This window comes from Streptomyces sp. AMJ-169, from assembly GCF_055597585.1.
The window spans coordinates 1-55,997 of record NZ_JBVLTJ010000007.1 but is presented as its reverse complement, the minus strand read 5'-3'; the positions used below and the strand labels follow the sequence as shown (position 1 = coordinate 55,997).

Here is a 55,997-nt window from a genome sequence, read left to right as displayed (position 1 = left end):
CGATGGTCACCCCGGGGACGACGGTGACCCCCGCCCCCAGCCAGACGCCGTCCTCCAGCGTGACGGGCAGCGCCTCCTCCTGCCCCGCGCGCCGCGGCCCGGGGTCGAGCGGATGGCTCCCGGCGAGGATCAGGCACCGGGGGGCGATCAGGACGTCCGAGCCGATGGTGATCGGGGCGCAGTCCAGCATGACGGTGTCGAAGTTGATCCTCGTGCGGTCGCCGACGCGGATGAAGAACCCGAACTCGCACAGGAACCGGGGCATCACCCAGCCGCCCTCGCCGACCTCCGCGACCAGGTCGGCGAAGACGGCCCGGCGGGCCCTGGACTCGCTCAGGGGGGTGGAGTTGAGGACGTCGAGCAGGTCGGCGCAGCGCTCGCGGTAGGGGCGCAGGACAGGGTCGTTGGCGTCGTAGCGCAGGCCTGCGGCCATCCGCGCCTTGAGGGCGTCGATGCGGTCGGTCATGGGAGGTCTCTCGTCGGGGGTCAGCGTCGGTGCAGCCGGATGGTGACGGGCCGGTGATCGGAGGCCTCCGGCCCGTCACTTACGGGCAGGGGCAGCGGCCGGTAGGACTCCAGGGCGTCCGCCAGCCGCGGGGACAGCAGGAACAGGTCGCTGCGGCGGGCGGCGCCGTCCAGGCCGTGGGTGGGGGAGCGGTCGCCCAGGTGGGCGCCCGCGTCGATGAAGAGCGGGTCGCCGGGGTCGCCGAGGAGCCGCTGGAGGGGGGTGCGGTCGGCGCGGTCCTGGCCCGGCAGCACGTGGTCGCCCCTGCGGTGGGCCGGCACCGCCGACCAGTCGGGTTCCGGGTCGCCCGGCGGCACGCAGTTGGCGTCCATGGCGAGGACGGTCGCGGCGGCGTCGGGGCGGGCGAACTGGCGCAGCCGGTCGGACTCGATCAGCCGGTTGACGGGGCTGAACGGGTCGAGGTGGGCGACCGCGCAGCGCAGCGGCTGCGACCAGCCGGGCAGCCGCAGCGTGACGCTGCCGTGCCCGTGCCAGGTCGCGAGCGCGGGGTCACCGGGCTCGACGGCGACGACCTCGGTGCCGGGCTGCCACAGGACGGCCATGTTGCAGCCGGTGCGGGCCGGGATCAGCGCCCCCTCCATGCCGTAGGCGTCCTTGGTGTCCTTGAAGCCCAGCTCCTCGCCGAAGTGCCAGCCCCAGCCCTCGGTGATCATCAGGACCTGGGGGCGCAGTTCGCGCACGAGCGCGGCCTGGCGGTCCCAGCGCCGGCTGTCGCCGCGCAGCCGGTCGATGCCCGCGACGTACAGATTCCAGAACATCACCAGATCGGTCATCGCCGCGTGCTCACTTCACGCCCACGATCATGGCCTCGGGGCCGTGCAGCGCCTCGACGCGGACGTCGCGGAAACCGGCCTTGACGAACCACTCGCGGGCCTCGGCGCCGGTGTAGTCGTAGCCGCCGGGCACCTCGGCGTGCATCAGCAGGCTGAGGATGAGGCCGACGGCGTTGCTGCTGCGGTCGTCGTCGATGAGGGTCTCGTAGACCAGCACCGACCCGCCCTCGGGCAGCGCGTCGTACGCCTTGCTCAGCAGCAGCTGCTTCTGGTCGTGGTCCCAGTTGTGCAGGATGTGGCCGAGGACGAGGACGTCGGCGCCGGGCAGGGGGTCGGCGAAGAAGTCGCCGGCCTGGAAGCGCGCGCGGTCGGCGACGCCGAGGCCGGCCATGTAGCTGTCGAAGCCCTCACGGGCCTGCGGCAGGTCGAAGCCGGTCGCGCTCAGGTGCGGGTGGCTGCGCAGGACGTGCCCGCCCAGGGCGCCCTCGGCGCAGCCGATGTCGGCGAGCGTGCGGTACTTCTCCCACGGGAACTTCTCGGCGATCACCAGGGCCGAGCCGAGGCTCAGGGCGGTCATGTCGCGCTGGAAGGCCCGGGTGGAGCCCGCCGAGTCGTACGTCGCCGCGTAGAACTCCCGGCCGTCGCGCACCCCGCCCTGGGCGGTGCCGGTGCGCAGCACCGCGATCAGGTCGTCGGCGAGGGTGCCGAACTGGCCGAGGTAGCTGTCGCCGATGTAGGTGGCGGGCTTGTCCGCGTCCAGGTACTGCGCGGCCTCCGGGGAGGCGGAGTACAGACCGCCGGTGCGCCGCAGGAGGCCGAGGGCGACCAGCGCGTCCAGGAAGTCGGGAGTCGCGGCCGGGGCGATGTCCAGGCGGTGGGCGGTCTCGGCGGCGGAGAGGGGCTCGTGCGCGAGCTGGGTGAACACGCCCAGGGAGATCGCGCTGAGCATCGTCTTGGTCTTCCAGTGGGCCCAGAACAGGTCCGCCACGGGCTGGGGGGAGATCATGAGGTGAGTTCCTTCTGAGGGGTGCGGATGAGACGGGCGGCCGAGGCGACGGCCAGCGCGGTGCACAGGGTGAGGGCGGCGATCACCAGCGGGACCGAGGCGGGGGCCGCCCGCCCCACCAGGTAGGGCAGGACCCCGCTCGCCCCCAGGTTCGCCAACAGGAGCACGGTCGTCGTGCGGCGCGGCGCCCCCGCGACGGAGGCGGCCCAGGCCAGCAGGGTCGAGAACACGGGCCCGAACGCCACCCCGGCCGCCGCGTACCCCACGGCGGGCCGGCCCGTCGCGGCGGCCACCAGCGCGGCGGCCCCGGACAGCAGGCAGAGCAGGATCAGCGTCGGCGGCGCCGGCCGGACCGCCAGCAGCGGCAGCACCAGCCGGCCCGCCACCAGCCCCGCCCAGAACACCCCGCTGAGCCGCGCCGCGTCCGCCGCCGAATAGCCGACGGCGTCCAGATGCGTGGAGGCGAGGGAGCCGACGGAACTCTCGACGCCGGCGTAGCCGAGGGCGGCGAGCGCGAAGAGGGCGAGCGTCAGAGCCGGGACGGAGTTCGGCCGCCCGTCGGGAGGCCGGACACCCGAGAACTCCCTGCCCACGGCCCAGGGCGTCAGCACCGCCGCCGCCACGGCCACCCCCGTCAGCAGCACCGGAAGCCCGCCCGGGCCGCCCACCAGCAGCGGGCCCAGCAGGGCGCCGAGACCGAAGCTGGCGTGCAGCAGGTTGAGGGCGATGACGCCCGCGCGGCCGGGGCAGCCGCTGAGGAGGGTGTTCTGATGGAGGATCAGACCGCCGTAGCCGATGCCGCAGACGGCCGCCGCGAGGACGAACAGCGGCCAGAACGGGGCGTGGGCCATACCGGCGGCGCCGGCGGCGAAGGCCACCAGCAGGGCGCGCACCGCCGGCCGCGGCAGCGCCCGGCCCTGCCCCCTGCCGCAGCAGGCGATGACGGCCAGAGCGCCGAGGTTGTAGGCCACGACCAGCTCCGTCCCGCCGCCCCCGGGCAGCCCGTAGGCGTCCCGCAGCAGCGGCAGGGCGGCGGCGGGCGCGGCGGTGACCGCGCCGAGCAGCAGCGACAGCGCCAGCTGCGGGGCGAGCTCCGCCGCCGTCGGCGCGGCGCGGGTCATCGCTGGTCACGCCAGGGGGTCGGGCTGAGCCGCAGGGGTTCGAACCGGCCCTCGGCGGCGTCGGAGAACGGGGCCTGCACGAACACGCCCAGCCGGACGTCGGGCGCGGCCGGGCCGTACCAGGTCCGCACGAACTGCCACGGCTCGTCCCGCTGCCGCCGGTAGAGCACGGCGAACCTGCGGCCCTGCCGGGTGGCCATCAGCTCCGCCTCCGGCCGGTCCAGGGAAGGCCCCATGGCCTCGTCGGAGTCCGGCCGCGACAAGACGGTGATCACCGCCCAGCCCCCGGCCCGCGTCCGCTCCACGCACAGCTTCAGCCAGCCGTCCTCGCCGTGCAGCACGAGCCCGCCGGCGTCACCGAAGCTGTCGCCCAGGACGGTGACCCGGGTCCAGGCCGTGAAGTCGCCGCTCACCGTCCGCTGGAGCGCCGGCAGCCGGTCGACCTGGTAGGAGCCCGGCATGCTGTACAGGTCGGTCCGGCCGGGCGCGGTCACCTGCAACTCCCCGCCCGGGCCTGCGGACTGCGTCCAGCGGGCCGGCTCCCGCGACCAGGACCAGCCGTGCCCGTAGTCCTCCAGCACGGCGTCCGGGGCCTCGGTGATGCCGCCGCTCACGCCGACATCCCCCCGTCGACACCGAGCGCCTGACCGGTGACCTTGCTCGCACACGCCAGATAGACGACGCCCTGCGCGATGTCCTCCGGAGTCTGGAAGGCGCGCTGCGGGATCATCTGCCGCATCCGCTCCCAGCACTCCTCCCGCGTCTCACCGGGCCGGGTGAACTCCGCCAGCAGGTAGTCCCACAGATTCGTGCGGACGATGCCCGGACAGATCGCGTTGACCCGGATGTTGTCCTTGGCCGTCTCCAGCGCGAGCGAGGCGCTGAACCCGATCACACCGAACTTGGCCGCGCAGTAGTGGGCGACCTTCCCGAAGCCCGAACGCCCCGACACCGACGAGAAGTTGACGATGGCCCCGCCGCCGGCCGCCCGCAGCAGGGGCAGCGCGTACTTGGAGGACAGGAAGACCCCGTCGAGGTTGCCGGAGACGACGTGCCGGAACTCCTCCAGCTCCATCGTCTCGACCGGGCTGACATGGGTGACCCCGAAGGCGTTGACGACGACGTCCAGCCGCCCCTGCTCCCGGCCGAGCCCGGCGTACAGCTCGCGCACCGCGTCCTCGTCGGTCGCGTCGACCCGCGCGGCGCGCACCTTCAGCCCGCGCTCCGACAGCCGGGCGGCGAGCTTCTGGGCCTCCTCGTGACCGGTGGTCCGGGTGGAGCGGTAGTGGTTGAAGGCGGACGGGAGCCGGTCGGTGTCGGCGACGACGACATCGGCGCCCAGTTCCGCGAAGGCCTCCACGACGGCCGCGCCCAGCCCCCGGGCGCCGCCGATGACCAGGGCGTGCTTGCCCGTGAGGTCGTACAGGGCTGGTGTGCTCACTGGTGTGTCTCCTGAAGTCGGCGGGCCGGGGCGGCGGGGGCGAGGGTGTAGGTCAGCGGCGGCAGGACCAGGGAGTCCAGGAGCCGGGGGAAGGAGCGGTAGTCGGCGAGGTTGCGCTCCGGCCGGGTGACCACCTGGCGCAGCTGATCCGCGTCGGCCGCAGGGGACCGGTCGATCAGCTCCAGGACCTGTTCGTCGCGGCGCCCGAAGTAGTCGGTGAACAGGTTCTCCGCCTGCTCCCTGGCCAGGTCTAGGTCGCCGGCGCGGGCCGGGACCCGCAGCCGCGCGGTCACCGACCGGTCGTACACCTCGACGGGCGCGGGCCGCTTGCCGGCGAGGACGTCCCAGAACGTGCGGTGCTCGTAGGGCCGGCGGTCGCCCAGCCGGGCGGGCTCGAAATCCCGGGTGAGGAGCTTGCCGGTGAGGACGCCCTCGTCGACGCGGCCGAGCGGGCCGACCTTGCCCATCGTGTACGCGGTCCGCGTGTCCAGCTCGGTGGGGACCAGGTTGCGGGCGGGCAGCAGTTCCACGGCCGGGCCCATGCCGGCGGCCAGCACCGGCACGCCGTACGCGAGGGCCTCCAGGACGACCCGGCCGAGGGTCTCGCGGGACGCCGTGCTGGGGAAGAGCAGGACGTCGATGCCCGCGAAGAACTCTTCGAGCCGGTCGTGGCCGAGGACCCCGGGCATCCGCAGGGCGCTCTGCGGGACACCCGCGTCGTCCAGCTGCCGGCGGATCGCCTCGGTCTCCCAGCGCGGGTGGTTGGGCTTGCCCGCGCAGGTCAGGGTGGTGCGGCCGGAGCTCGCCCGGTGGCAGCGCAGGAAGACGGAGAGGACCTGGTCGAAGTTCTTGGCCAGGGACAGCGCGCCGAGGTAGCCGATCCGCAGCGGCTCGTCCGCGCCGGGCACGCGGGCCGGGGGCCGGGCGGGCAGCCGGTCGAGCATCGGATAGGCGACCGCCGAGTTCTCCTCGGTGAGCGAGGGGAACGCCCGCACGTACAGCTGCCGGGTGTACTCGGTGGGGAACAGCACCAGGTCGTCCTCGCGCAGCAGCCCCGCGCACAGCTCCTCCTGCGCCCAGTACCCCGACCACAGCGCGGTGTGCACCTCCCGCACGATCCGGAAGTCCCGCCCGGACCGCTCGCGCCACAGGTGGTGCAGGAAGGCGTACGGGCCGCTGCCGGCGTAGACGGTGTCACCGGCGCGCGCCCCGGCGAGGCCGGCCGCTCCCCGGGCCAGGTCGTGCCAGTGCACCTCGGCGCCCTCGGTGAGCAGCCGGGCCATCTCACGGTGCATCAGGATCGCGCCGTCGACGATGCCGTCGGTGTCCGGCGCCCGGTAGTCATGCGTGTGCAGGCGCATGCCCCGCCTCCTGACCGGCCAGCAGGGCGAGCCTCTCGCGCAGCGCCGCCGGGTCCATGCCGTGCAGGGCGAGCTGCTTGGCGTGCACCACGTTGGCGATGTCCCGGGTCACGCCGTGGGCGTCGACGGGCAGCAGGTACTTGGCGCGCAGCCGTTCCCCGAAGCCGCCCCGCACCCCGTTGTACTCGACGCTCAGCAGCTGCTCGCAGCCGGCGAGGACGGCGAGGGTCGCCGGGTCGAGTTCGGGGTCGAGGGCCGCGCAGTGCAGATGGGGCAGCCCGGTCTCCCGGTTGGCGCCGGCGACCAGCGCGGAGGCGTAGCCGAAGCTGACGACCGCCGCGCGCGGCTCCGGGCCCGGCGGGGTGAGCCAGACACCGCCGTCGATACGCGCCGAGCAGTCCGCGGCGGGCGCCTCGAAGCGGGCGTCGACGACGCTGGCGACGTGCGCGGTGTCCGGGTGCGCCTCCAGCCGGCCGAGGACCGCGTCGAACTCGCCGGAGGTGACGGGCTCGTAGACCCGCACGCCCAGCAGCAGGTTCAGCAGGTTCGCCGCGTTGTGCGCGCCGCCCCAGGCACCCCAGCTGCGCCCGGCGAGCACCAGGAGGTTGCGCACGCTGGTGCTGGCCTCGGTGAGCATGCTGAGGGAGTCCATGTAGTACATGGCGTCGGTCGCGACGACCTTCAGGTCCGCCTCCGCCAGGTGCAGGGTGAGCCCGACGCTGAGGGTCTCGGCGAGCCCGGTGTTGACGTAGGGCACCTGGCCCTTGAGGCCGAAGCGGGCGGCCATGTCGGCGGTGAACACCTTCATGGCGCGTCCGGTGCGGTCCCGGTAGGCCGCGAGCATCCGCCCGCTGGTACCCGCGAACGACGGGGTCTTCTTGGGGGCGCCCGCCGGGGCGAAGCTGTGGTTGTCCTTGCGGGTGCGGCACACCAGCGCCGCCGGCCCCGGCGCCTTGAGCAGGGCGCCGAGCGCGTCCCGCACCGCGTGCGCGTCCTGGCCGTCGGTCTCCTCGACCCGGGGCAGATAGCTGCGCAGATAGCCGAGGCTGAGTTCCTTCGGCAGGGGTTCGATGCCCTTGCCGTTGGCGTCGACGACCAGGACGAAGTTGTCGAGGCCGTGCTCGTGGACGAAGCGCAGGCACTCGAAGGCGGCGCCCTCCTGGAGTTCGCCGTCCCCGGCCAGGCACACCACCTTGCGGTCGTCCCCGCGCTCGGCGAGACCGAGGGCGAGGCTCACGGCCTGGGCGAGACCGACCCCGAGGCTGTAGCGCATGGTGTTGCGGAAGCCCAGGTCCCGGTGGACGACGCCGGTCAGCCCGCCCTGGTGCAGGGTCGTGAGCGGGGCCAGCGGGAAGCTGCCGCGGACGTAGTGCTCGGCGTAGAAACTGGGGGCGATGTGACCGCGCCCCACGACGAGTTCGGCGTCCGCCTCCTGCCCGTCGTCGGGCACCAGCCCGAGGTCGAAGCAGGCGCGCACCAGCGGCAGGGACGACAGGCAGCTCTGATGGTTGCCGGCGCCCGCGATCTCGTGCATGCGCAGCAGGACGTCCGCGCTGTCGGCGTAGGCCCGCTCGGGCACGGCGGCGGCGAGTTTGCGCAGCGACTCGACGAGGGGGCCCTCGTAGCCGCCGCCGTCGAGCTCGGCGAGTTCGCGTGCGACCAGGTCGCGTTCGGGCGGGGTCAGCCGGTCGAGGGCGGCGCGGGCCGGTTCGTCGACGAGGCTGCGCAGCGTGGGCCGCAAGGGCTGGGAGCCGGCCCGGCCGCTCATCCGGCGGTCCCGCAGACCTCGTCCAGGCCGGCGCCCAGGATGTCCAGCATCTCGTCGGCCTCGGCCTCGGTGGTGACGTACGGCGGGGCCATCACCAGCCAGTCGTCCTGGCCGCGGATGATCAGGCCGCGCCGCTGGCAGGCGCGGGCGACGGCGACGCCCTCGACGGGGCGGCCGTCGGCGCGGGGGGCGAGCTTCACGCCGTACAGCAGGCCGACGGCGCGCAGGGTGCCGCGTTCGCCGACCGTCTTCTCCAGGCGGGGGCGGACGTAGTCGGCGAGGGTGTTCACGCGGGTGGTGAAGTCGCCCTCCGTGAACAGGCGCAGCGCGGCGGCGCCGGCGGCGGAGGCGAGCGGGTTCGCCGAGTAGGTGTGGGAGGGGGCGAACGCGGGCGGGCCGCCGGCCTCGCTGAGGACGGCCGCGACGCGCTCGGACATCAGGACGGCGGCCAGCGGCGCGTAGCCGCCGGAGATGCCCTTGCCGGCGCAGATCAGGTCGGGGGTGACGCCGAAGGTCTGCGCGGCGAACGGCGATCCGGTGCGGCCGAAGCCGGTGACGATCTCGTCGAAGATCAGGACGATGTCGTGCCGGTCGCAGATCTCCCGCAGCCGGGTCAGATAGCCGGCCGAGGGGATGGCCATGCCCCGCAGGTGGATGACCGGTTCGATGACGATCGCCGCGATCGAGTCGGGGCCCTCCGCCTCGACGGTCCGCTCGATCATCGACGCGGCGAGGGTCTGGGCCTCGTCCGGGCCCACGTCCCAGAACTCCTCCAGGCAGTCCGGCGGCCACACGTGCACGGTGCCCGGCAGACCGGGTCCGAACCGGGTGACGTCGGGCCGCCCGGTCACCGAGAGGGAGCCGAAGGTGGAGCCGTGGTAGCCGTGGAATCGGCTGGCACGCCGTGGACGCACCGGGCCCCAGCACCAGCCCCAAGCTCTTCAGCAACATCACCACCAAGGTCGAGGACGTCGCGAAGATCAGCGCCGACTGGGTCATCAGCCAGTCCAACGGCCGGGCCGGGGTGGTGGTCTTCACCGACGCCTCCATCCCGTTCGCCAAGGGCAAGTCGGACCTGATCGTGAAGGAACTCGCCACCTGCTCCGACGTCGACGTCCTCACCACGTCCAACATCCCCCTCGCCGACGCCAGCAGCCGCACCCCCCAGGAGGTGTCCGCGCTGCTGTCCCGCTACGGGACCAGGTGGACGAACTCCGTCGCCATCAACGACCTCTACTTCGCCGACGCGGCGCCGGCGCTGCGGGCGGCGGGCAGACAGGGCGCCGGATCCCCGTTCAGCATCGGCGCGGGTGACGGCGACCCGTCCGCCTTCCAGCGCATCAGCAGCAAGGAGTTCCAGTCGGCGACGGTCCCCGAACCGCTCTCGGAACAGGGCTGGCAGATCGTCGACGAGTTCAACCGCGCCTTCGCCGGCGAGCCCGCCAGCGGCTACATCGCCCCGGTCCACATCACCACGGCCGACAACGCCGGCGGCGAGTCCTCCTGGGACCCGCAGGGGTATCGCGAGGCCTACCGGAAACTCTGGGGGAAGTGACCCCGGCCGGGCCCGCGCGGCTCGCGGTTCTTGGGCTGACTGCTCAGACCTGCCGCCCCGGTTTGTGACTCCAGCGCGATCGGCCGGCCCGGTTCGGGGATCTAATGACGACGGTAGGAGGACCCTTCGCATGCGAGGTCATCGATGACACGATCCGCCGCTCTGCCGTTTCCCCAGGACCGCACCTGCCCCTATCAACCGCCCCCCGCCTTCGGGTCGTTGCCACGGCCGCTGGCGCGGATCACCCTGTTCGACGGCCGCGAGGTGTGGGCGGTCACCGGCCATTCCGTGGCCCGCGAACTGATGGTCGACCCGCGCGTGTCCGTGGAGGCATGGCGCGACGGCTTCCCGATTCCCGACCCGCGCTTCGCCGCGGGCGTCCGGGACCGCCGTCCGACCGTGTGCGGCGTGGACGATCCCGAGCACAACACCCAACGGCGGACGCTGATCCCGAGTTTCACACTCAAGCGGACGGCCGAACTGCGGCCGCAGATCCAGCGGACCGTCGACGGGCTGCTCGACGCGATGGTGGCACAGGGCCCGCCGGCCGAATTCGTGAGCGCCTTCGCGCTGCCCGTGCCGTCGATGGTGATCTGTTCGCTGCTCGGCGTCCCGTACGAGGACCACGAGTTCTTCGAGGCGCAGTGCCGCAGGATGTCGCGCGGCCTGCCCGCCGACGCCTTCGACGCGGGCTCCCAACTCGACGCGTACCTCGGCGAGCTGATCGACCGCAAACAGCGGACGCCCGGTGCCGGACTGCTCGACGACCTGATCGACTCGCAGCTGCGCGAAGGGGCGATGGAGCGGGCCGACCTGGTCGCCCTGGCGTTCATTCTGCTGGTGGCCGGGCACGAGACGACGGCGAACATGCTCTCGCTCGGCACCTTCACCCTGCTCCAGCACCCGGAGCGACTGGCCGAGCTGCGCGCCGACCCGTCCCTGATGCCCGCCGCGGTGGACGAACTGATGCGGTTCTTGTCCATCGCGGACGGACTCCTGCGGCTGGCCACCGAGGACATCGAGATCGCCGGTACGACGATCAAGGCCGGCGAGGGGCTCGTCTTCACGCCGTCCCTCATCAACCGCGACGCCGACACCTTCACGGACCCCGATGTGCTGGACTGGCACCGGCCGGCCCGTCAGCACCTGGGGTTCGGCTTCGGTGTCCACCAGTGTCTCGGGCAGAACCTGGCGCGGGCCGAGATGGAGATCGCGCTGCGGACGCTCTTCGAGCGGCTGCCCGGTCTGCGGCTGGCCGCGCCCGCGGAGGAGATCCCCTTCAAGCCGGGCGACACCATTCAGGGAATGCTCGAACTTCCGGTGACCTGGTAGGGGTTGGCCGACATGCATATCGAGATCGACCAGGACGCCTGTGTCGGCGCGGCCCAGTGCGCCCTGACCGCACCCGGCGTCTTCACTCAGAACGACGACGGTCTCAGCGAGTTGCTGCCAGGCCGTGCGGACGGCGGCGGAGATCCGCTGGTACGGGAGGCCGCCCGCGCCTGCCCGGTCCGGGCCATCAGCATCTCCGAAGGGTGAGCGGCGGCGCGCCTCGCGAAGGCTGACGGGCCGCCGCGGTCAGGCGGACCTGCGGCTGCGGGTGGCGGCGGGCTGCGCGTCCTGGTCCCGGCGGATGAGCATGGTGGTGCCGAGTTTGTGGACCAGGTAGAGCGCGCTGTGCAGCCGGAGCCGGTCCTCGCCCAGTTCGCGCAGGGACTTGCCGAGCAGTTGCTCGGCCTTCCTGACGCGGTACAGGACGGTGTTCTTGGCGACGTAGAGGCGTTCGGCGGTCGCGGCCACGCTGCGTTCCTGTTCCAGGTAGCACAGGACCGTCTCCCGGAGCGCGGCGGTGGGCTTGTCGTCGGCGGCCAGCGGGCCGAGTTCACGGACGACGAAGTCCGTCGTCGCCGCCTTCTCGTTGCCGAGCAGCAGGAGGAGTTCCAGCGCGCCGTAGTCGTGGACGCCGGCGGGCAGGGTCTCCCCCACCGTCTCCAGAGGCTCGCAGGCGCGCGCCTGGAAGTGGGACTGGCGGAAGCCGGCGATGCCGTCGCCGGGAAGTCCGGAGAAGACCTGGATGTGGGCGGGTACCGCGAGCGGCTTCTCGATGCGCCGGAACGCGGTGGGACGGGCGGTGCTGCGGCCTCCCCAGGCCCACAGCCGGGTGGTGCCGACGGGCAGCAGGAGCGTGGAGGAGCAGCCGGCCGCCTCCAGCAGGTTCAGCGCCGTGTCCTTCAGTCCGCCGACGCGGTCGGGTACGGGCTCCTCACAGGTGAGGATCAGGGCGACGTGGTGCAGCGTCAGGTCGTAGCCGAGGCGCTGCACCGTGCTCGCCAGGTCGACCGGGTGGCCCTCCAGGATCGCGTTGACGAGAGAGATCCGTCCCCGGGCGAATCCGGCGAGCCAGCGCGCCTTGCACTCGGCGAACTCCTCGCCGACGAACACGGCCAGCTGCTCCATGCCGTCGAAGAGCTCCGCGGAGAGCCGCTGCATCGCCGCCGGGCGCTCCGCCATGGGCAGGGTGGCGGAGCAGGAGTCGAAGAACTCCTGCATGAGTTCCGCGTGGATGAAGCGTACGCAGCGCAGCAGCGCGTCGACGTTCATGCCGGATTCGACAACCTTGCGAACCGTGTCGCTGATTTCGCTTCTCAAATTTTCCGGCAGGGTACTCAGACCGCCCAGCCGCAGCAGCCCCCACAGGGAGACCGCCTCGAACAGACGAGGTTCGATGCGTGACCCGAGATCCCCGAAATCACGCTTCGCGGAAACCCGGTCGACCAGAACACGGCTCTTCTCCACGGCCCAGCCCACCGCTGTCGGGCCCGCCACGGAAATCGCCTGGTCAAGCAGTAGTGTGCTGACGGCCGACTGATTCAATACCTCTTGGTCAAGGGGGCGCAGCAGATGTATCACAACGCATCCTCCAGCACTTCCATTTCACCTGCGGAATAACATCACCGCAAGCCGGTGGCAATACTCAGAAAATGGTCCGCCCATGATCACGGCTCAGTGATCCAAACGCTATCACCCGGTTTCCGAGGCCACGGAATCACTGGGTAATTGCGGAGTCTCACTGGTCACCCGAGTAACTCATACCCCACGATGAGCCAGGGGTTGCCCGGTGTTACCTAGACTCCGCGGCAGGTGATGCGGACGGCCAGGTGCACGCCCCTGCGACGGAACGGAAAACCCCATGGGCCATGAGGCCGGCTGCAAGGACTCTGCCTCCGTACCGGTGGCTTGGGCACTGTCGGCGAGGACCAGCGCCGGTCTGGCCGCTCGGGCGGCCAGGCTGAGCAGGCAGGTACGGTCGGATCCGGCCACGGCGGAGACCGGCATCGCCGCGCGGATCGCCGTCGGCGCCACGTCCGGCGAGGAGCGCGCGGTCGTCGTCGACGACACCCGGGAAGGGCTGCTGGCGGGACTGGACGCGCTCGCCTCCGGTCAAGAGGCACCCAACCTCCTCACCGGTACGGGCGGGGCGGGCCGCCGGGCGGTGTTCGTCTTCCCCGGTCAGGGCACCGAGTGGCCCGGGATGGCCGCGGACCTGCTGCGCTCGGCGCCGGTGTTCGCCGACCGCGTCCGGGCCTGTGAGCAGGCGCTGGCACCCCACGTCGACTGGTCGCTGGAGGAGGTGCTGACCGGCTGCGACGGCGCGCCGCCGCTGGACCGCGTCGACGTCGTACAGCCCGTGCTGTTCGCGACCATGGTGTCGCTGGCCGCGCTGTGGCGTTCGTTCGGGGTCGAGCCGGCCGCCGTCGTCGGTCACTCCCAGGGCGAGATCGCGGCCGCGCACGTGGCGGGAGCGCTCTCGCTGGAGGACGCGGCGCGGCTGGTCGCCCTGCGCAGCCGGACACTGCACGCGATCCGCGGCAACGGGGCCATGGTCACCATCATGGCCTCCGACGAGCAGGTGCGGGACCTGCTGTCGGGTCAGGAGGGACGGCTGTGGGTGGCCGCCGCCAACGGTCCGGGCGCCCTGACCGTCTCCGGTGACCTGGAGGCGCTCACCGCGTTCGAGTCGGCTCTCTCAGCCGCCCGGATCCTGCGGTGGCGGCTGCCGGGAGTCGACTTCGCCGCCCACTCCGGCCATGTGGAGGCGATCCGGGACGAGGTCTTGCGCCTGTCGAAGGAGACCCGCCCATGCGACGCCGGCGTCGGCTTCTACTCCAGTGTCACCGCCGGGCGGATCGACCCGGCCGAACTCGGCGGCGACTACTGGTACCGCAATCTCCGGGAGACGGTGCGCTTCCACGAGACCGTCTCGGCGCTCCTCGCGGACGGCTACGAGACGTTCGTCGAGTGCGGTCCGCAGCCGGTGCTCAACCTCGGCCTCCAGGCGACCGCCGACCAGGCGGGGATCGCGGTGTCGCTCCTCGCCAGCCTGCGCCGCGGCGAGGGGGGCATGCGGCGCTTCGTCACCGCGCTCGCGGACGCCTATGTGCACGGGTTGTCCGTCGACTGGCGGCGGCTCTACGGGGAGGTGGGGCAGGGGGCGCCGTGCTGAAGCAGACACGCCGTCTCCAGCTCCAGGCCGTGGGAGAGCAGCGCCCTGAGTCCCTCGACCAGCGGGAGCAGCTGGTTCGGGTACCAGCGGGGCAGGTCGTCCAGGGTCTGGTGGCCGGGCGGGCCCGCGTCCGCCTTCCGCGGACCGGTGGCGGCGTCGCCGGGCTCGGGGAAGGACGGTCCCGCGCTCCAGGTGCGGTGCAGGAGGAACTCCGCCCGCTGTCCGGGGCTCTGCCCGCCGATCCACAGCGCGTAGTTGGCGCTCCTTTCCGCGCGTGCCTGGAGCGGGATGCGCGCGTAGGCCACATGGCGGTCGACGGCGTCACGGAAGGCGTAGTGCGGATGCCGGCACGGCGTGTCACCGTCCGAGACGGACAGGAACCCACGGCGCACCAGGTCGTCGAGATCGGCGCGGACCTCCTCCGGGTCCCGGCCGCCCGCCGCCGCCACCGCCTCGGCCCAGACCACGGTGTCGACGGTGGCGGCGTCCTGGAGCGTGCCGCGCAGTGCGCCCGGCAGCCGGTCCAGCGCCGCCTCGGACTGCCACCGCAGGGTGGGGGGTACGGCCTGGACGAGGTGTTCGGCGTGCGGGTCGTCCACCGTGACCCGGCCGCCGGGCCGCAAGGCGTCGCGGATCAGCCGCATGTAGTCGTGAGCGATCCGGGGGACGCCCTCGCACACCGGCACGAGCACGCGGCGCAGCCCGGTGAGCAGTTCGCCCAGGACGGCGGTGTCCTCCACCGGGTGGGGGACGAGGTCGGCGTGGCCGAGCAGATGGTCCCACAGCGTCTCCAGGTGCCGGTCCGCAAGAGGCGGCACCGTGACCGTCGTACCGTACCGGCGGGTCCCGAACCAGGAGGGCCGGGTCTCGCGTGCCTCGCAGTGGGCGTCGACGACCACGAACACCGAGGCGCCGCCGGACGGTTCCGCCAGGCGTTCGACGAAGTCCAGGACCAGGGGGTCGGCGAACTCCACGTCGTCGACGACCAGGACGAGCCGGCGCGACAGCGCCAGGGACTCCATCAGGGTCATCAGGGCCTGTGTCCGGTCGGCGGTGCCCCCGCCGGCGCGGTCGCGGCCCGGCATCCGTTCCAGGAGCGGGAGGAGCGCGGCGCGGGTGCGGTCCGCCTCGTCCGGTGTGCGGGCCGCGTCGACGGCCGTCCGGCCCAGTTTCGCCCGCGCCACGTCCTGGGGGTCCTGGGCTGCGATGCCGCAGCATTCGCGCAAGGCGTGTGCCAGGGCCCAGTCGTCCAGCACGGCGGGCAGCCGCACGATGGGCGGCGTCGGCTCGTGGGCGTGCCGTTGCCTGATGGTGCGCAGCAGCTCCGCGGCGAGGTGGGTCTTGCCCGTACCCGGGTGCCCGGCGATGGAGACGAGCCGGGATCCGGTCCCGCCGAGGAAGCGGTCCAGCTCCGCGTTCAGCTGCGCTCGTTCCCGGTCGCGGCCGACCGTCGGTTGCGAGACGGCCAGGTCGTGGCCGTAGGGCTGGACGCCGATCGCGTGCCACACCACGCTCTGGATCTGCGCGCGCTGGTAGACGACCTTGGTCTCGGTGGCCTGTCGGGTCCGGTCGCAGACCCATACCTCGTTGCGCTGGACGTACGGCAGCAGGAAGGCGCACATCTCGCCGGCCGTTCCGGTGACGGCCGGCGGCCCGCCGTCCCCCTTGGTGCGCACCAGGGAGAGCCCCGAGGCGACGACGACGAGCACTCCGCCGTCCGTCCCCGGGAAGGCGTCGAACATCCCGGCGTGGTGGTCGCCCTGGGTGAACCGGGCACGCAGGGCGAGCGCGCAGAGGACGGCGCGGTACGGGTCGTCGCCGCGGCAGGAGTCGGCGCCGAAGGCGACCAGCCAGTCGGCTCCCATCCGGGACAGGACGGTTCCGCCGAACCGGCCGGCCTCCTCCTGGACCGCGGTGTGCATCTGCGCCTGCTTCTCGTCCACGGACTCGGGGAAGGCGGCGAGGTCCGCCCACCGCCACAGGACCCTCAGCTGGAGCATGACCACCTGTCTGCGCTCGGTCGACACCCGCTCGGTGCGTTCGGGAACCGGTGCCGCGGCGCCGGGACCGGGGAGCGGTCGCGGCTGCCCGGCGTCCCGCGCGGTCTGCCGGGGCGCGGGGTTCGAAGGGGTGAGCAGGCCGCGGGCCAGGGGCCGTCCCGAACCGGCGCCGGGCAGCAGCAGAACGGGGTCGCGGGTACGGATCGCGTAGTGGAGCCGTTGCAGTTCGGGGCCGGGCTCGACGCCGAACGTCTGCTCCAGTACGACGCACCGGCGTTCGTACATGTCCAGCGCCTCCGCCTGCCGGCCGCAGCGGACCAGCGCCATCATGCACAGGCCCAGCAGCCGTTCGCGCCGCCCCTCGGCGGAGGTCAGCCGCTGGAGCTCCACCAGCACTTCCTCGTGCCGGCCGCACATCAGCTCCACCTCGGCGTAGTCCTCGAAGGCGTCCAGGCAGGCGTTCTCGACGGCGTCCCGTTCGGGCCACGAGACGCCGGCCTCGACCAGGTCCGCCAGTACCTCCCCGCGGCGCAGGTCCAGCGCCTGCCGGAAGGCGGCCGCGGCCCGCTCCGGCATGCTTTCGGCCATCAAGGTGCGGCCACGCCGTACGAGCGAGCCGAAACGCGTGACGTCGATCAGCTCTTCGCCCACTTTCAGCAGATACCCCGGAGTCCGCGTCAGCAGTTCCACCGCGGTCCCGTTCCGGTCGGCCGGATGACCGGAAAGCGTCTTACGTACCTGCATCACGGAATTATGGAGAATCTTGCGGGCGGAGGCGGGCTCTCTTCCGTTCCACAGCGCGGCGGTCAGCGCCCTGCTCGAAACGACCTGATTGGGGTGCAGCAGCAGATATCCGAGTACGGCACGCCCCTTCACTCCGGGAAGTGGAATCTCATCGCTGCCGCTGAGTACTCGAAGCGAACCCAGGACCTGGAATTCCATAATTCCGCCTTCCCGTTCTCGGCTTCACACACGCCATGAACTTGAAGATACAAGCACCTCTCGTCCGCACGCCAGACCCCCAGGTCACTACACAACTGGATAACCACCAACATCATGCGGCAATCGTGTCAAGCGTCACACCCGCACTCCGAGGAATTAATAATTCTTTCATCGCTTATAAGGACCGCGTAAATCTCGAAAGAGTACAAGAAGCCCGAGGAAGGATCCACCCGTGGCAGACCAGGCGGAGTTCTCCGCAGAACTGCTCACCTACGTCCGCGCTGTCTCCCTGCGCGACGACGACGTCCTCGCCGACCTGCGCTCGCACACCCGGGAACTCCCCATGGGACCCACCATGCAGGTCATGCCCGAGGAAGGCCAGCTCCTCGGCCTCCTCGCCGCACTCGTCCAAGCCCGCACCATCGTCGAGATCGGCACCTTCACCGGCTACTCCACCCTCTGTCTGGCCCGCGCCCTGCCCCCCGACGGCCGGCTCATCACCTGCGACACCAACCCCAAATGGCCCCGCTACGCCGCCCCTTACTGGAAACGCGCCGGGGTCGACCACCTCATCGACGTCCGCATCGGCGACGCCCGCGACACCCTCACCGCCCTCCTCCACGAACACGGCGAATCCAGCGTCGACCTCGTCTTCGTCGACGCCGACAAAGCCGGCTACCACCACTACTACGAGAAATCCCTCCGGCTCCTGCGACCGGGAGGGCTCATCGTCCTCGACAACACCGTCCTCTTCGGCCGCGTCGCCGACCCCGCCGACCGGCACGAGGACACCACGGCCATACGCGCGCTCAACGCCCTCCTCCATCAGGACCCGCGCGTCGACCTCTCGCTCCTGCCCATGGCCGACGGAATCACGCTCGCCCGTAAACGCACCCCCTGAAAGAACCGTCCCGCACGGCCGGGGCCGGAGGGGCGGCGCCCTCCGGCCCCTGACCGGATCAGCAGCAGCGGCCCTGCGATCGGCTCTCCTGCCGGGCGGCACGCAGCACTTGATACTCGCGGCGGGTCGGTACAGGTGCCAGGGGGTGGTGGCGCCGGTGCCGCCGGCAGTGGCGGTCGTACTCCGCCTCCCCGGTCAGCTCGCGCAGATACCAGTGGACGGCGCGCGCCCAGCGCCGGACGGTCACGGGCGGACTCCGGCGAGCGGTTCGGCGGGCGGGCCGGGTACGTCGATACGGGACTCGACGTACGGCGCCTCGGTGGTCGGCATCGGGACGCCGGACCGTACCGCGCGCACGCAGACCGCCGCCGCGTTGCCGAGCACCACGGCGACCAGCACCAGGAAGAGGCCGATGAGGACGCCGTCGACGGTGGAGTTGGTGACGACGGTGTGCATGTCGGCCATGCTCTTGGCCGGGGAGAGGATCTCTCCGGCGGACAGGGCGTCGGCGTACTGGGCCCGTTGGGCGAAGAAACCGACCTTCGGGTCGCCGGAGAAGATCTTCTGCCAGCCGGCGGTGAAGGTGACCGCGGTGATCCAGGCCAGCGGAACGCCCGTGACCCAGGCCCAGCGCAGCCGCCCGGACTTGATCAGGACCGTGGTGGAGACGGTGAGGGCGACCGCCGCGAGGAGCTGGTTGGCGATGCCGAAGAGCGGATAGAGCTGGTTGATCCCGCCGAGCGGGTCGGTGGCGCCGGTGTGGAGGAAGTAGCCCCAGGCGGCGACGACCAGAGCGCTGCACAGCCAGATGCCGGGCTTCCAGTCGACCCGGCCGAGGGGCTTCCAGACGTTGCCGAGCGTGTCCTGGAGCATGAAGCGGCCGACCCGGGTGCCGGCGTCGACCGTGGTCAGGATGAACAGCGCCTCGAACATGATCGCGAAGTGGTACCAGAAGGCCTTCGCCCCGGCGCCGCCGAGGACGCTGGAGAAGATCTCGGACATGCCGACGGCGAGGGTCGGGGCGCCGCCGCTGCGGGCGATCAGCGTCTTCTCCTGGACGGCGTTCGCGGCGTGGGTGAGCTGGTCGGGGGTGATGGTGAAGCCGAGGTCCGCGACGGCCCGGGACGCCGACTCGGCGGTGGTGCCGAGGAGTCCGGCGGGGGCGTTCATCGCGTAGTACAGGCCGGGTTCCAGGGTCGCGGCGGCGATCAGGGCCATGATCGCGACGAACGACTCCATCAGCATGGCGCCGTAGCCGATCAGGCGGACCTGCGACTCCTTCTGGATCAGCTTCGGTGTCGTACCGGAGGAGATCAGGGCGTGGAAGCCGGACAGGGCGCCGCAGGCGATGGTGATGAACAGGAAGGGGAAGAGGGAGCCGGCGAAGACGGGGCCGGTGCCCGAGGCCGCGAACTCGCTGACGGCGTCCGCCTTGAGGCGCGGCGCGGCGACGACCACACCGATCGCGAGGAGCCCGATGGTGCCGATCTTCATGAAGGTGGAGAGGTAGTCGCGGGGGGCCAGCAGCATCCACACGGGCAGCACGGAGGCGACGAAGCCGTAGCCGATCAGGCACAGGACGAGCGCGGTCGGGCTGAGCGTGAAGACGTGGGCCAGGGAGGAGTCCTGGATCCAGCGCCCGCCGACGATGGCCAGGAGCAGCAGCGCCACCCCGATGACGCTGGCCTCGACGACCCGGCCGGGCCGGATCCGGTGCATCCACAGGCCCATGAACAGGGCGATCGGGATGGTCATGCCGACCGAGAAGGTGCCCCATGGGGAGTGCGCGAGGGCGTTGACCACGACCAGGGCCAGCACCGCGAGGAGGATGATCATGATGGCGAACACCGCGATCAGGGCGGCGGCTCCGCCCACCGGGCCGATCTCCTCACGGGCCATCTGGCCGAGCGACTTGCCGTCCCGGCGCATGGACAGGAACAGCACCAGCATGTCCTGCACGGCGCCGGCGAAGATCACCCCGGCCACGATCCACAGCGTGCCGGGCAGATAGCCCATCTGTGCCGCGAGCACCGGCCCGACGAGGGGCCCGGCGCCGGCGATGGCGGCGAAGTGATGGCCGAGCAGCACGCGGCGGTCGGTCGGCTGGAAGTCGACGCCGTCCTCCAGGCGTTCGGCGGGGGTGGCCCGGCGGTCGTCCGGTTCGAGCACCCGGCGGGCGACGAACCGCGCGTAGAACCGGTAGGCGATGGCGTACGAGCCGAGCGCGGCGACCACCAGCCAGACGGCGGAGATCCGCTCGCCCCTGGTCAGGGCGAGCACCCCCCAGGCGACGGCGCCCAGCAGGGAGACGGTGATCCACAGCGCGATCGACCGTGGGGACGTCCGCCGCTTCCCGGGCGGCTCAGGGGTGGTTGCGGGCATGGCGGCTCCTCACCTCGACGGGTGTGACATCGGACCCGCGAACCTCTCCTGCTCGCTGTCGGTCCGTGCAAGAGTTGCCGCTCCCGCGGCACCGGATGACAGCGGATCCCAGAAAAAACTCCCGCCCGTTCCGTGTCCTCCGTTGCGGCCGGCCGCGCAACTCTTGCGCGAGGGAGCAGGCACACCAAGGACGGTGACCCATGGCCGACGCCACCATGACCGTGGCGTTCTTCGCCGTGCTCGGCGGCGCGTCGCTGCTGGCCGTCACCGCGCGCCGGCTGCGCCCCAGCGACCGGCTGCCGTCCCTGGAGGGCTGGGCGCTGGCCGACCGCCGGCTGGGCCCGGTGTGGACCTGGTTCCTGCTGGGCGGCACGATCTTCACCGCGTACACCTTCACCGCCGTACCGGGTCTGGTGTACGGCAACGGCGCGGCGGCGTTCTTCGCGGTGCCGTACACGGTGCTCGTCTGCCCGCTCGCCTTCGTGCTGCTGGGCCGGCTGTGGGCGGTGGCCCGCCGGCACGGCTACGTCACCGCCGCCGACTTCGTGCGCGGACGGTACGGGTCACCGCCGCTGGCCCTGGTGGTCGCGCTGACCGGGATCCTGGCGACCATGCCCTACCTCGCACTCCAACTGCTCGGTATCCAGGCGGTACTGACTGCCGGCGGGGTGTATCCGCGAGGCGCGGCGGGGGACTTGGTGATGGTGGCCCTGTTCGCCGGCCTGGCGACGGCCACCTACCGGCACGGGCTGCGCGCGCCCGCCGTGATCTCCGCGCTCAAGGCGGTGGCCGTCTTCGTGTCGCTCACCGCGGTCACCTGGCTGGTGCTGGAGCGGCTCGGCGGCCCGGGTGCCGTCTTCGACGCGGCGGCCCTGCGGATCGGCGGCTCCGCGCTGCTGCCGGCCCCGTCCCAGCAGCCCGCGTACGCCACCGTCGCGCTGGGATCGGCGCTCGCCCTGCTCATGTACCCGCACGTCCTGACGGCGGGGTTCGCCGCCGACGGACCGGACACCCTGCGCAAGGTCTCGGTGGCGCTGCCCGCCTGGACGGGGCTGCTGGCGCTGTGCGGGTTCCTCGGCGTCGCGGCGCTCGCGGCCGGGGTCCGGGCGCCGGCGGGCGAGGCCGAGGCGGCCGTCCCGATGCTGGTCGGCCAGCTGATGCCGGGGCCACTGGCCGGGCTGGTGTTCGGCGCGATCACCGTCGGAGCGCTGGTCCCGGCGGCCGTGCTGTCGATCGCGGCGGCCACCGGCTTCGTGCGCAACGTGTATGTCGAGTACCTGCATCCGACGGCCACGCCCAAACGGCAGGTCCGTGTCGCCAAGGCCGTGTCGCTCATCGCGAAGGCGGGCGCGGTCGCGTTCGTGTTCGGGCTCCGCGACCAGGACGCGATCAACCTCCAGCTGCTCGGCGGGGTCTGGATGCTCCAGATCTTCCCGGCCGTGGCCGTCGGGCTGTTCACCGGGCGGCTGCATCCCCGGGCGCTGCTCGCCGGCTGGGGCGTGGGCATGCTGACCGGGACCCTCCTGGTCGTGCGCGAGGGTTTCTCCTCCGTCGTGGCCCTCGGCTTCGGGCAGCTGGAGGTCTACGCCGGCCTCGCCGCGCTCCTGCTCAACCTGGCGGTCGCCGTGGCCGGCACCGCCCTCCTCGAACGTCTGGGCGTCCCGCGCGGCGCCGACCTGACCGACCTGCCGTCCCGCCTGACCCTCAGGCGGCGCCCGGAGACGGAAGCGAACCAGCCATGAGACACAGACACCCGGCTCCGGTGCCCGAGCCGCGCGTGGAGCCCCTGACCCCTGTGCCGGCCGACCCGGCGGAGCTGGAACGCGAGTCCGAACTCGCCCGGCTCTTCGAGCTGCACTACGCCTCGATGCTGCGGCTGGCCATGCTGCTCGGCGCGGACGATCCGGAGAACGTGGTGGCCGAGGCGTACTACGAGATCTACCGGAAGTGGCGCCGGCTCAGGGACGCCGGGGCGGCGGAGGCCTATCTGCGCTCCACGGTCTGCAATCTCACCCGGATGCGGATAAGGCACCTCCAGGTCGCCCGCAGGCATGTGGAGAGCCCGCCCGCGCAGACCGTCGTCTCCGCCGAGAGCGCGGCGCTGCTCCGGGACGACCAGCGCGTCCTGATCGGCGCGCTCCAGCAGTTGCCGGCCCGGCAGCGGGAGGCGCTCGTGCTGCGGCACTGGCTCGGGCTGAAGGAGAGCGAGATCGCCGCCGCGATGGGCATCTCCGGCGGTTCGGTGAAGACGCACACCGCGCGCGGCCTCGCCGCGCTGACCCAGGTGATGGAGGCCCGGCGATGAGCCACACCGGCCCGGACCGCACGGAGCGGGAGCTGGCCGAGGCGCTGGCCGCCTTCGCCGAGGGGATACAGGGCGCCCCGGACGCCTACCGCACGGCACGCGGCGAGTGGCGGCGCCGCGAACGCCGGCGCCGGTTCGTCCTCGCCGTGGTCGTCGCCGTCGTCTTCACGCTGGCCACGCTGATCGGGCTGTGGGTGCTGAACCATGCGCCGTCGCACTCGGGGGTGATCTTCAGCGGCGCCGGCCCATTTCACACGTCCCGGGAAATACTTTCGTGATCATTCCGCCGCAATGAGACTGACTGCTCAGTAAAGTAAATGAAAAACACTGGCGAAACCAGCTGGTAACCGGAGTGAGAACCTTCCGCAAGGGGATGAACGGGAAGTAGAATCGCCGCAAGAGGGAGAAATACTTACGGCACTCAAAACCATCAGGATGTTTACGGCCGAAAGAGCAAGAAATGCGTTTTTTTATACTCGGTCCGTTGAAAGTGGTAGCCAACAACACCCCCATCGTCCTTGCCGGAACCCACCAGCGCACAGCCCTCGGGGTGCTGCTTCTGCGCACCAATCGCGTCGTCAGCACCGACCGGCTCGTGACCGCCCTGTGGCGGAACAGCCCGCCCGCGACGGCGGGCAAGATGGTGCACAAGGCGATGGCCAAGCTCCGCGCCCTGCTGTCCGGCACCTCCGTCTCCGACGCCAGGCTGGAACTCGTCACCGGCAAGGGCGGCTACACGCTGCACGTCGACCCCGAGCGGCTCGACTGCACGCGGTTCTTCGCCCTGATCAGCCAGTCCCGGGAGGCCTACCTCGCCGGATCCCCGGTCACGGCGACCCGCGCCCTCACCACGGCCCTGGCCCTCTCCCGGGGGCCGGTACTGGAGGACCTGGCCGAGTCGGGCATGTCCTGGCCCGAGTTGCGCGCCCTGGAACACCGGCGCCAGACGGTGCTGGAGGACATCTTCGACATCGCGCTGTCCTGCGGAAGGCATCGTGACATCGTCGCCGACCTGGTCTCCCTGACCGAGGTCCGGGCCCCCCACGCACGCATGACCGGCCAGTGCATGGTGGCCCTGTACCGATGCGGACGGCAGCTCGACGCCCTGGCCCTCTACCGCCGCGTCCGGATCGCGCTCGTGCAACGGCTCGGCCACGAGCCGAGCCCGGATCTCCAGAGTCTCTATCTGCGCATCCTCAAGCAGGACACCTCCCTCGACTGGAATCCCGACAACTCCCCCCTGCCGGCCCACGACACCTGGTGAGCACACACAGAAGGCGGTCCCTCACCGCCGGGCGCGATGAGGGACCGGGCGTCCGCAGGACGTCAGCGGCCGGCGAGGTGGGACGGGGCGACGAGCCTGATGGTGTCCGGGACCGCCCTGCGCTCCGGGACGAGGTGAAGCCGGACGACGCCGTCGTCCTGCGGACCCGGTGCGAGGTGTCCCAGGCAGGAACAGTCCGCCTCGGTGAAACCCGCCAGCCGGTACGTGACGTCCATCATCCGGTTGCGGTCCGTCCGGCGGAAGTCGGCGACCAGGTGCACGCCTGCCTCATGAGCCTGGCCGATCAGCCAGTTGAGGAGGGCGCCGCCGATCCCGAAGGACACCACCCGGCAGGACGTGGCCAGCAGTTTGAGGTGCCACACCCGCGCCTGCGTCCGCACCAGCACCACGCCGATCGCACCGTGCGTCCCGAACCGGTCGGTCAGGCCGGCGACGAGGACGGCGTGGCGGGGGTCGTCGATGAGCCCGCGCAGCACGTGGTCCGGATAGTGCACACCGGTCGCGTTCATCTGGCTGGTGCGCAACGTGAGTTCCTCGACCCGGGCCAGGTCCTCGGCGCTGGCGTGGCCGACGCGCAGTTCCATGTCCAGGGTGCGCAGGAAGTCGCTGTCCGGGCCCTGGAAATCGTCCTGCGCGGCCTGCCTGCGAAAGCCGGCCTGGTACAGGGAACGGCGGTGGCGCGCGTCGGCGGTCGTGCGGGCCGGGGTGAACTCCGGCAGGTCCGGGAGCAAGCGGACCTGCTCGTTCGAGTAGCAGCGGACCTCGGGCAGATGGAAGGCCACCTCGGCGCGCTCGGCCGGCTGGTCGTCGACGAACGCCACGGCGCCGTGGGCGAACCGGAGCTCCTGCGCGACGAGCCGGACCGACTCGGACTTCGGCCGCCAGCCGATCTTCGGCAGAACGAAGTAGTCGGCGACGCCCAGTTCCTCGAGCCGCCGCCAGGCGAGGTCGTGGTCGTTCTTGCTGGCGATGGACTGGAGTATGCCGCGCTCGTCCAGCCGCTCCACGACGCCCCGTACCGCCTCGTCGAAGCGGACCTGGGCGTCCTCCAGCAGCGTGCCCTGCCACAAGGTGTTGTCGAGGTCCCACACCAGGCACTTCACCAACGGCGGCGTGTCGCCGGACATCACGTCTCCCCTCGTTCCTGGGTCCATGTCAACGGGACAGGGCGTGCTGCCCGAGAATCAGCTGGCAGATCTCGCTGCTGCCCTCGATGAGCTCCATCAGCTTCGCGTCGCGGTAGGCGCGGGCCACCACATGACCGTCCGTCGCCCCGGCCGAGGCGAGGACCTGTACGGCCGACGCCGCGCCCCGGACGGCGTGTCCCGCACTGACGTACTTGGCCAGCACGGTCGCCGTGACCTGGTCGGGGGCGCCGGCGTCCCAGCAGCGGCTGGCATGCTCGCTGGCCCGGGTCGCGGACTGTTCGGCCACCAGCAGTTCGGCCAGGTGCCGGAGGACGAGCTGGTGCTCGGCCAGCGGCCTACCGGACTGCCGCCGGGTACGGGCGTGCGCGGAGACCGCGTCCAGGCACGCGCGCAGAATGCCGACGCAGCCCCACGCCACGGACATCCGGCCGTAGGCGAGCGCCGTGGTGACCAGCAGGGGCAGCGGCTGCCCGCCCCCGCCGAGCAGCGCGGACGACGGCAGCCGGACGGAGTCCAGCCGCACCGCGGCGTGTCCGGCGGCCCGGCAGCCCAGCGGATCGGCGACCTTCTCGATCCGTACCCCCGGCGCGTCGGCGGGGACGACGACGACACCGGCCCCGTCGCCGCACCGGCCGACGACCAGCACCAGGTCGGCGTAGCACGCCCCGGTCACCCAGACCTTCGCCCCGTCGACCACCACCCCGTCCCCGTCCTCGGTGATCCGGGTACCGATGGCGGACAGGTCGCTGCCCGCCCCGCTCTCGCTGAAGGCGACCGCGGCGAGCCGGCCGGCGGCCAGCTGTGGCAGGTAGGCCTGGCGCTGTCCGGCGTCGGCGAGCCGTTGGACGGTCCACGCGGCCATGCCCTGGGAGGTCATGACGCTCCGCAGGGAACTGCACAGGCTGCCCACGTACGCGGTCAGCTCGCCGTTGCGCTCGCTGGTGTACCCGCGTCCGGTGTACCGCTCGGGGACCTGGGCGCACAGCAGGCCCTGCCGGCCCAGTTCCCGCAGCACCGTCACGGGAATCTCCCCGGCGAGGTCCCAGGCTCCGGGCCGGTCGCCGACGAGCCGGGCGATCAGCGCCCGTTCGCCGGTCTCCACGGTGACGGCGGCGCTCATGCCGTGCGGAGCCGGGTGACGAGTCCCGCCATGGACCGGGCGCTGCGGAAGTTGTCGAGTTTCAGTTCCTGGCCCTCGATCATCACGCCGAACGTCTGCTCGAGGTGGACGACGAGTTCCATGGCGAACATCGAGTTGGCGAGACCGGAGGCGAACAGGTCGTCGTCGGGCGCCACCGCGACCTTCAGCCTCTCGTGGAGATAGCGCGTCAGCGAGGCGGAGATCTCCGCCTCGTCCGCCAAGGCGGCTTCCGTGTCGCTCACTTCATGCCCTCTCCGTAGTCGTAGAATCCCCGGCCCGTCTTGCGTCCGAGGTCGCCGACGCGCACCTTCTCCAGAAGCAGCGCGCAGGGCTTGCCGCGTTCGTCACCGGTCCGCAGGTACAGGGCGGTGAGGGCGTCGGCGAGGTTGTCGAGGCCGATCAGGTCGCCGGTGCGCAGCGGTCCGGTCGGGAAGCCCAGGCAGCCCTGCATCAGCTGGTCGACCACCTCGGCCGAGGCCGTGCCCTCGGCAACCACCCTGATCGCGTCGTTGATCATCGGGTGCAGCAGTCTGCTGGTGACGAACCCGGGCGCGTCGCGTACCACCACGGGCTGCCGCGCGAGCCGGGTGAGCAGCCGCTCGGTGGTCGTAAGGGTGGCGTCGGCGGTGCGCGGCCCCCGGCTCACCTCGACCATCTTGATCAGGTACGGGGGGTTCATGAAGTGCGTACCGACGACGTCGCCGGGGCGGGGCAGGCCGGCGGCGAGTTCGTCGACGGGGATCCCGGAGGTGTTCGACATCAGCGGTGTGCCGGCGGAGACCGCCCCGGCGGCGGCGGCCAGCGCCTTCGTCTTGGCGGCGAAGTCCTCGGTGACGGCCTCGACGACGGCCGTGACACCGGCGAGGTCCTCGGGAGAGGTGCTGAGGACCAGGCCGCCCCGGGGCAGCCCGGCGGGCAGCGCCGCGAGCAGGCCGGCGTGCCGCACCTGGTGGGCGACCGCGGCCTCCGCGCGCGCCAGCGCCGCCGGATCGGTGTCCACGAGGACCACGGACACCCCGTGCCCGACCGCGAGGGCCGCGATGCCCGAACCCATGACGCCGGCACCCAGGATGCCCAGTTGGTACGTCTTTGACTCTGTGCCCACGTGACCACCGTTCCGTGCGTGACCTGGTCCACGAAACCCGCACGTCCAGCAGGATTCGGTGAGCAGTCAACACAATCGCGCGCCCGGACCCATCGCGCTGGAGTCACAAACCGGGGCGGCAAGTCTGAGCAGCCGTCCCAAGACCGCGAGCCGCGCGCTGAGGGTAGGAGACGGGGCATCGCACCGAGCGTCCGGTCCGATGGCCGGGGTCAGGCGGTGAAGACCTTGCCCGGGTTCAAGATGCCCGCCGGATCCCACACCCTCTTGATCCCCCGGTGCAGATCCAGCACCCCCGCCCCCAGCTCCCCCGTCAGCCCCCGCATCTTCAGCAGCCCCACCCCATGCTCACCGGTGACCGTGCCCCCCAGCTCCAGCGCCTGGTCCACGACCTCCTCGAACACCCCCCGGCACCGGGCGAGTTCCCGCTCGTCGCCGCGCGGCACGACCAGCATCGGATGCAGGTTCCCGTCCCCGGCGTGCGCCAGCGTCGCGAGGTGCACGCCGTGCCGCGCGGCGATCTCCTCCAGGCGGGTGAGCATCTCGGGCAGGAGGCTGCGCGGGACGCAGACGTCCTCGCTGAGCACCAGGCCCAGGCGTTCCAGCGCGGGGTAGACCAGGCGCCGGGCGGCGAACAGGGCGTCCGCCTCGGCCTGGTCGGCGGAGCGCGCGCTCCAGGTGGCGCCGGCCGACTCGAAGCAGGCCAGCACGGTGTCAGCCTCCTGGCCGCCGACCGCGCCGGGCGCGTCGCAGCGGGCCAGCAGCAGTACGTCACCGCCGTCGGCGAGGCCCATGTTCTTCCACTCGTCCACGGCGCGCAGGGAGAACCGGTCCACGAGTTCCAGCGCGCTCGGGACCACACCGGAGGCCACCACCCGGGCGACGGCCCGGCCCGCGCCCGGCAGGTCGGCGAAGTAGCCGACGACGGTGTGCTCCGGGGCGCGCTCGCCCCGCAGCCGCACGGTGACCTCGGTGACCAGGCCCAAGGTGCCCTCGGAACCGACCAGCAGACCGGCGAGTCCGTACCCGGCCGAGCTCTTGGCGGTGCGCCGCCCCAGCCGGACCACGTCACCGCGGCCGGTGACCGCCTCCAGGCCCAGCACGTAGTCCCGGGTGACGCCGTACTTCACGCAGCACAGTCCGCCCGCGTTGGTGGCGACGTTCCCGCCGATGGTGGACCACGGGGCGCTGGCCGGATCGGGCGGGTACCACAGGCCTTTGGCGGCGCACGCGGCACGCAGATCGTCGTTGACGACGCCGGGCTGCACGACGGCCAGCCGTTCGTCGGGGTCGATGCGCAGGACCCGGTCCATCGCCGCGAAGGACACCACCACCGCGCCCTCGACCGCGTTGGCGCCGCCGGACAGCCCGGTGCCGGCGCCGCGGGCCACCACCGGCACGCCGTGCCGCGCGCAGTAGGTCACGACGGCCGCCACCTCGGCGGTGTCGCGTGGCCGCACCACGGCCGCCGGGAGCGCGTAGGGCGCGCCCGCCGCCTCGTCGTGGGCGAAGGACGCCATGCGGGAGGGGTCGGTGATCACCCGTCCGGCGGGGAGGAGCCCTGCGAGATCAGTCGGTGTCGTGGTCACCCCGGCGAGGTTGGCACCCGGAACGGCAGCCCTTCAATTGGCCGTTGGTACAGGCTGCGGCGCCTGTACCAACGGCCAATTGAACGGCACTCGAGGCTTCGGGCAGCCTTGCTCGACGTCAGCTCAAGGCCATGTCCGCGGTCCTCAGGAGGGTGAGTCGATGACGGCAGTGCTGAGGGGAATCGGCGGCTTCCTCCCGCCCCTGACGGTCACGAACGACGACCTCTCCCGCACGCTGGACACCACCGACGAGTGGATCCGCACCAGGACGGGCATCCGGGAGCGGCGGTTCGTCTCCGGCGGCCTGTCGACGGGGAGCCTGGCCGTCGAGGCCGGTGCGCGTGCCCTGCGGTCGGCCGAGGTGTCCGGGGTGGACGCCGTGGTCGTGGCGACCACCTCGCCCGAGCGGCTCTGCCCGGCGGTCGCGCCGGAGGTGGCGGCGCGGCTGGGTCTGGGACCGCTGGCCGCGTTCGACCTGACCTCGGCGTGCAGCGGCTTCCTGTACGGGCTCGCCACCGCCTCCGGTCTGATCGCCGCCGGCACCGCCGACACCGTGCTGTTCATCGGCTCGGAGGCGTTCACGACCCTGGTGAACCCGCGGGACCGGGCCACGGCGCCGATCTTCGGCGACGGCGCGGGCGCGGTCGTCCTGGGCCGGGGGGAGCCGGACGAGCCCGGCGCGCTCGGGCCGTTCGACCTCGGCAGCGACGGCGCGCTGGCCGACCTGCTGGCCATCGCGGCGGGCGGCTCCCGGCAGCGTTCCGCCGACGGCGGCCCGGGGCACGACACGGTGCCGGCGGACGACTGGTACCTGCGGATGGAGGGGCGTCCCCTCTACACGCAGGCCGTCGAGCGGATGACGCAGTCGGCGCGGGCGGCCCTCAAGCGCGCCGACTGGTCCGCGGCGGACGTCGACTGGTTCGCCGGCCACCAGGCCAACGTGCGGATCGTGCGCGCGGTCGCGGAGGAGCTGGAGCTTCCCGGGGAGCGGGTCGCGGTCAACATCGACCGGGTCGGCAACACCCTGGCCGCGTCCGTGCCGCTGCTGCTGAACGACTACGCCGCCCGCGGGGATCTGAAGGCGGGCCAGCGGGTGCTGCTCTCCGCCTTCGGAGCCGGTCTGTCCTGGGGTTCGACCACGCTCGTGTGGCCGCAGCTCCAGGCGTGGCCCGTCGACTGACGGCAGCCACCGTTTTCTCTACAACCCTCCAGAAGGAGACATCATGAGTTCCGTCCACGACTCCGTCGTCGAGGTCTTCGTCGCCCGTTTCGATCTGGACGCCGAGGCGGTGGTGCCCGAGGCGACCTTCGACGACCTCGATCTGGACTCGCTGTCGCAGCTCGAGCTGGCCACCGCGCTGAAGAAGCGCCTGGGTGTCGTGATCAGCGACGAGGAGCTGTCGGAGATCGCCACGGTCGCCGACATCGTCGCCCTGGTCGAGAAGAAGGGCGTCGCGGTCCGATGACCGCCTTCGCTGCCGCCGTCACCGGCATCGGGCTGGTGACGCCCGCCGGTGTCGGCGTCAAGGAGAGCTGGGAGCGCGTGGTCGAGGGCCGGCCGACGGCCGCGCACCACGCCGACCTGGCGGGCCTGCCGGTGACCATGGCGTGCAGGGTGCCCGGCTTCGTCCCGGGCTCTCTGGGGCGCACCGCCTGGCAGTGGGACCGCTACTCCCAGTTCGCGATCGCCGCCGCGCGCGAGGCGCTGGAGCAGGCCGGGCTCGTGCCGGGCGAGTGGGCGGACAGCTCGCGGGTGGCGGTGATCCTGGGCTCCGGCGCCGGCGGCACCGCCACGCTGGAGGCACAGCACCGCATCCTGCTGGAGGAGGGGCCGGAGGAGATCTCCGCGATGACCCTCCCGATGGGGCTGCTCAACATGGCCGCCGGTCAGGTGGCGATCGACATCGGGGCCAACGGGCCGTGCTCGGCGCCCTGTACGGCGTGCGCGGCCGGGGCCAGCGCGATCGGTCTGGGCCGTGAACTGCTGCGGTCGGGGCTGGCCGACATCGTCGTGGCCGGCGGCGCCGAGGCGCCGATCACGCCGCTGTACCTGTCCTCGTTCGCGCGGATGCGGGCGCTGTCACGGCGGCTCGACGACCCGGGGACCGCGTCGCGTCCCTTCGACGCGGCCCGCGACGGGTTCGTGCTCGGCGAGGGCGCCGGAGTCTTCGTACTCGAGTCCGAGGAGCACGCGCGGGCCCGGGGTGTGCGGCCGGTGGCCCGGGTCATCGGGTACGGCGCCTCCGCCGACGCGCATCATGTGACGTCCCCGCACCCGGAGGGCAAGGGCGCCGAGCTGGCGGTGCGCGCGGCGCTCACGGACGCCGGGCTGAGCGGCCGGGACATCGGCTACGTCAACGCGCACGGCACCTCGACCCCGCTCAACGACGTCATCGAGGCGGGGGTGATCCACCGGGTGGCCGGCCCGGACGTGCCGGTGAGCTCCACCAAGGGCGTCACCGGGCATCCACTGGGCGCGGCCGGTTCCATCGAGGCGGCGTTCGCGGCGCTGACCGTGCGGCGCGGGGTGATCCCGCCGTCGGCGGGCACCTCCGAGGTCGATCCGCGGGTGGAGGTGGACGTCGTGCACGGCGCGGCGCGCCACGCCCGCGTCGACGTGGCCCTGAGCAACTCGTTCGGCTTCGGCGGCCAGAACGCGGCCCTGCTGATCGCCTCGGCCTGACGCCCGGCCGGTCCCCTCGTACCCCACCGAAGCACCCCACCGAAGCACCCCTCGAAGCACCCCCCGAAGGATCCCCACCGAAGGACCCACACATGACCTCGTCGGCCTCCGCCGAACTGTCCCGGCTGCTCTTCGACGGCAGGTACGAGCAGACGCACCAGGACCTGCACGAGCTGCTGCTGGACCCCGTCTTCGACGCCCGCGAAGGGCTGACCATGACCGAGGCCGGGAAGCTGGCCTACGCACGCTCGCGGGCCGTGCACGCCGCGCTGGAACGTCCGAGGGAGATCCTGGCCGATCCGTGGCGGCTGTTCGCGCTGGCCGAGTGGCCGTCGCTGGTGGACGTCTCCACGTTCTCGCTGCTGATGGTGCACTACAACCTGGCCTTCGGCACGGTCGTGGAGCACGGCGACCGGGCGGACCTGAAGGACCTGTCCGACGAACTGGACCGGCTGGACTCCTTCAGCCCGTACATGGCCACCGAGCTGGGCTACGGCAACAACGTGGCCGCCTTGCGCACCGAGGCCGTCTACGACCCCGCGACCGAGACGTTCGTCCTGAACACGCCCGACGCCCTCGCGCAGAAGCACATGTCCTACAGCGGGTTCCAGGACGTCCCCAAGCTGGCCGTGGTGATGGCCCGGCTGAAGGCGGACGGCAAGGACCACGGCGTGTACCCGTTCCTCGTCCGGATCAGCGACGGGGAGGGACTGTGCGAAGGCGTGCACGCCGCGCCGTGCCCGGAGAAGCCGGTGCAGGGCCTCGACAACGGCCTCACCTGGTTCGACCACGTGCGGGTCCCGCGCCGCCAGCTGCTCCACGGCGACATGGGCGGCTTCGACGCCGACGGCGTGTTCCGCCCGGCGTCCGGCAACCGGCGCACGCGGTTCCTGCGCGCGATGAGCCGCATCCTGCCCGGCCGGCTGTGCGTGTCCAGCGCGGCGACGGGCGCGGGCCGGGCCAGCGTGTACATCGCGCTGCGGTTCGCGGCCCAGCGGCTCAGCAACGCGCCCGGCCGGGGCGACCTGCCGGTCATCGAGTACCGCAGCCACCAGCTCGCGCTGTACACCGCGCTGGCCCGGACGTACGCGATGACGCTGCTGCTCAACCACGCCAAGCGGGAGTTCACGGCGGCGCATGCCGTCCCCGCCGAGCTGAACCATCTGGTGTCGATCACCAAGGCGCTGTCCACCTGGGAGATGACCGACGTCGTCGCCGTCTGCCGTGAACGCTGCGGTGCGCAGGGCATCTTCTCCGCGAACCGGATCGCGGACTACGGGTCGCTGCTCCAGGGCCTGGTCACCGCGGAGGGCGACAACCAGGTGCTGCTGGCCACCACGGCGGGGCAGATCATCGCGCGGTACGGCGACGGCGAAGACGCCGGTCCTGCCCCGGCCCCCGACCCGGCGGGACGGGACCTGGGGGACCTGTCGTTCCTGGTGGCGGCGGTACGGCACCGGGAGGCGGAGCTGCTGCGGGAGGCCGCCGCGGCCATGGCGGACGACTCCGGCGGCCGGACGTACTTCGAGGCGTGGAACGACACCGTCAACACCGGCCTGGAGATGGCCAGGACCCGGGGGGTGCGGACCGCGCTGGAGTGCTTCGCCGCCGCGGCCGACGCGCTGGAGGACGAGTCCGCGCGGACGGCGCTGGGCCTGCTGGCCGCGCTGTACGGGCTGAGCGAGATCCGCCGGGACGCCGGCTGGTACCTGGCGCGCGGGGTGCTGACCGCCGGGCAGGTGGAGCGGCTGCCCCGGGAGACGGACGCGCTGTGCGCGCGGCTGCGGCCGTACACCGACGCCCTGATCGGCGGTTTCAACCTCTCGCCGCAGCTGCTGCGGGCGCCGATCGCCGCCGACGACTACGTGAGCGCCTTCCAGCGGTTCACCGGCGCCTTCGGACCGGCCGCGGTCGCCGAGGGGAGCTGAGCGCCATGGCGAGGCACAGCTACTTCTGCCCGATCCGCTGGTCGGACATGGACGTCTACGGCGTCGTCAACAACGTCTCCTTCCTGCGTCATCTGGAGGAGGCGCGGGTCGACTTCATCTTCCGGATGGCTCCGACCGACGGCGACGCCTTCTTCCGGGACGGGTCGGTGGTGGTGGAGCACCGGATCCGCTACCGGCGTCAACTGGTGCACCGGCACGAGCCGGTGGAGATCGAGATGTGGGTGTCCGAACTCCAGTCGGCGACGGTGGCCATCGACTACGTGGTCCGCGACGGCGACACCGTGTACGCCACCGCCTCGACCGTGATGGCGCCGTTCGACTACCGGGCCGGGCGGCCCCGGCGGCTGACCGACGAGGAGATCCGCTTCTTCGAGAAGTACCTCGAGCCGACCCCGGCGGCCGGCTGATGCGGCTGCTGCGGATCGGGCCGCCGGGCGAGGAACGGCCCTGCGCGGTGGGCCCCGACGGTGTCGTGCGGGATGTGTCCGCGTGGGTGGCGGACTGGACGGGTGCGGCGCTGGACCCCGGCGCGCTGCGGGAGACGGCGGCGCGGCTGGCGCGGGAGGGCGCCGGGCTGCCGGCGGCCGACCCGGCCGGACGGGTCGGCCCGCCCGTCCGGCCGGGCGGGCATCTGCTGTCGATCGGGCTCAACTACCGGGCGCACGCCGCCGAGGCGGGCCTGGAGCTGCCGGCCGAGCCGATCGTGTCCAGCAAGGCGCCGACCACGCTGGTCGGCCCGTACGACGACCTGCTGCTGCCGCCGGGCGGGGAGAAGACGGACTGGGAGGTCGAGCTGGCCGTGGTGATCGGCCGGCGCGCGCAGTACCTGCCGGACCCGGCGTCCGCGCCGGGCCATGTCGCGGGGTACGCCACCGGCAACGACGTCTCGGAGCGCAGCTGGCTGCTGGAGCGCGGCGGGCAGTGGGTGAAGGGCAAGTCCTTCGAGTCGTTCAGTCCGCTGGGCCCGTACCTGGTCACCCCGGACGAGGCGGGCGACCCCGGCCGGCTGCGGCTGGCCTGCCGGGTCAACGGCCGGGTGATGCAGGACGGGTCCACCGCGGACATGGTCTTCGAGGTGTCCCACCTGCTCTGGTACCTGAGCCAGTGCATGGTGCTGCACCCCGGTGACGTGGTGCTGACCGGGACGCCCGGCGGCGTCGCGCTGGGCCGCCCCGACCAGCCGTACCTGCGGGCCGGTGACGTGGTGGAGGCGGAGGTGGCGGGGCTGGGCGCGCAGCGGCAGCGGTGCCGGGCGGTCGTCCTGGACGACTCCGTGGCCGCCGGACGGAGGGGGAACGGATGACGGTCGGGCAGGACTCCGCGGAGCAGCCGCCCGGCATCCTGGCGCGGGTGGCCGATCTGCACGCGACCAGGGAACGCGCGCGCGGCGGTCCGGGCGAGCGGGCGACCCGGGCCCAGCACGCCAAGGGCAAGCTGACGGCCCGTGAGCGGATCGACGTGCTGCTGGACGAGGGGTCGTTCAGCGAGGTCGAGCAGTTGCGCCGGCACCGGGCGGTCGGCTTCGGCATCGAGGACCGCAGGCCGCACACGGACGGTGTGATCACGGGCTGGGGGACGGTCGAGGGCCGCACCGTGTTCGTGTACGCGCACGACTTCCGGATCTTCGGCGGGGCGCTGGGCGAGGCGCACGCCGAGAAGATCCAGAAGATCATGGACATGGCCATCGCGGCGGGCGCTCCCCTGGTCTCGCTCAACGACGGTGCCGGGGCGCGCATCCAGGAGGGTGTCTCGGCCCTGGCCGGCTACGGCGGCATCTTCCGCCGCAATGTGCGGGCCTCGGGGGTGATCCCGCAGATCTCGGTGATCCTGGGCCCGTGCGCGGGCGGCTCGGCGTACTCCCCCGCCCTGACCGACTTCGTGTTCATGGTCCGCGGCACCTCGCAGATGTTCATCACCGGACCCGACGTGGTGAAGGCCGTCACCGGCGAGGACGTCACCCAGGAGAATCTCGGGGGCGCCGACGTCCACGGGGAGCTGTCGGGTGTCGCGCATTTCGTGTACGAGGACGAGCGGACCTGTCTGGGCGAGGTCCGGTATCTGCTGTCCCTGCTGCCGTCCAACAACCGGCACAACCCGCCGTCCGTCCCGTGTTCCGACCCGGACGGGCGGCGGGGCGACGCCCTCCTCGGCCTGGTCCCGGCCGAGGGCCGGCTGCCGTACGACATGCGCCGGGTGATCGAGGAGATCGTCGACCACGGCGACTTCCTGGAGGTCCACGAGGGGTGGGCGCGCAATGTCGTGTGCGGGCTGGCCCGGCTCGGCGGGCAGGTGGTGGGTGTCGTCGCCAACCAGCCGCTCGCGCTGGCCGGGGTGCTCGACATCAAGGCCAGTGAGAAGGCGGCCCGGTTCGTGCGGACCTGCGACGCCTTCAACGTCCCGCTGCTGTCCCTGGTGGACGTGCCGGGTTTCCTGCCCGGGGTGGACCAGGAGCACGACGGGGTGATCCGGCACGGGGCGAAGCTGCTGTACGCCTACTGCGAGGCGACGGTGGCGCGGGTCCAGCTGATCCTGCGCAAGGCGTACGGCGGCGCGTACATCGTCATGGACTCCCGCTCGATCGGCGCCGACCTCTCCTACGCCTGGCCCACCAACGAGATCGCGGTGATGGGCGCCGAGGGCGCCGCGAACGTCATCTTCCGCCGGCGGATCGCCGAGGCCGACGACCCGGAGGCGCTGCGGGCCCGGCTGGTCAAGGAGTACCGCTCCGAGCTGATGCACCCCTATTACGCGGCCGAGCGCGGCCTCGTCGACGACGTGATCGACCCCGTCGAGACCCGGGCGCTGCTCGTCCGCGCCTTCCGGATGCTGCGCGCCAAGCACACGGACCAGCCGTCCCGCAAGCACGCCAACATCCCCCTGTGACCTGCGAAACCCCGGATCTCCTGCCTCGGAGCGCACCCATGACGATCAGCTTCACCACCGAGACCGCCGACCGCCGGCCGGCCGCCGAGCGGGCGGCCCTGATGGAGTCGCCCGCCTTCGGCGAGGTGTTCACCGACCACATGATCAGCGTCGACTGGACACGGGAGCGGGGCTGGCACGACGCCCGGCTGCACCCGTACGGGCCGCTGGTGATCGACCCGTCGGCCCAGGTGTTCCACTACGGCCAGGAGGTCTTCGAGGGCATGAAGGCCTACCGGCGCCGGGACGGCACGGTGGTGACGTTCCGCCCGTACGCCAACGCGGCCCGGCTGAACCGCTCGTGTACGCGGATGGCGATGCCGCCGCTGCCGGAGGAGACCTTCGTCGAGGCGCTCGAACTGCTGGCGGGCGCCGACCGCGACTGGGTCCCCGACCGTCCCGGGCACAGCCTCTATCTGCGCCCCTTCATGATCGCCACCCAGCCGGCCATCGGTTTCTACGGCCCTTCCGCCGCCTTCCGGTTCATGGTGATCGCCTCGCCCGCGGCCTCCTACTTCACGGCCGGGGCGAAGCCGCTCACCGTGTGGCTCTCCCAGGACTACATCCGGGCGGCCCCCGGCGGCACCGGCGAGGCCAAGTGCGGCGGCAACTACGCGGGAACGCTGGTCGCGCAGGCGCAGGCCCGGGAGATGGGCTGCGACCAGGTGGTCTGGCTGGACTCGGCGGAACGCCGCTGGGTGGACGAGATGGGCACCAGCAACCTCTTCTTCGTCTACGGCGACCGGCTGGTGACGCCGCGGCTGTCGGGGACGCTGCTGGCGGGCGTCACCCGGGACTCGGTGCTGGCGCTGGCGGACCGGCTCGGCCACCGGGCCGAGGAGGGGCGGATCGGTGTGGAGCAGTGGCGGGCCGACGCGGAGTCGGGGGCGCTGACCGAGGTGTTCTCCTGCGGCACCTCGTCGATGATCACTCCGGTCGGCTTCGTCCGGAGCGCGGACGGGGACTGGACGATCGGCGGCGGCTCGCCCGGCCCGGTCACCGAGCGGCTGCGCGCGGAGCTGACGGGGATTCAGGACGGTTCGCTGCCGGACCCGTTCGGCTGGGTCCACGAGCTCGCCTGACCGGCCGGAAGTGCAGAAAGGTGCGTGGAGGACATGAGCCGTTCGGTTCTGGTGACCGGGGGGAACCGGGGGATCGGCCTCGCCGTGGCGCGGGCGTTCGCCGATGCCGGGGACAAGGTCGCGATCACTTACCGCTCGGGTGAACCGCCGGCCGCCCTGAAAGAGTCGGGCTGCTTGGCTGTCACCTGCGACGTCACCGACTCCGCGCAGGTGGAGCGGGCGTTCGAGGAGGTGGAGGCGGCGCACGGCCCGGTGGAGGTGCTGGTGGCCAACGCCGGCATCACCCGGGACCGGCTGCTGCTGCGGATGGCCGACAAGGACTTCACGGACGTGCTGGACACCAATGTGACGGGCGTCTTCCGGGTGGTCCGGCGGGCCGCCGAGGAGATGGTCGACGCGCGGCGGGGCCGGATCGTCCTGATCTCCTCGGCGGTCGGCCTGCTGGGCGCGGCCGGGCAGGCCAACTACGCGGCGTCGAAGGCGAGTCTGGTCGGCTTCGCCCGGTCCGTCGCCCGTGAACTGGGCGCGCGCGGGGTCACCTGCAACGTGGTGGCGCCGGGCATGGTCGACACGGACATGACCAGGGCGCTGCACGAGAAGCAGCGCGCGGCCGTGCTGGACAGGGTGCCGCTGGGGCGTGGCGCGGAGCCGGCGGAGGTGGCCGCCGCGGTCCGCTTCCTCGCCTCCGAGGAGGCCGCCTACGTCACCGGGGCCGTGCTGCCGGTGGACGGCGGCTGGGGCATGGGGCACTGAGGCGGGGCCGTGCGCTCAGGAGTGCTCCGAGACGAGGACCGCGCGGGTGCCGGGCTCCAGTGCCCGGAAGACGTGCGGGACGTCGGCCGGGTAGCTGATGTAGTCGCCCGGGTGCAGTTCCACCGGTTCATCGGCGGTGCCCACCAGGGCCCGGCCCGCGCTGATCACGACGTGCTCGACGACGCCGGGCAGGTGCGGGGCGGAGGAGCGCTGCGGACCCGGCTCGGCCGCGATGCTGTAGACGTCCCGCCGCGCCCCTGGAGGGGAGGCGGCCAGCAGGGTGGCCCGGTAGTCGCTCTGCGCCGCGCCTATGCCCGGTCCCTCGCCCGCGCGGATCACCTGGACGGGGGGACGGGAGGCGGCCAGCAGCCGGGAGAAGGGGATCTCCAGGGCCACGCACAGCGCCCACAGCGTCTCCAGGCTGGGGTTGCCGGTGCCGGACTCCAGTTGCGAGAGCGTGGACTTGGCGAGCCCGGCGCGCCGGGCGACCTCGGTGAGGGAGAGCCCGGCCCGGACCCGTTCGGCCCGCAGGGAGGCGGCGATCACCGCCAGGGGCGGCTTGAGGCTGGGGGCGGCATCGGACACGCGCGTTCGCTCCAATGGTCAATCGTTCGCCTTGACGAACACCGTCCAGGGTGTTCACCATAAACGCCATGCGTACGTTATGGGAAACGCTGGGCAAGGGGCCATTGCGCGACATCGCCCTGGTCTGCCTGGCAGTGGGGGTCATCGGTCTGTCGTACGGAGCCATCGCGGTCACCTCGGGATTTCCCTGGTGGTTCCCGGTGGTCATGGGGGCGCTCGTGCTGGCGGCGTCGTCCGAGTTCCTCTTCGTCGGGATCATCGCCGCCGGGGGCAGTCCGATCGCCGCGCTGGCGGCGGGTCTGCTGGTCAACGCCCGCCATCTGCCGTTCGGTCTGGCGGTGCCCGATGTGCTCGGGCGGGGCTGGCGCGGGCTGCTCGGCACGCATCTGATGAACGACGAGACGGTCGTCTTCGCCCTCGCCCAGGAGGGGATCGCCCGCAAGCGGGCCGCGTACTGGGCCTGCGGCCTCGGCATCCTGGCCTGCTGGCCCGTCGGCGCCGCGCTCGGCGCGCTGCTCGGCAGCGTCGTCAAGGACACCGACGCCCTCGGCCTGGACGCGATGTTCCCCGCGGTGATCCTGGCCCTGATCCTGCCCGCGCTGAAGGACCGGGCACTGCGGCGGACCGCGCTGGTCGGCTCGGCGGTCGCGCTGGCCCTCACCGCCTTCCTGCCGGCCGGACTGCCGGTCCTGGCCGCGCTGGCCGCACTGCCGCTGCTGCGGACGAAGAACCTCGAGGGAGCGGCGCGATGAGCGGCACCTTTCCCCTGCTGCCGGCGCTGGCGGCGATGGCCGCCCTGGCGGCCGGAACCTTCCTGCTGCGCCTGTCCGGCCCCGCCCTGCGGGCGAAGGTCACCTTCCCGAAACAGGCCGAGAAGCTGCTGGAGGCCTCGGCGGTCGTCCTGCTCGCCGCGCTGACGGCCACGGCGGCGCTCACCGAGGGCGAGGGCTTCGCCGGCGCGGCCCGGGGGCTCGGGGTCCTGGTCGGCGGGGTGCTCGCCTGGCGCGGGGCGCCCTTTCTCGTCGTCGTCCTCGCGGCGGCCGGCACGGCGGCGCTGCTGCGGCTCGCCGGCGTTCCCTAACCCCGTCCGCACGTGTCCGAAGAGCGCCCGGAGGCACCTCCGGGCGCTCTCCCGTATTTCGCCGGATGACGCGTGAATTCAAGCCTCATCGCATAAATGCAGCCACTCGTCTCGGATCCCGGATCCGGCATTGCTCAATCCGGTAGGCACCGGGTAACTTAATGTGAGGAAGCGACCTCAAGAGGTCGCCCACCCGTGTGCGCATCGCTCGCCTTTCGTTCGGGATGCCGTTCCATCGAGATGTTCGGGGGGATCATCGTGGGTGGGGGAGCCAGACCCCTTACGCTGCTCGCACCGCAATTCCTTTCCGGCGTCGACGTCGGACCCGCGCCTTAGCCGCGGTCCGGAATATCGAAGGTGCGCCGCGAAATTCCGCGCATGTGCCACGCCTCTGTCGGGCCGCATACGAGTACGCCGCCGGAAGTGGCCGAAATCCACCCGGCGCGGCGTCATTCGGCCGGCCGGGAATCGATCTGCCCAGCGTGCGCTCACCCCATGAGACGACCGCCTATCAGTCAGAGGACACATGCGCAGCACAGAACTCCTGATCACGTCCCAGCACTTCGTCACCGGCCGGCAGGCGGTCCTGGTCCATCACGACGTCTGGGACGCCGCTCTGACGCGCGTGCCGCTGTTGTCCGAGCGTGAACTCGATGTCTTCCGGATGCTGGCGAAGGGGTCGTCGAACCGGGCCATCGCGACCCAGCTGGCCATCACCGAGCGCACCACCAAGGCCCACGTCGCCCAGATACTGGCCAAACTCGACGTGGAGTCCCGGCTCCAGGCCGGCATCGTCGGGTTCGCCTGGGAGATCCTCGCCCACGGCACCGCGGTCCCCTGCGCCGGCGACCCGACCAGGTGTCACACGCTGAGCGCCGCTCAGCCTCATGCCGAGAGTGCGTGATTCCCCGGACGGGACGCCGGCGGCGGCTGCGGTCAGGCGAGCCCCGCGGTCTTCCCGCCGTCGATGACGACGTTGCTGCCGGTGATCCATGACGCGCGCGGCGAGACCAGGAAGCTCACCGCGTCCGCGACGTCCTGGGACTCGCCCAGCCGGCCGAGCGGGATCTCCGAGGCCCACTGCGCCGCGAGCCCGTCGAGGTCCGCGCTGGCCGGATCGCCGCCCAGGTACTCGACGATCTGCCCGCGCGCCGCCTTCGAGGCCGGCGTCTCCACGTTCCCCAGACACACCGAGACCACCCGGATCCCGTCCGGCGCCAGCTCGGCGGCCAGCCCCCGGCTGTACGTCTCCAGGGCGGCGTTCGCGGCGGCGTAGTGGTACAGCATCGGGTACGCCGCGATGGTGGCCGTCGTCGAGACATGGACGACGACACCGCCGCCGCTCTCCCGCAGCGAGGGCACCAGGGCCGCGTTGAGCCGGACGGCGGAGAGGAAGTTCAGCCCCACCGTGTACTGCCAGTCCTCCTCCAGGTCGAGCACCGGGTGGAAGGAGCGGACCCCGCCCGCGTTGTTGACGACGATGTCCACCCCGCCCAGCACTTCGAGCGCGCTGTCCGCCAACGCCCGTACGCCCTCGGGGGTGCTGAGGTCGGCCTTCACGAACTCGGCGCCGGACGGGGTGCTTTCGTCGGTGCTGCGGGCGCCGATGACGACGCGGGCGCCGGCGTCGAGCAGGTTCTGGGCGATGGCGGCGCCGATCCCTCGGCTGCCGCCGGTGACCACGGCCCGCTTGCCCGCCAGCTCTTCGGTGACCATGAGGTTCCACTCCTCTTTTTATTCACTGGAACGAGCAATCACGAAAGAAATTCTGCTGTGCTCCGCCTGGAGCGGTAAATCTCGTTTTCTCGATGCAGTGCATCGGATGAAGCGATGCGGCAAGGCCGCTCTTCACCACTCGACCGGCATGTTCAGCACCCCGTAGGAGAGGTCGTCACGCCTGAAATCGAAGTGCTCCAGCGGTTTCGCCGGCCGCAGTCCGGGCAGCCGGCGCGCGAGGGTGGACAGCGCGACCTGGAGTTCGACACGGGCCAGCTGCTGGGCGACGCACTGGTGCGGGCCGTAGCCGAACGCCAGGTGGGTACGCGCCCGCCGGCCGGGGTCCAGGGCGTCCGGGTCCGGGTACACGCTCTCGTCCCGGTTGCCGGAGGGGAGCGCGGCGACCAGCCACTCCCCCGCCTTCACCGTCCGCCCGCCGAGGGTGACGTCCTCGGTGGCGTACCGGGGCACCCCGAACTGGATCACCGACAGGTAGCGCAGCAGTTCCTCGACGGTCGCGGCGGCCGTGTCCGGCTCGGCGCGCAACTGGTCCCACACGCCGGGGTTCTCCAGCAGCGCCAGGGCGCCCAGCGCGATCATGTTGGCGGTCGACTCATGGCCGGACACCAGCAGCAGGACGCCGAGGTTGACCAACTCCTCGACGGTCAGCGGGCGTTCGGTCTCCTTGCCGCGGGCGATGAGCCGGCTCAGCAGATCGTCCCGCGGCACGGCGAGCCGCTGCACGACCACTTCACTGACCCGGTGTATCAGCCGTTCTCCAGCCGCCTGGCGGACGCTGTCGTCCGTGGCGGTGTTGCCCAGGAGATAGCTGTCCCGCACCAGCGCCTCGGGGTCGGTGTACGGCACCCCGACCAGCTCGCAGATCATCCGCAACGGGACGGGCAGCGCGAAGTCCCGTACCAGGTCCGCGCCGGAACCGGCCAGCATCGCGTCGATGCGGTCGTCGGTGATCTTCTGGATGCGCGGCCGCAGTGTCTCCACCCGGCGCGAGGTGAACTCGCCGACCAGCATCCGCCGCAGCCGGGTGTGCTCCGCGCCGTCCAGCAGGAACACCCAGCCCGGCAGCGGCTCGGGGACGCCGTAGGACGGGAGCATGTGGGTGACGCCCGCGCCGCGGGAGCTGAGCCGTGGATTCGCGAGCGCCTCCCGGATGTCCTCGTACCGGCTGACCAGCCACGCGTCCATCCCGGCCGGGCAGCGCACCTGCGCCACGGGGGCGTCTGCGCGCAACTTGGCGTAGACGTCGGCGGGGTCGAAAGGACGGGAGTCCAGCCTCTCGGTCGGGAAAGCGGGCAGGGGTGGGCGTGCCATACGGATGCCTTTCATGGGGTGGGGGCCGGCGGGTGAGGCGTTGTCACCACAGGACGGGCATGCTGCGCAGGCCGTAGACGATGTCGTTGTGCTTGAAGTCCGACGGCCCGAGCCGCTTCTCCAGCCGGAGTCCCGGCAGGCGGCGCAGCAGGGTGGAGAGGGTGACCTGGAGTTCGATGCGGGCCAGGTGGTCGCCGATGCACTGGTGCGCGCCGAACCCGAAGGCCAGGTTCGTGCGGGCCTTGCGGCCGAGGTCGACGGTGTCCGGGTCCGGGTACACGCTCTCGTCCCGGTTGCCGGAGGGGAGCGCGGCGACCAGCCACTCCCCCGCGCTCACCTCGGTGCCGCCGACGGTGGTGTCCTCGGTGGCGTACCGGACAAGACCGAACTGGATCACCGACAGGTAGCGCAGGAGTTCCTCCACCGCGGTGCCGATCGTCTCGGGCGCGGCGCGCAGCGTGGCGGCCCAGGCCGGGTTCTGGAGCAGCGTCAGCGTGCTGAGGGTGATCATGTTGGCGGTCGTCTCATGTCCGGCGACCAGCAGCAGCACGCCGAGCGTGGACAGCTCCTCGACGGTCAGCGGCCGTTCGCTCGCGGCGCCGCGGGCGATGAGCCGGCTCAGCAGGTCGTCCCGCGGCTCGGCGAACCGTCGCTCGATCAGCTCGCCGAGGTGGTCCTTCAGCCGCCGGTCGGCCGCGGCGCGGGTCACCTCGTCCTCCTCGAAGCTCATCAGCGTCTGGCTGTCCTGCTGGAAGGCCGCGTGGTCGCCGTAGGGCACACCGAGCAGCTCGCAGATCACCTGGGCCGGGATCGGCAGGGCGAACTCCCGTACCAGGTCGGCGCCGGAGCCGGTGAGCATCGTGTCGATGTGCGCGTCGGTGATCTTCTGGATGTACGGCCGCAGCGCCTCCGTCCGCCGTACGGTGAACGCGCCGCGCAGCATCCGCCGCAGCCGTGAGTGCTCCGCGCCGTCCAGCTGGATCATGAATCCCGGGAGCGGCTCGCGCGGGTCGTAGGACGGCAGCATGTGGTCGGAGCCCGCGGCGCGGGAGCTGAGCGTCGGGTTCGCCAGGACTTCCCGGATGTCCTCGTAGCGGCTGACCAGCCGCGCGTCCATGCCGGCCGGGCAGCGCACCCGCGATATCGGCTCCTCGGCCCGCAGCCTGGCGTAGGCCGTGTCCGGGTCGAGGGGGCGGGAGTCGGGGCGGGTGACGGGGAATCCGGGGACAGCGGTGACAGGGGCGTTCGTCATGGGGGACAGCTCCAGGGGCTCTCGCAGGGGGAAGTCGACGCCGGGTGGTGGGGGGTCACCGCGCGCCGACCGGTTCGGGGGCCTCGACCCGCTGTTCCTTGCGGCGGGCCGGGCGGCTGAAGCGCCGTACCGCAGGGCGTTCGACCAGCGTGTGGAGGGCCACGGCGAAGGCGAACGTGAGCGCGATGGTCAGCGGTATGCGGACCAGCCACATCGTCGGGGACGAGGCGAATCCGCCGGTGACGTGCACAGCGCCGATCGGGCCGTACTGGATGACCAGCCAGTGCACCATGTAGAAGGCGAACGCGAGTTCTCCCAGCCACACCACGGTCCGGCCGCTGAAAGCCGTCCGCACCCCCCGCACGTCGGCGGCGGCGAGGGCCGCGACGACCAGGGCGATCGGGAACGCGGCCGTCCCGGCGGAAATGCGGAATATACCGGGCAGGTAGGACTGGATCACTACGCATACGGCTGCCAGGAGGAAAGCCGTTGGGATACCCAGCCGAATCCATTTTCCGGTCATCACGATACGCGCCATCAGAATGCCGAGAATGAATTCGAGAATCCTGGTGAAAGGGAAGCTGTACACGAACCAGCTGTGCCATTCCGGGATCGTCGGATCCCATGTCGTGGCCGGTTCGGTCGGCAGCAGCACGGCGGCGAACGGGACCAGGAAGACCGCCGCGGTGACGCCGGCCACCACCGCCCACAGCCGTTCCGGACGGATGCGCCCGATGATCCGGATCAGCCAGGGGAACGCCAGGTAGAAGACGATCTCGCAGCAGAGGGACCAGGTCGGCACATTGATGCCGATCAGCCCGCCGCGGGTGTCGAGATGAGGCACCCAGGGCTCGACCAGGAAAAGCACCGGGAGTGTGTTGATCGCCTTGATCGACACACCGGCGAGGAACATCAGGGCCAGGGTGATCACGAAGGTGACCAGATGGTTGGGGAAAATCTTGACCACGCGCCGGCGCCAGAACAGCGGCAGGGTGTCTTTCGGATCGTGGACCCAGGCCAGGATGAATCCGCTGAGCATGAAGAAGAGAGTCAGCGAGACCGGGCCGATCGTCATGAGCACCTTGGGGGCGCCGGGGAAAAGTCCGGCGATATGGGTGATCAGCACACAGAGGGCCGCGAGAGCTCGCACACCCGTCAATGACGGGAGGTTGCCCGGGCGTGGGGACGGTTCCGATGTCTGCATGACTGTTTCTCTCCGATTTCGCGGGACGGGGGCCCTTTGCGGCGGGAGCAGCGGCCTGCCACAGATCGAAGCAGGTCAGGGCGGTTCCGCGCTCGCCCCGGGGGTGCAGAGCCCACGCCGCTAAACCGGACTCCTAGTCGTCCGAATCGGCTGAATGAATCCACCGGACCGCAAAGAACCGCCGAATTCGCTCCCGGGGTTTCTCGCGGGTCGCGGATATCGGCGGCGGCTGCGAGCTGCGGCGCGCACGGTTCGGAACAGGCGCTACGGGAGCCGGAGTTGCTCACCGGGCCGCCCGGGGGCGGGATCTGCCGGCCGTGCGCGCCGCTCGGGTGCGGGTCCTGGACGGCCCGTCCCGCGTCAGCCGGCTGGGATCTCAGGTGGCGCGGGCCGGCTCATGTCCCGTGCTGTGCATGCGGAAGGTGCTCGGCTCCGGCGCGAGGCTCACCGCAGCCCTCACATCCGGCTACCGGCCGGCCGCGGTACGGATGCCGGCGCGTAGATCTCCCCCACCGTCTCCTGAAGCGCGCTGACGAAAGACACCATGCGCTGGCTCGGCGCCACGTCCGTCATCGTCGTCACCCCTATGGAGAGATGGGGCCGCCGGTCGGCGACCTCCAGGAGCGCGATGCCGCCGCCGTCCAAGGACGGGCGGTGGTGGGTGAGGGCGAAGCCCGCGCCCGCGGCGGCCAGTTCTCTCACCGCCTCCCGTCCCGTCGTACGGATGATCCTGGGCATCGGCGTTGCGGCTCCGTCGAAGAGCGACCTCGTGTAGGCGAAGTGGGGGTCTTCGGCGGGGAGGTCCGGGATCAGGAGGGTCTCCCGTGCGAGTTCCGTGAGGGAGGCTCTTTCCGCTGCCGCCAGGGGGTGCTCGCGGGAGATCAGGGCGTAGAGCGGGGGTACGGCCAGCTCGACGAACCTGCCTCCGTCGACCCGGGTGAAGTTGTACGTCACCAGCAGTTCGCAGACCCCGTCGAGCATCAGCTCCGCAGGGCTGGTGGTGTCATGGACGTCGACCCTGAGCCCCGGGTGGGTCTTCGCCAGCCTGGCGAGGGTGCGCGGGATGACGAACGGGGTGAGCGAGTGGCAGCAGCCCACGTCCAGTTGTCCCGTGGTCTCGTCCCGCAGGCCGCTGCTGCGGTCCTTGAGGGTGCGGGCCTGCCGCAGGACGGTCCGGGCGTCGTCGAGCAGGACCCGCCCGCTCGGCGTCAGCGCCACCCCTTTGGCGTGCCGGCGCAGCAGTAACTGGCTGCCCAGCTGGCGCTCCAGCCGCTGCATGGCCGACGAGACGGCGGACTGCGAGGCGTGCAGCCTGGCCGCGGCCTCGGAGATGTTCCCGGTCTCGGCGATGGTCACGAAATACAGCAGCTGCGTGAGACTGAAGTCCAGCCGGTCGCTCATGTCTGGTACCTGAATCTTTCTCGGAACGTCACAGATCACGGGAAGTTGCGGGAAGCGGCAGGGCCCGGCGCTCCAGGGACGCCCATATGGGTTAATTTTCAAACAACTCTCCCGTCAGGCAGCTTCCTCGCCGGACCCGCCCCGGCGCCAGAAGCACTTTCACGAGGTGCCGGTACAGGGCCGCGACCCCGTACTTTCACCAGGCCAGGAGCAAGAACCCCGATGGCAGCCACCGTCTCGCGTACCGGGAATCTCCCCACCGCCCCCGCCCTGACCGGCTTGGTCGGCAGGCGGCGGGAGACCGCCGAGATCGGGGCGCGGCTGCGCGCGGCACGGCTGCTCACCCTGACCGGCCCCGGCGGCGTGGGCAAGACGCGGCTGGCGCTGGAGGCGGCCTCGGCCGTCCGCGAGGAGTTCCCCGACGGGGTGTGGCTGGTCGACCTGGCCCCGGTCCAGCGGCCTTCCACGGTGGCGCGGGCCGTCGCGACCGCCCTGGGCGTCCCTGATCACGGCCGGCTCGCCGAACGGCTGGCCGGCCGCCGGGCGCTGATCGTGCTGGACAACTGCGAACACCTCGCCGACGACTGCGCCGAACTCGCCCGCACCCTGCTCCAGATGGCGCCCGGGATACGCGTCCTCGTCACCAGCCGCCATCTGCTCGGCGTCGACGGCGAACACGTCCTCACCGTCGCCCCGCTGCCGCAGGAGGACGCCGTCGAACTGCTGCGGGCGCGGGCCGCGGAGTTCCACGGTGTGAAACGGCTCGACGCCGCGCCCCCCGCATCGGTCCGGCGCCTGTGCGCGCGGCTCGACGGACTCCCGCTCGCCGTCCAGCTGGCCGCGCCCCGGCTGCGGACCCTGTCCGTGGAACAGCTGACGGACCGGCTGCCGTCCCTCACCGGGGGCAGCCGGACCGGGCCGCCGAGACACCGCACGATGAGAGCGGCCGTCGAGCACAGCTACGGCCTGTGCGACCCGGCCGAGCGGGTGCTGTGGCACCGGCTGACGGTCTTCGCCGGCGACTTCGCCCTGGACGCGGCCGAAGAGGTGTGCTCCGGCGCCGGCGTCGCCCGCGCCGAGGTGCTCGGCCTCCTCGACCGGCTCACCGCCCAGTCCGTCGTCCTGCTGTGCGGCCCTGAGGGCGAGCGGCGCTACCGGCTGCTCGAAAGCGTCCGCCGGTACGGGCGCGAACGTCTCGCCGGGTCCGGGGAGGAGCGGCGGCTGCGGCGCCGGCACCGCGACTTCTTCCTCGGCCTCGCCCAGGGGATGGCCGCCCGCTGGTGCGGCCCCGGGCAGGCGGCGGAGCTGGACCGGCTGCGGGCCGAACACGGCGATCTGCTCGCGGCACTGGACTTCCACGACGATCCGCGCGCCACCCTGAAGCTGGTCACCGCACTGCGCTTCCACTGGTGCGCCGGCGGCTTCCTCGGCGAGGGGCGCCGGCAGTTCGAACAGACGCTGGCGGCGGCGCCCGAACCCACCCCCGAGCGAGCCCGCGCGCTGCGGGCGGCGGCCTGGACGGCGCTGCTCCAGGGCGACGCGGAGGCGGCCGACGCCTGGCTGGCGGAGGAGCACGCGCACCTCCTGCCCCTGCCCGGACAGCCAGACCCGCCGGAGGAACACGCCGACCTCCTGACCCTGCGCGGCCGGTCCGCAGAGCTCCGGGGACAACTGGAGCCCGCCCGCGCCCAGTACGAGGCCGCCGTCGCCGCGTGCACCGGACCGGGCGACGCGCCCTGTCTCCTCGTCGCGCTCTTCCACCTGCTCCGCGTCCTCAGCCGGCTCGGCCACCCCGACACCGCCCACGCCGGCCGCCGCGCCCTCGCCCTCGCCGACGCGCGGGGGGAACGCCTGGTACGGGCCCACGTGCTGCGGACCCTGGCCCGCGACGCCTGGAACCGCGGCGACCAGCCGACGGCCCTGGCCCTGAGCCGGGCGGCGCTGGAGAGCCACCAGGGTTTCGACGACCTCAGGGGCGCCGCCGCGATGGTGGAACTGCTCGCCTGGGCCACCGCCTCCCACGGCGACTTCCGGCAGGCCGCCCGGCTGCTCGGCTCCGCCGCCGCCCTGCGGGACAACGCCGGCGTCACGTCCGGTCCGTGGTCGGCGCACCACCACGCCCGCTGCGAGGAAGCGGCCCTGCGGGCGCTGGGCCCGAAGCGGTACCGGACCGAGTTGGCCGCCGGCCGCTGGTACGACACCCCGGCCGCAGCCGCTGAACAGGCCCTGAACGCGCGGGAGAACACACAAGACCCGGCCCCCCGGCGGGTCCCGGACCCGCTGACCCGCCGCGAACGGGAAGTGGCCGCGCTGGTGGCCCAGGGCATGACCAACCGGGCGATCGCAGCCACTCTCGAACTGTCCCGGCGCACCGTCGACGGCCACGTACGCAACGTCCTCGCCAAGCTCGGATGCGCCAACCGCGCCCGGATAGCGGCCTGGTGGACGACGCACCAGTCGCCGGGCCGCCCCCGGCGGACGGCCGGAAGCGAGGCCGCCTGACCCGGTGTCCGACCGCAGTCGCGTGTGCGCCCAGGAGAAACGGACGTGAACACAGCCCTGCCCGCCTCCCTCACCAGCTTCGTGGGCCGCCGGCGGGAGCTGCCGGAGATCCGCCGGCTCCTGGGCACGGCACGGCTGGTGACCCTCACGGGGACGGCCGGGGTGGGCAAGACCCGGCTGGCCCTCGAGGCCGCCGGGACCTTTCCGGGCGGGGCCTATCTGGTGGATCTGGCCCCGGTCCACGACCCGTCGGCCGTGGCCCGCGCGGTCGCGGTCGCGCTGCGCCTGCCGGACCAGGATCGCGGGCCCTGGCCGGAGCGAGTCGCCGCGCAGCTGGCCGGACGGGACGCCCTGCTGGTCCTGGACAACTGCGAACACCTGCTGGGCGCCTGCGCGCGGCTGACCCTGGACCTCCTGTCGGCGGCACCCCGGCTGCGCGTCCTGGCCACCAGCCGCGAGACCCTGGGCCTGCCGGGCGAACACGCCTTCCCCGTCCCGCCCCTGCGCCCCGCCGAGGCCGCCGAGCTGCTGTACGACCGGACGGCCGCGCTCCGCCCCGGCTTCCAGGTCACCGGCGCCGACCGGGCCGTCGTCGAGCGGCTGTGCGCGGAGCTGGACGGGCTGCCGCTGGCGGTCGAGCTGGCCGCGTCCCGGCTGCGCACACTGAGCGTCCAGCAGGTCGCGGAGCGGATGGCGGACCGGTTCGCGCTGCTGACGGCGGGCGCCCGTACCGCCCGGCCGCAGCGCAGCCTGCGCGGCGCGATCGACCGGAGCTGGGAGCTGTGCCGCCCGCAGGAGCGGTTGCTGTGGAGCCGGCTGTCGGTGTTCGCGGGGGGTTTCACCCTGGAGGCGGCCGAGAGTGTGTGCGCGGGCGAGGGGCTCGACGAGCGCGAGGTGCTCGACGTGCTGGACCGGCTGGCCGCCCAGTCCCTGGTGGAGGCTCCCGGCGCGGGCGGCGCGCCCCGCTACCGGCTGCTGGAGAGCGTCCGGCACTACGGCGGGGAGCGGCTGGCGGCCTCCGGCGCGCTGCCTCTGCTGGTGCGGCGGCACCGTGACTTCTATCGGGCGCGCGCCGAACGCCTGCACGCGGACTGGTCCGGGCCTCGGCAGGGGGAGTTCCTGGCGTGGTTCCGGGCCGAGCACGGGAATCTGCTGGCGGCGCTGGAGCGGGTGGGCGCCGGGGATGCCGGATCGGGTATAGGGGACGCCGGATCGGGTGCGGGGGGCGCTCCGCAGGAGGCCGGGGGCATTTGTCCGGACGCCGGGGGTAGTTGGCCGGACGCCGGGGGTAGTTGGCCGGACGCCGCCGGTTCTCACGACTCCCAGGGCCCTCAGGACTCTCACGATTCTCAGCGCCCCCAGAGTTCCCAGGGCCCTCAGGGTTCTCAGTACGCCCAGCGCTCCCAGCACTCCCAGCACTCCCAGAACAACGACGCCGAAGCCGCGCTCTCCCTGGCCGCCGCCCTGGAACACCACTGGATCGCGAGCGGATCCCTCACCCAGGGCCGGCGGCACCTGGACCGGACCCTGGCCGAGGCGCCCCGCCCGACCCCGGCCCGCGCACGCGCGCTGCTGGCCGCCGCCGCCCTGGCACAGGCCCGCTACGACCTGCCGACGGCGGCCCGGCGGCTGGCCGAGGCCGGTGAACTCGCCCGGCGGCTGGGCGAGTTGGCGCTGGGCGCCCGGGTGCGGGGGCACCTCGGTGTCTCGGCGCTCTTCCGGGGCCGGCTAGCCGAGGCCGTCGGCCTGGTCGAGCAGGCGGTGGCGGAGCACGCCGCGCTGGGCGACCGTGACGGCGCGGCCGTCTGGAGCTGCGCGCTGGCCGTCGTACAGATCCTCGGCGAGGACCCGCGCGCCCCGGAAACCCTGGGGCGCGCGCTGGCGGAGGCCGAGGTCCGCGGCCTCCGGTGGAACTACTCCTTCCTGCTGACGATCCTGGGCCGGCGCACCTGGGCTCTCGACGATCCACGGGAGGCGAGGGAGCTGACCCTGTCGGCGCTGCGGAGCCTCGGCCACAGCAGCGGGACACCGAGGCTGGTCGAGCGGCTGGCGTGGATCACCGCGTCGGACGCCCGCTCACCGCTCACCGTCACCGGCACCCCGCTGCCCTCAGGCGACCCGCGCGCCGACGACCTCCACACCCGTCACGGGACCCAGCCTCACGACGCCCCCCTCACCCGCCGCGAACAAGAAGTCGCCGCCCTGATCGCCCAAGGCATGACCAACCGCCAGATCGGCTCCGCCCTCGGCTGCTCCCCCCGCACGGTCGACTTCCACGTCCGCAACATCCTCGCCAAACTCGACCACGGCTCCCGCGCCCGCATCGCCTCCTGGTGGACGGCACATCAGCTCCGTGCGGGCGCGCTGAGCTGATCAGCCGCCGGATCACCGGCTCACGTGCGAGCGCTCTGCTCACGGCGTCCACGCAGAACCCGCCGCACCCCCATCGGCGTCACCCCCACCCCCACGCTCAGCAGCACCGCCGCCGCGGCCAGCGCGGTGGACCGCCAGGGCCACGCCGCGCCCGTCAGCTCCAGGTGGGCCGAGGGGTACTCCGAGAACTTCGCGGTGACCAGCGCCGTACGGCGGTCGCCGTGTGCGGCGAGGTCGCGCAGCACCGGATCGAAGCCGAACTCCCCGGACTTCCGTCCGCCGCCGGGCAGTTCGGGGGTGAGCCCGTTGCGGCGGGCCCAGTCGCGCAGCGGGGCGCCGACGCCGGAGGCGTTCTCGACGCCGGGCACCACGAAGCGGTCCGCGCCCTGGGCGCCGCCCTGCGCGGGCCGGGTGACGAGGACCAGGCCGTGGCGGGTGGTGACGGTGTCGCGGGCGCCGACCACCACGGTCCGGGTGGCGAAGGAGACCCCGCCGTAGGCCTCGAAGGCGGCGGCGGCGTCGATCTCCTCGACGCCGTCGACCAGGCCGACGGCCGTGGTGGGGCGCAGCCAGGGGAACGCCGCGTTGAGGGCGTACGGCAGGTCGCCGGGGGCGAGGTGGTTGGCCGGTATCGAGGTCGGTCCGTCCGGGGTCCAGCCGGGGTAGGACAGGCCGGTGCCGATCCGGGTCGCCTCCTGCTTGCCGGCGAGTTCCTCGACCAGCTTCAGGGCGCCCACGGTGCCGGAGGTGACGCCCGCGGTGGTGGTCACCCGGCCGTCCTCGACGTAGCGCTGCCCGCGCTTCCAGTGGACGTCGGGGTAACCGCGTTCCAGGGAGCCGATGTTGGACCAGAACGAGGTGGCATTGCGGCCGTCGAGCAGGCCGGCGGCGGCCAGCAGTTCGGAGCCCGCGCACACCCCGAGGATCCGGGCGCCCTTGCGGTGGCGTTCGACGATCCACCGGCGCAGGGCCTCCTCGCCCGTGCCGGCGGGGTCGGTCACCGCGGGCACGACGACCACGTCGGGCTCCGGCACGGCGCCGTCCGTCACCTCGGCCAGCGTGTGGTCGGGCAGCAGATGGGCGCCGCCGGACAGCGCGGCGACACGGCGTTCGGCGGCCACCGTGTAGACGAACATGCCCGGCGACTCGGCGAACACCTGGTAGGGCGCGAGTACGTCGGTGGCGACGGAGCCGGCGTTGCTGACGGCGACCGCCACCGTGATCCGGTCGTCCGGCACCGGCCGGGCGGCCGGCCGCTTCCCGGCTGCGGGGGCGGCGGCGAAGCTGTCGGCCATCGACGCGCTCACCCCGGCGAAGGCGATCCCCGCGAAGGCCGCGACAGACAGCGTCGTACCGAGCAGTGCCCAGCCGGTGCGGCGCAGTGCCTGGCGTGTTCTTGCTCTGGACAAGACATATCTCCATGATCCGGGCGTCGACCGGCGGCGTGGTGCCGTCGGCCCTCGTAGGGGCGGTTCAGCGCAGTTGTGAGGGCGGGACGCCGAATGCCTCGGTGACCACGCGGCGCAGTTGGCGGGCGTCGCTGAAGCCGCAGCGCAGGGCGACCGCGTCGACCGGCAGATCGGTGCCGGACAGCAGGGTGCGGGCGCGCTCCAGCCGCAGTCGCCGCTGGTAGGCGAAGGGGGTGAGGCCGGTGGCCGCGGTGAAGGCCCGGGTCAGGCCGCGCGGGGACAGCCGTGCGACGTCGGAGAGTTCCGCCAGGGTGAAGGCGGCGTCGAGATGCTGCGCGAGGTGGTCCTGCACCCGGTGCACCGCGGGCTGGACGTGGTCGCGGTGCCGCAGGAACGGGCTGATCTGCGCCGCGTCCCCGTCCCGCCGCAGATACAGCACCAGTTCGCGCGCGACCGCCGCCGCCGGCTCCGGGCCCCGGTCGCGCTCGACGAGGGACAGCGCGAGGTCGATCCCCGAGGAGATGCCCGCGCTGGTGCTGACCCGTCCGTCGTGCACGTAGAGCGCGGCGTCGCGGACCCGGGCGCGCGGGTATCTCTCGCGCATCGCCGCGATGAGCGACCAGTGGGTCGTGCACGCCCGGCCGTCCAGCAGCCCGGCCTCCCCCAGGACCGCGGCGCCGCTGCACACCGAGGCCACCCGGGCGCCCGCGTCGTACGCCTCGCGCACCCAGCGGACCGCGGCGGGTGACACCAGCCGGTCGGATCCGGTCAGCCGGGGGCCCGGTACGAGCACCAGGTCGCCGGCGTCCGCCCGGCACGCCGGCAGGGGTGTCAGTCCCGCCAGCCGCAGCCCTTGGGCGGAGCGCAGCGCGTCCGTCTCGGCGGTGTACTCCAGCCGGTAGCCGCCGCCCAACCGGGCCGCGGCGTCGAACACCTGCACAGGGCCGCCGAGGTCCAGCAGGTTCACCTCGGGCAGTACCAGCACCAGGACCCGCCCGGTCGTCTCGTCGCTCACCCCGTCACGGTAGGCCGGAGCGGGCCGCCCGCACGAGGTCGTCCGGCGCCGGACAGCGGACGGATCTGGCACCTCCCGCTGTCTCCGGCGACTTCCTCCAGACGGAACACCAACCCCCCTGCGGCACAGAGAAGACACAGCCAGGACACAGGGATCCGTCCGCAGGACAGTCGCACGACATCGCCCGCTGCTCGAATGGAGATCGCTCCAAGCGGATTCCGGCCGCTCAGAAAGACACCTCACACGGCGAGGAGGCAAGCAACGTGGCGCGAGAATCCGAGGGCGTGCCCGGGACCCGGCCGTGGGTCGCCCGGCTCCTGCGCACCCGCTGGGGAGCCGCCTGGGCCGATCTTCCCCTGCGGCCCCTGACGGTCGGCCCGGGCGGCCCGCTCAGCCACACCGCCGGGCTGTGGCACGTCGGCGCCGAGGGCGCGGGGCACGTCCTGAAGGTCCAGCTCAACCCGGACGCGGCCCGCCCGCCCGCGTTCTACCCGCTCAAGGAGAAGGTCCTGGCCCACTGCCGCGACCACGGCGTGCCGGTGGTGGAGGCGGTGCCGGACGTCGCGGGCAACTCCAGTGTGTGGAGCGACGGCCTGGTCTGCGAACTGCTGCCGCGCTCCCCGGGCATCGCCGCCCAGGCCCTCACCCCCGTCCAGGCCGCGGCCGTCACCGACGCCGGTCTGCGCCTGCGGGACGCCCTGGACCGGCTGCCCGGCGACGTCCGCGCCGGCCTCGCCCCGCTGCGGCTGCCCCGGCTGGTCGAGGAGGAGCACTGGCCCACCGCCCTGCGCGACGCGGAGGAACGGCTGCTGCCGCTGGCACAGAAGCGCGACGACGACTGGGGGCGCGCCGCGGCCGAGGCGCTCGGCGGTGTCGTACGGGCCGCGGAGCTGATGCGGCGGGCCGGGGAGGTTCCGGCCGACCGGGTGGCCGTCGTCCACAGCGATCTGCACTACCACCATGTCCTGCTCACCCCCGGGACCGCCCCGCCCACCGCGCTGGCGCTGCTGGACTTCGACAACCTGCACGTCGGGGACCCCCTGCTGGATCTGGCCTGGACGGCGGAGACGGCCGGGCGGATCGCGGACCCGGCGGGGCAGGCCGACTGCGCCCGCGCGTTCCTCGCCGCCGCCCGGGCGGGCGGCGCGCTCGCGCCCGGCGCCGAGGCGCTGCTGATGCCGCTGCTCCTGGCCCACTCACTGCCGGTGATCGTGGACATCGCCAAGGACATCCTGGAGCGCGGCATCCTCACCCCGGTGTGGCTCGGCTACTTCGAGCTGCTCTCCCCCGACCGCAGACTGCGCGTCCACGACCTCCTGACGGCGACAGCCGGCGCCTGAACCCCGGCCGCACCATTCACCCCTGCTTTCACCCCCCACGGGAGAATGCCATGCCTGCATCGCACACGCCCTCCGGCGGCTGGCCCGCCGACCTCTCCTCCTACTGCTTCGAAGTCCCCTACTCCGAGGACTCCATCCTCTTCGAGTCGGCCAAGGGCATCCGGCTGCACGACACGGCCGGCAAGGGCTATCTCGACGGCATGTCCGGCGTGTTCGTCACCTGCTTCGGCTACGACTGCGCGCCGATCGCCGACGCGATCGCCGAGCAGCTGCGCACCCTGCCCTTCAACCCGCCGCTGCACGGCACCAACCGCCCCGCGCTGGAGGCGGCCCAGCGGCTGGTCGACCTCGCGCCGGCGTCGATCACGGCGGCGAAGCTGGTCAGCGGCGGCTCGGAGGCGGTCGAGGCGTCGCTGCGGCTGGCCCGGCTGTACCAGCGCAGCCAGGGCAGGCCGGGCAAGGTGAAGATCCTCAGCCACTTCCACGGCTACCACGGCTCCACCTTCGGCTCCCTCTCGGTGACCGGGCGGCCCGACGTCACCCGGTTC

General features: G+C 72.4%; 50 protein-coding genes and 1 pseudogene (1 of these 51 running past the window's edge). 25 read left to right on the top strand and 26 right to left on the bottom strand.

Annotated elements, in window-relative coordinates; translation table 11 throughout:
* The 9 genes in view from ACYUD3_RS18640 to ACYUD3_RS18600 are tightly spaced (at most 20 nt apart) and all read right to left on the bottom strand, a layout consistent with a single transcriptional unit that may run on beyond the window.
* Positions 1 to 466, bottom strand: partial view of a sugar O-acetyltransferase gene (locus ACYUD3_RS18640; protein ID WP_470971111.1) — the 5' portion only. 119 nt of this gene lie to the left of the window's left edge; the window shows 466 of its 585 coding nt (coding positions 1–466); the start codon lies at positions 464 to 466; its stop codon lies off the left edge, out of view.
* A gap of 20 nt (positions 467 to 486) precedes the next feature.
* Complete coding sequence (locus ACYUD3_RS18635) at positions 487 to 1,299, bottom strand: endonuclease/exonuclease/phosphatase family protein (RefSeq protein ID WP_470971108.1); 813 nt, start codon at positions 1,297 to 1,299, stop codon at positions 487 to 489.
* 10 nt (positions 1,300 to 1,309) lie between these two features.
* On the bottom strand, positions 1,310 to 2,305 hold the full coding sequence (locus tag ACYUD3_RS18630) for a methyltransferase (RefSeq protein ID WP_470971106.1): 996 nt from the start codon (positions 2,303 to 2,305) through the stop codon (positions 1,310 to 1,312).
* Positions 2,302 to 3,426: an MFS transporter gene (locus ACYUD3_RS18625; protein ID WP_470971104.1), complete on the bottom strand. Its 1,125-nt coding sequence runs from the start codon at positions 3,424 to 3,426 to the stop codon at positions 2,302 to 2,304. The genes ACYUD3_RS18630 and ACYUD3_RS18625 overlap by 4 nt, the downstream gene beginning before the upstream one ends.
* Complete coding sequence (locus ACYUD3_RS18620) at positions 3,423 to 4,040, bottom strand: DUF1349 domain-containing protein (protein WP_470971101.1); 618 nt, start codon at positions 4,038 to 4,040, stop codon at positions 3,423 to 3,425. Before ACYUD3_RS18620 ends, ACYUD3_RS18625 begins: the two co-directional genes overlap by 4 nt.
* Positions 4,037 to 4,867, bottom strand: a complete 831-nt coding sequence (locus ACYUD3_RS18615) for an SDR family NAD(P)-dependent oxidoreductase (RefSeq protein ID WP_470971099.1) — start codon at positions 4,865 to 4,867, stop codon at positions 4,037 to 4,039. Before ACYUD3_RS18615 ends, ACYUD3_RS18620 begins: the two co-directional genes overlap by 4 nt.
* The gene (locus ACYUD3_RS18610; protein ID WP_470971096.1) at positions 4,864 to 6,228 is read right to left on the bottom strand and encodes a glycosyltransferase; all 1,365 of its coding nucleotides are present in this window, start codon (positions 6,226 to 6,228) and stop codon (positions 4,864 to 4,866) included. Before ACYUD3_RS18610 ends, ACYUD3_RS18615 begins: the two co-directional genes overlap by 4 nt.
* Complete coding sequence (locus ACYUD3_RS18605; protein ID WP_470971093.1) at positions 6,209 to 7,996, bottom strand: 1-deoxy-D-xylulose-5-phosphate synthase N-terminal domain-containing protein; 1,788 nt, start codon at positions 7,994 to 7,996, stop codon at positions 6,209 to 6,211. The genes ACYUD3_RS18610 and ACYUD3_RS18605 overlap by 20 nt, the downstream gene beginning before the upstream one ends.
* Entirely contained in the window at positions 7,993 to 8,847 is an 855-nt protein-coding gene (locus ACYUD3_RS18600) for an aminotransferase class III-fold pyridoxal phosphate-dependent enzyme (RefSeq protein WP_470971956.1), read from the bottom strand. Before ACYUD3_RS18600 ends, ACYUD3_RS18605 begins: the two co-directional genes overlap by 4 nt.
* Before the next feature lie 38 nt (positions 8,848 to 8,885).
* On the opposite strand from ACYUD3_RS18600, the pseudogene ACYUD3_RS18595 reads away from it, so the two are divergent.
* The 3 genes and pseudogenes from ACYUD3_RS18595 to ACYUD3_RS18585 all read left to right on the top strand — a co-directional run.
* Positions 8,886 to 9,551 (top strand): annotated as a pseudogene (locus tag ACYUD3_RS18595) (substrate-binding domain-containing protein); the annotation flags it as partial.
* Between the two features lie 144 nt (positions 9,552 to 9,695).
* Positions 9,696 to 10,883 carry a cytochrome P450 gene (locus ACYUD3_RS18590; RefSeq protein WP_470971090.1) on the top strand — a complete coding sequence of 396 codons (1,188 nt, stop codon included), beginning with the start codon at positions 9,696 to 9,698 and terminating at the stop codon, positions 10,881 to 10,883.
* 12 nt (positions 10,884 to 10,895) lie between these two features.
* Positions 10,896 to 11,090: a ferredoxin gene (locus ACYUD3_RS18585; protein ID WP_470971088.1), complete on the top strand. Its 195-nt coding sequence runs from the start codon at positions 10,896 to 10,898 to the stop codon at positions 11,088 to 11,090.
* 39 nt (positions 11,091 to 11,129) lie between these two features.
* Here ACYUD3_RS18585 and ACYUD3_RS18580 read toward each other — a convergent pair whose 3' ends face one another.
* Positions 11,130 to 12,152 (bottom strand): PucR family transcriptional regulator, encoded by a 1,023-nt coding sequence (locus ACYUD3_RS18580; RefSeq protein WP_470971085.1) that lies wholly within the window; start codon positions 12,150 to 12,152, stop codon positions 11,130 to 11,132.
* Between the two features lie 589 nt (positions 12,153 to 12,741).
* On the opposite strand from ACYUD3_RS18580, the gene ACYUD3_RS18575 reads away from it, so the two are divergent.
* Positions 12,742 to 14,055, top strand: a complete 1,314-nt coding sequence (locus ACYUD3_RS18575) for an acyltransferase domain-containing protein (protein WP_470971083.1) — start codon at positions 12,742 to 12,744, stop codon at positions 14,053 to 14,055.
* Here the strand turns inward: ACYUD3_RS18575 and ACYUD3_RS18570 are convergent.
* On the bottom strand, positions 14,022 to 16,799 hold the full coding sequence (locus ACYUD3_RS18570; protein WP_470971081.1) for a BTAD domain-containing putative transcriptional regulator: 2,778 nt from the start codon (positions 16,797 to 16,799) through the stop codon (positions 14,022 to 14,024). The two genes, ACYUD3_RS18575 and ACYUD3_RS18570, sit on opposite strands and share 34 nt — an antisense overlap.
* A 430-nt stretch (positions 16,800 to 17,229) precedes the next feature.
* Here ACYUD3_RS18570 and ACYUD3_RS18565 point away from each other — a divergent pair, with 430 nt between their 5' ends.
* On the top strand, positions 17,230 to 17,898 hold the full coding sequence (locus tag ACYUD3_RS18565; RefSeq protein ID WP_470971078.1) for an O-methyltransferase: 669 nt from the start codon (positions 17,230 to 17,232) through the stop codon (positions 17,896 to 17,898).
* Positions 17,899 to 17,956: 58 nt separating this feature from the next.
* Here ACYUD3_RS18565 and ACYUD3_RS18560 read toward each other — a convergent pair whose 3' ends face one another.
* Positions 17,957 to 18,145, bottom strand: a complete 189-nt coding sequence (locus ACYUD3_RS18560) for a YbdD/YjiX family protein (protein ID WP_470971076.1) — start codon at positions 18,143 to 18,145, stop codon at positions 17,957 to 17,959.
* Complete coding sequence (locus ACYUD3_RS18555) at positions 18,142 to 20,280, bottom strand: carbon starvation CstA family protein (RefSeq protein WP_470971073.1); 2,139 nt, start codon at positions 20,278 to 20,280, stop codon at positions 18,142 to 18,144. Before ACYUD3_RS18555 ends, ACYUD3_RS18560 begins: the two co-directional genes overlap by 4 nt.
* 200 nt (positions 20,281 to 20,480) lie before the next feature.
* Between ACYUD3_RS18555 and ACYUD3_RS18550 the strand changes: the two genes are divergently transcribed.
* The 4 genes from ACYUD3_RS18550 to ACYUD3_RS18535 all read left to right on the top strand — a co-directional run bounded on the left by ACYUD3_RS18550 (position 20,481) and on the right by ACYUD3_RS18535 (position 23,849).
* Positions 20,481 to 22,022, top strand: a complete 1,542-nt coding sequence (locus ACYUD3_RS18550; protein ID WP_470971071.1) for a sodium:solute symporter family protein — start codon at positions 20,481 to 20,483, stop codon at positions 22,020 to 22,022.
* A complete protein-coding gene (locus ACYUD3_RS18545) occupies positions 22,019 to 22,585 on the top strand; it encodes a sigma-70 family RNA polymerase sigma factor (RefSeq protein WP_470971068.1) in 567 nt (188 codons plus the stop codon). The genes ACYUD3_RS18550 and ACYUD3_RS18545 overlap by 4 nt, the downstream gene beginning before the upstream one ends.
* Positions 22,582 to 22,863, top strand: a complete 282-nt coding sequence (locus tag ACYUD3_RS18540) for a hypothetical protein (RefSeq protein ID WP_470971066.1) — start codon at positions 22,582 to 22,584, stop codon at positions 22,861 to 22,863. Before ACYUD3_RS18545 ends, ACYUD3_RS18540 begins: the two co-directional genes overlap by 4 nt.
* Before the next feature lie 212 nt (positions 22,864 to 23,075).
* Positions 23,076 to 23,849 carry an AfsR/SARP family transcriptional regulator gene (locus ACYUD3_RS18535; protein ID WP_470971955.1) on the top strand — a complete coding sequence of 258 codons (774 nt, stop codon included), beginning with the start codon at positions 23,076 to 23,078 and terminating at the stop codon, positions 23,847 to 23,849.
* 62 nt (positions 23,850 to 23,911) lie between these two features.
* Here the strand turns inward: ACYUD3_RS18535 and ACYUD3_RS18530 are convergent, their stop codons facing one another.
* From ACYUD3_RS18530 to ACYUD3_RS18510, 5 genes are all read right to left on the bottom strand, one after another.
* Entirely contained in the window at positions 23,912 to 24,997 is a 1,086-nt protein-coding gene (locus ACYUD3_RS18530) for an HAD-IIIC family phosphatase (RefSeq protein ID WP_470971064.1), read from the bottom strand.
* A gap of 28 nt (positions 24,998 to 25,025) precedes the next feature.
* Complete coding sequence (locus ACYUD3_RS18525) at positions 25,026 to 26,138, bottom strand: acyl-CoA dehydrogenase family protein (RefSeq protein WP_470971061.1); 1,113 nt, start codon at positions 26,136 to 26,138, stop codon at positions 25,026 to 25,028.
* Positions 26,135 to 26,401: an acyl carrier protein gene (locus ACYUD3_RS18520; RefSeq protein WP_470971059.1), complete on the bottom strand. Its 267-nt coding sequence runs from the start codon at positions 26,399 to 26,401 to the stop codon at positions 26,135 to 26,137. Before ACYUD3_RS18520 ends, ACYUD3_RS18525 begins: the two co-directional genes overlap by 4 nt.
* Positions 26,398 to 27,264, bottom strand: coding sequence for a 3-hydroxyacyl-CoA dehydrogenase family protein (locus ACYUD3_RS18515; RefSeq protein ID WP_470971057.1), 867 nt, complete (start codon positions 27,262 to 27,264; stop codon positions 26,398 to 26,400). The genes ACYUD3_RS18520 and ACYUD3_RS18515 overlap by 4 nt, the downstream gene beginning before the upstream one ends.
* Before the next feature lie 209 nt (positions 27,265 to 27,473).
* Entirely contained in the window at positions 27,474 to 28,850 is a 1,377-nt protein-coding gene (locus tag ACYUD3_RS18510; RefSeq protein WP_470971055.1) for an FAD-binding oxidoreductase, read from the bottom strand.
* 160 nt (positions 28,851 to 29,010) lie between these two features.
* Here ACYUD3_RS18510 and ACYUD3_RS18505 point away from each other — a divergent pair, with 160 nt between their 5' ends.
* From ACYUD3_RS18505 to fabG, 9 genes are all read left to right on the top strand, one after another.
* Positions 29,011 to 30,030 carry a beta-ketoacyl-ACP synthase III gene (locus ACYUD3_RS18505; RefSeq protein WP_470971053.1) on the top strand — a complete coding sequence of 340 codons (1,020 nt, stop codon included), beginning with the start codon at positions 29,011 to 29,013 and terminating at the stop codon, positions 30,028 to 30,030.
* A gap of 43 nt (positions 30,031 to 30,073) precedes the next feature.
* Positions 30,074 to 30,316 (top strand): acyl carrier protein, encoded by a 243-nt coding sequence (locus tag ACYUD3_RS18500; RefSeq protein WP_470971050.1) that lies wholly within the window; start codon positions 30,074 to 30,076, stop codon positions 30,314 to 30,316.
* On the top strand, positions 30,313 to 31,533 hold the full coding sequence (locus ACYUD3_RS18495; protein ID WP_470971048.1) for a beta-ketoacyl-[acyl-carrier-protein] synthase family protein: 1,221 nt from the start codon (positions 30,313 to 30,315) through the stop codon (positions 31,531 to 31,533). Before ACYUD3_RS18500 ends, ACYUD3_RS18495 begins: the two co-directional genes overlap by 4 nt.
* A gap of 92 nt (positions 31,534 to 31,625) precedes the next feature.
* The gene (locus tag ACYUD3_RS18490; protein ID WP_470971045.1) at positions 31,626 to 33,461 is read left to right on the top strand and encodes an acyl-CoA dehydrogenase family protein; all 1,836 of its coding nucleotides are present in this window, start codon (positions 31,626 to 31,628) and stop codon (positions 33,459 to 33,461) included.
* A gap of 5 nt (positions 33,462 to 33,466) precedes the next feature.
* Positions 33,467 to 33,889: an acyl-CoA thioesterase gene (locus ACYUD3_RS18485; protein ID WP_470971043.1), complete on the top strand. Its 423-nt coding sequence runs from the start codon at positions 33,467 to 33,469 to the stop codon at positions 33,887 to 33,889.
* Complete coding sequence (locus tag ACYUD3_RS18480) at positions 33,889 to 34,785, top strand: fumarylacetoacetate hydrolase family protein (RefSeq protein ID WP_470971041.1); 897 nt, start codon at positions 33,889 to 33,891, stop codon at positions 34,783 to 34,785. The genes ACYUD3_RS18485 and ACYUD3_RS18480 overlap by 1 nt, the downstream gene beginning before the upstream one ends.
* Positions 34,782 to 36,365 carry an acyl-CoA carboxylase subunit beta gene (locus ACYUD3_RS18475; RefSeq protein ID WP_470971038.1) on the top strand — a complete coding sequence of 528 codons (1,584 nt, stop codon included), beginning with the start codon at positions 34,782 to 34,784 and terminating at the stop codon, positions 36,363 to 36,365. The genes ACYUD3_RS18480 and ACYUD3_RS18475 overlap by 4 nt, the downstream gene beginning before the upstream one ends.
* Positions 36,366 to 36,403: 38 nt before the next feature.
* Positions 36,404 to 37,486: a branched-chain amino acid aminotransferase gene (locus ACYUD3_RS18470; RefSeq protein WP_470971035.1), complete on the top strand. Its 1,083-nt coding sequence runs from the start codon at positions 36,404 to 36,406 to the stop codon at positions 37,484 to 37,486.
* A gap of 33 nt (positions 37,487 to 37,519) precedes the next feature.
* Entirely contained in the window at positions 37,520 to 38,239 is a 720-nt protein-coding gene (fabG, locus tag ACYUD3_RS18465) for a 3-oxoacyl-ACP reductase FabG (protein WP_470971032.1), read from the top strand.
* Between the two features lie 15 nt (positions 38,240 to 38,254).
* On the opposite strand, the gene ACYUD3_RS18460 is transcribed toward fabG, so the two are convergent.
* Positions 38,255 to 38,824, bottom strand: a complete 570-nt coding sequence (locus ACYUD3_RS18460; protein ID WP_470971029.1) for a helix-turn-helix domain-containing protein — start codon at positions 38,822 to 38,824, stop codon at positions 38,255 to 38,257.
* 68 nt (positions 38,825 to 38,892) lie between these two features.
* Here ACYUD3_RS18460 and ACYUD3_RS18455 point away from each other — a divergent pair, with 68 nt between their 5' ends.
* From ACYUD3_RS18455 to ACYUD3_RS18445, 3 genes are all read left to right on the top strand, one after another.
* Positions 38,893 to 39,576 carry an AzlC family ABC transporter permease gene (locus ACYUD3_RS18455; RefSeq protein WP_470971027.1) on the top strand — a complete coding sequence of 228 codons (684 nt, stop codon included), beginning with the start codon at positions 38,893 to 38,895 and terminating at the stop codon, positions 39,574 to 39,576.
* Positions 39,573 to 39,905, top strand: coding sequence for an AzlD domain-containing protein (locus ACYUD3_RS18450; RefSeq protein WP_470971024.1), 333 nt, complete (start codon positions 39,573 to 39,575; stop codon positions 39,903 to 39,905). The genes ACYUD3_RS18455 and ACYUD3_RS18450 overlap by 4 nt, the downstream gene beginning before the upstream one ends.
* 526 nt (positions 39,906 to 40,431) lie before the next feature.
* Positions 40,432 to 40,809 carry a LuxR C-terminal-related transcriptional regulator gene (locus tag ACYUD3_RS18445; RefSeq protein ID WP_470971021.1) on the top strand — a complete coding sequence of 126 codons (378 nt, stop codon included), beginning with the start codon at positions 40,432 to 40,434 and terminating at the stop codon, positions 40,807 to 40,809.
* A 32-nt stretch (positions 40,810 to 40,841) separates the two neighbouring features.
* On the opposite strand, the gene ACYUD3_RS18440 is transcribed toward ACYUD3_RS18445, so the two are convergent.
* The 5 genes from ACYUD3_RS18440 to ACYUD3_RS18420 all read right to left on the bottom strand — a co-directional run bounded on the left by ACYUD3_RS18440 (position 40,842) and on the right by ACYUD3_RS18420 (position 46,810).
* The gene (locus tag ACYUD3_RS18440; protein WP_470971019.1) at positions 40,842 to 41,621 is read right to left on the bottom strand and encodes an oxidoreductase; all 780 of its coding nucleotides are present in this window, start codon (positions 41,619 to 41,621) and stop codon (positions 40,842 to 40,844) included.
* 132 nt (positions 41,622 to 41,753) lie between these two features.
* Positions 41,754 to 42,953, bottom strand: coding sequence for a cytochrome P450 (locus ACYUD3_RS18435; protein WP_470971016.1), 1,200 nt, complete (start codon positions 42,951 to 42,953; stop codon positions 41,754 to 41,756).
* 43 nt (positions 42,954 to 42,996) lie between these two features.
* Positions 42,997 to 44,205: a cytochrome P450 gene (locus tag ACYUD3_RS18430; protein ID WP_470971014.1), complete on the bottom strand. Its 1,209-nt coding sequence runs from the start codon at positions 44,203 to 44,205 to the stop codon at positions 42,997 to 42,999.
* Between the two features lie 55 nt (positions 44,206 to 44,260).
* Positions 44,261 to 45,409, bottom strand: coding sequence for an acyltransferase family protein (locus ACYUD3_RS18425; protein ID WP_470971011.1), 1,149 nt, complete (start codon positions 45,407 to 45,409; stop codon positions 44,261 to 44,263).
* 456 nt (positions 45,410 to 45,865) lie between these two features.
* Positions 45,866 to 46,810: a LysR family transcriptional regulator gene (locus tag ACYUD3_RS18420; RefSeq protein ID WP_470971009.1), complete on the bottom strand. Its 945-nt coding sequence runs from the start codon at positions 46,808 to 46,810 to the stop codon at positions 45,866 to 45,868.
* Between the two features lie 222 nt (positions 46,811 to 47,032).
* Between ACYUD3_RS18420 and ACYUD3_RS18415 the strand changes: the two genes are divergently transcribed.
* Both ACYUD3_RS18415 and ACYUD3_RS18410 read left to right on the top strand, forming a co-directional pair.
* Positions 47,033 to 49,312 (top strand): ATP-binding protein, encoded by a 2,280-nt coding sequence (locus tag ACYUD3_RS18415; RefSeq protein WP_470971007.1) that lies wholly within the window; start codon positions 47,033 to 47,035, stop codon positions 49,310 to 49,312.
* Between the two features lie 45 nt (positions 49,313 to 49,357).
* On the top strand, positions 49,358 to 51,685 hold the full coding sequence (locus ACYUD3_RS18410; RefSeq protein ID WP_470971004.1) for an ATP-binding protein: 2,328 nt from the start codon (positions 49,358 to 49,360) through the stop codon (positions 51,683 to 51,685).
* Positions 51,686 to 51,705: 20 nt separating this feature from the next.
* Here ACYUD3_RS18410 and ACYUD3_RS18405 read toward each other — a convergent pair whose 3' ends face one another.
* Together ACYUD3_RS18405 and ACYUD3_RS18400 are read right to left on the bottom strand one after the other, a co-directional pair.
* Positions 51,706 to 53,094 carry a DJ-1/PfpI family protein gene (locus ACYUD3_RS18405; protein WP_470971002.1) on the bottom strand — a complete coding sequence of 463 codons (1,389 nt, stop codon included), beginning with the start codon at positions 53,092 to 53,094 and terminating at the stop codon, positions 51,706 to 51,708.
* 64 nt (positions 53,095 to 53,158) lie between these two features.
* Positions 53,159 to 54,109: a GlxA family transcriptional regulator gene (locus ACYUD3_RS18400; RefSeq protein ID WP_470970999.1), complete on the bottom strand. Its 951-nt coding sequence runs from the start codon at positions 54,107 to 54,109 to the stop codon at positions 53,159 to 53,161.
* A 263-nt stretch (positions 54,110 to 54,372) separates the two neighbouring features.
* On the opposite strand from ACYUD3_RS18400, the gene ACYUD3_RS18395 reads away from it, so the two are divergent.
* The gene (locus ACYUD3_RS18395) at positions 54,373 to 55,449 is read left to right on the top strand and encodes a phosphotransferase (protein WP_470970997.1); all 1,077 of its coding nucleotides are present in this window, start codon (positions 54,373 to 54,375) and stop codon (positions 55,447 to 55,449) included.
* A 50-nt stretch (positions 55,450 to 55,499) separates the two neighbouring features.
* The coding region (locus tag ACYUD3_RS18390) for an aminotransferase class III-fold pyridoxal phosphate-dependent enzyme (protein ID WP_470970994.1) at positions 55,500 to 55,997 on the top strand (498 nt) is incomplete at its 3' end.

Coding starts and splice junctions, on each gene's coding strand:
- ACYUD3_RS18635 (WP_470971108.1), bottom strand. CDS start 1,299: ATGACCGATCTGGTGATGTTCTGGAATCTGTACGTCGCGGGCATCGAC.
- ACYUD3_RS18630 (WP_470971106.1), bottom strand. CDS start 2,305: ATGATCTCCCCCCAGCCCGTGGCGGACCTGTTCTGGGCCCACTGGAAG.
- ACYUD3_RS18625 (WP_470971104.1), bottom strand. CDS start 3,426: ATGACCCGCGCCGCGCCGACGGCGGCGGAGCTCGCCCCGCAGCTGGCG.
- ACYUD3_RS18610 (WP_470971096.1), bottom strand. CDS start 6,228: ATGCGCCTGCACACGCATGACTACCGGGCGCCGGACACCGACGGCATC.
- ACYUD3_RS18605 (WP_470971093.1), bottom strand. CDS start 7,996: ATGAGCGGCCGGGCCGGCTCCCAGCCCTTGCGGCCCACGCTGCGCAGC.
- ACYUD3_RS18590 (WP_470971090.1), top strand. CDS start 9,696: ATGACACGATCCGCCGCTCTGCCGTTTCCCCAGGACCGCACCTGCCCC.
- ACYUD3_RS18585 (WP_470971088.1), top strand. CDS start 10,896: ATGCATATCGAGATCGACCAGGACGCCTGTGTCGGCGCGGCCCAGTGC.
- ACYUD3_RS18580 (WP_470971085.1), bottom strand. CDS start 12,152: ATGAACGTCGACGCGCTGCTGCGCTGCGTACGCTTCATCCACGCGGAA.
- ACYUD3_RS18575 (WP_470971083.1), top strand. CDS start 12,742: ATGGGCCATGAGGCCGGCTGCAAGGACTCTGCCTCCGTACCGGTGGCT.
- ACYUD3_RS18570 (WP_470971081.1), bottom strand. CDS start 16,799: ATGCAGGTACGTAAGACGCTTTCCGGTCATCCGGCCGACCGGAACGGG.
- ACYUD3_RS18555 (WP_470971073.1), bottom strand. CDS start 20,280: ATGCCCGCAACCACCCCTGAGCCGCCCGGGAAGCGGCGGACGTCCCCA.
- ACYUD3_RS18550 (WP_470971071.1), top strand. CDS start 20,481: ATGGCCGACGCCACCATGACCGTGGCGTTCTTCGCCGTGCTCGGCGGC.
- ACYUD3_RS18545 (WP_470971068.1), top strand. CDS start 22,019: ATGAGACACAGACACCCGGCTCCGGTGCCCGAGCCGCGCGTGGAGCCC.
- ACYUD3_RS18540 (WP_470971066.1), top strand. CDS start 22,582: ATGAGCCACACCGGCCCGGACCGCACGGAGCGGGAGCTGGCCGAGGCG.
- ACYUD3_RS18530 (WP_470971064.1), bottom strand. CDS start 24,997: ATGTCCGGCGACACGCCGCCGTTGGTGAAGTGCCTGGTGTGGGACCTC.
- ACYUD3_RS18525 (WP_470971061.1), bottom strand. CDS start 26,138: ATGAGCGCCGCCGTCACCGTGGAGACCGGCGAACGGGCGCTGATCGCC.
- ACYUD3_RS18505 (WP_470971053.1), top strand. CDS start 29,011: ATGACGGCAGTGCTGAGGGGAATCGGCGGCTTCCTCCCGCCCCTGACG.
- ACYUD3_RS18500 (WP_470971050.1), top strand. CDS start 30,074: ATGAGTTCCGTCCACGACTCCGTCGTCGAGGTCTTCGTCGCCCGTTTC.
- ACYUD3_RS18495 (WP_470971048.1), top strand. CDS start 30,313: ATGACCGCCTTCGCTGCCGCCGTCACCGGCATCGGGCTGGTGACGCCC.
- ACYUD3_RS18490 (WP_470971045.1), top strand. CDS start 31,626: ATGACCTCGTCGGCCTCCGCCGAACTGTCCCGGCTGCTCTTCGACGGC.
- ACYUD3_RS18485 (WP_470971043.1), top strand. CDS start 33,467: ATGGCGAGGCACAGCTACTTCTGCCCGATCCGCTGGTCGGACATGGAC.
- ACYUD3_RS18480 (WP_470971041.1), top strand. CDS start 33,889: ATGCGGCTGCTGCGGATCGGGCCGCCGGGCGAGGAACGGCCCTGCGCG.
- ACYUD3_RS18475 (WP_470971038.1), top strand. CDS start 34,782: ATGACGGTCGGGCAGGACTCCGCGGAGCAGCCGCCCGGCATCCTGGCG.
- ACYUD3_RS18470 (WP_470971035.1), top strand. CDS start 36,404: ATGACGATCAGCTTCACCACCGAGACCGCCGACCGCCGGCCGGCCGCC.
- fabG (WP_470971032.1), top strand. CDS start 37,520: ATGAGCCGTTCGGTTCTGGTGACCGGGGGGAACCGGGGGATCGGCCTC.
- ACYUD3_RS18455 (WP_470971027.1), top strand. CDS start 38,893: ATGCGTACGTTATGGGAAACGCTGGGCAAGGGGCCATTGCGCGACATC.
- ACYUD3_RS18450 (WP_470971024.1), top strand. CDS start 39,573: ATGAGCGGCACCTTTCCCCTGCTGCCGGCGCTGGCGGCGATGGCCGCC.
- ACYUD3_RS18445 (WP_470971021.1), top strand. CDS start 40,432: ATGCGCAGCACAGAACTCCTGATCACGTCCCAGCACTTCGTCACCGGC.
- ACYUD3_RS18440 (WP_470971019.1), bottom strand. CDS start 41,621: ATGGTCACCGAAGAGCTGGCGGGCAAGCGGGCCGTGGTCACCGGCGGC.
- ACYUD3_RS18435 (WP_470971016.1), bottom strand. CDS start 42,953: ATGGCACGCCCACCCCTGCCCGCTTTCCCGACCGAGAGGCTGGACTCC.
- ACYUD3_RS18430 (WP_470971014.1), bottom strand. CDS start 44,205: ATGACGAACGCCCCTGTCACCGCTGTCCCCGGATTCCCCGTCACCCGC.
- ACYUD3_RS18425 (WP_470971011.1), bottom strand. CDS start 45,409: ATGCAGACATCGGAACCGTCCCCACGCCCGGGCAACCTCCCGTCATTG.
- ACYUD3_RS18420 (WP_470971009.1), bottom strand. CDS start 46,810: ATGAGCGACCGGCTGGACTTCAGTCTCACGCAGCTGCTGTATTTCGTG.
- ACYUD3_RS18415 (WP_470971007.1), top strand. CDS start 47,033: ATGGCAGCCACCGTCTCGCGTACCGGGAATCTCCCCACCGCCCCCGCC.